Below are 56,720 nucleotides of genomic sequence, written 5' to 3'. Positions count from 1 at the left end.
CCGGCTGAAGTCCTGTCGTCGCTCAACAGCATCGATGAGCCTGGTCGTCTGGTCGACACCATGGCCGCGCACATGGCGCTGAAGATCGAGCAGAAGCAGGAAATCCTCGAAATCATCGATTTGTCGGCCCGGGTCGAGCACGTTCTGGCGTTGCTGGATGCCGAGATCGATCTGCTTCAAGTCGAAAAACGCATTCGTGGTCGTGTCAAAAAACAAATGGAGCGCAGCCAGCGCGAGTACTACCTGAATGAGCAGATGAAGGCCATTCAGAAAGAGCTCGGCGACAGCGACGAAGGCCACAACGAAATCGAAGAGCTGAAAAAGCGCATCGATGCCGCTGGTCTGCCAAAAGATGCACTGGCCAAGGCCCAGGGTGAACTGAACAAGCTGAAACAAATGTCGCCGATGTCCGCGGAAGCGACCGTGGTGCGTTCGTACATCGACTGGCTGGTTCAGGTGCCGTGGAAGGCCCAGAGCAAAGTGCGCCTGGACCTTGCGCGCGCAGAAGACATTCTCGATGCAGACCACTACGGTCTGGAAGAAGTCAAAGAGCGGATCCTCGAATACCTCGCCGTGCAAAAACGCGTGAAGAAAATTCGCGGGCCGGTGCTGTGCCTGGTCGGTCCTCCAGGGGTGGGTAAAACCTCTCTGGCGGAGTCGATTGCTCATGCCACCAACCGCAAATTCGTCCGTATGGCCCTCGGTGGCGTGCGTGATGAGGCGGAAATTCGTGGTCATCGCCGTACTTATATCGGTTCGATGCCAGGAAGATTGATTCAAAAGATGACAAAGGTGGGCGTCCGCAACCCGCTGTTCCTGCTCGATGAAATCGACAAGATGGGCAGTGACATGCGTGGCGACCCGGCGTCGGCGTTGCTGGAAGTGCTCGACCCCGAGCAGAACCACAACTTCAACGATCACTATCTGGAAGTCGACTACGACTTGTCCGATGTGATGTTCCTTTGCACCTCGAACTCCATGAATATTCCACCGGCGCTGCTGGACCGGATGGAAGTGATTCGTCTGCCGGGCTACACCGAAGACGAGAAGATCAACATCGCGGTCAAGTACCTTTCGCCGAAGCAGATTACGGCTAACGGCTTGAAGAAAGGCGAGCTGGAATTCGACGCCGAGGCGATCCGCGACATCATCCGCTACTACACCCGCGAAGCCGGTGTACGTGGGCTGGAGCGCCAGATCGCCAAGGTCTGCCGCAAGGCGGTCAAAGAGCACGCGCTGGAAAAACGCTTCTCGGTGAAGGTCACGGCCGACATGCTCGAGCACTTCCTCGGCGTGCGCAAATTCCGCTATGGCCTGGCTGAATCGCAGGATCAGATCGGTCAGGTTACCGGGCTGGCGTGGACTCAAGTGGGCGGCGAATTGCTGACCATCGAAGCCGCCGTCGTGCCGGGTAAAGGCCAGTTGATCAAGACCGGCTCCCTGGGTGACGTGATGGTCGAATCGATCACCGCGGCGCTGACCGTTGTTCGCAGCCGTGCCAAGAGCCTGGGGATTCCCCTGGACTTCCACGAGAAGCGCGACACGCACATCCACATGCCGGAAGGGGCTACCCCTAAAGACGGCCCTAGCGCCGGTGTGGGCATGTGCACGGCACTGGTCTCGGCATTGACCGGCATTCCAGTGCGCGCGGATGTCGCCATGACAGGCGAGATCACACTGCGTGGTCAGGTGCTGGCGATCGGTGGTTTGAAAGAAAAACTGCTCGCCGCTCACCGTGGCGGAATCAAGACGGTGATCATTCCTGAAGAGAATGTGCGCGATTTGAAGGAAATTCCTGACAATATCAAGCGAGATCTGCAGATTAAACCGGTTAAATGGATTGACGAGGTCCTGCAAATTGCGCTGCAATACGCGCCGGAGCCCCTGCCTGATGTGGTTCCAGAGATAGTTGCAAAGGATGAAAAACGCGAGTCTGACTCTAAGGAAAGAATTAGCACGCATTAGTACGCATTTGCCTGGGGGGCTTCCTTGACAGCTTTTTAGAGCCCTTGTTATAAAGCGGCTCTTAAGTGTCTGTAGGCCATTCAGCACTCGTTTTTGCTTTCACCAAAAAACTTAGAATCATACTCAAATAGATATAAGGGGACTTAGAGTGAACAAGTCGGAACTGATTGATGCTATCGCTGCATCCGCTGATATCCCGAAAGCTGCTGCTGGCCGTGCGCTGGACGCTGTAATCGAATCCGTCACTGGCGCTCTCAAGGCTGGCGACTCTGTTGTTCTGGTTGGTTTCGGTACTTTCTCCGTAACTGATCGTCCAGCTCGCATTGGTCGTAACCCACAGACCGGTAAGCAGCTGGAAATCGCAGCAGCCAAAAAACCAGGTTTCAAGGCCGGTAAAGCACTGAAAGAAGCTGTCAACTAAGTTCGATTCAGGTTTTTGCCTATCCGGGTCGGGGTCATACCTGACCTGGCAGCGGAGCGGTAGTCCAGTCGGCGAGTTGCCGATCCGAGACGCCGAGGCTCGCAAGTTCGAGTCATCGGTCCGCTCCGCCAGTTACGAGAAGGCGCATCCTCGGATGCGCCTTTCTTCTATCCGGATTCTACCCACGCTCCACGGTTGCCTAATTTTGAAGTTCAACCGTTTCTGGGGGACGCATGCTGCAGAATATCAGGGACAATTCACAAGGCTGGATTGCCAAGACCATTATCGGGGTCGTCGTTGCACTGATGGCTTTGACCGGTTTCGACGCCATCTTCAAGGCCACGACGCACAAGAATGATGCGGCCAAGGTCAATGGTGAAGAAATCAGCCAGAACGAGCTGAGCCAGGCGGTCGATATGCAACGCCGTCAGCTCATGCAACAGCTGGGCAAGGATTTCGACGCTTCCTTGCTCGACGAAAAAATGCTGCGCGAATCAGCCCTCAAGGGCTTGATCGATCGCAAACTGCTGCTGCAAGGCGCAGAAAACTCGAAATTCGCTTTCTCCGAAGCGGCTTTGGACCAAGTGATCCTGCAAACGCCTGAATTCCAGGTCGACGGCAAGTTCAGTCCTGAGCGTTTCGACCAGGTGATTCGTCAACTGGGCTATAGCCGTATGCAGTTCCGCCAGATGCTGGCTCAGGAAATGCTGATCGGTCAGCTGCGCGCTGGCCTGGCAGGTAGCGGTTTCGTCACCGACGCACAGGTTCTGGCTTTCGCCCGTCTGGAAAAACAGACTCGCGACATGGCGACCCTGAACGTCAAGGTTGACCCGGCAGCGGTGAAACTCACCGACGAAGAGGTCAAGGCCTATTACGACGAACACGCCAAGGAATTCATGACACCGGATCAGGTCGTCATCGACTACCTGGAGTTGAAGAAGTCTTCCTTCTTTGATCAGGTCTCCGTCAAGGACGAAGATCTGCAAGCGGCGTATCAGAAAGAAATCGCGAACCTGTCCGAGCAACGCCGGGCTGCGCACATTCTGATTGAAGTGAACGATAAAGTGACCGAGGCGCAAGCCAAGGCCAAGATCGAAGAGATTCAGGCGCGTCTGGCCAAGGGCGAGAAATTCGAGGCCCTGGCCAAGGAATTCTCCCAGGATCCGGGTTCGGCGAACAACGGCGGTGACTTGGGCTACGCAGGCCCTGGCGTCTACGATCCGGCATTCGAAACCGCGCTGTATGCGTTGGCCAAGGATCAGGTTTCCGGACCGGTTCGCACCGACTTCGGTTACCACCTGATCAAGCTGTTGGGCGTTGAAGCGCCTGAAGTGCCGACGCTGGCGAGCCTGAAAGACAAGCTGACCCGCGAGCTGAAAACCCAGCAGGTCGAACAGCGTTTCGTCGAGGCGACCAAGCAACTGGAAGACTCTTCGTTCGAGTCCTCCGATCTGGCCCAGCCGGCGCAGGACTTGAAGCTGACCGTTCACACCTCCAAGCCGTTCGGCCGCGAGGGTGGCGAAGGTGTTGCAGCCAGCCGTGCCGTAGTGACCGCTGCGTTCAGTCCTGAAGTGCTGGATGAGGGTGCCAACAGCACCGCCATCGAGCTGGATCCGGAAACCGTGATCGTGCTGCGCGCCAAAGAACACTTGAAGCCTGCACAGCTGCCGCTGGAAGCCGTCAACACCAGCATTCGTGCACAGTTGGCCAAGGAACACGCCAGTTCGGCCGCCAAGACCAAGGCTGATGAGTTGATCGCCAGCCTGCGCGATGGCAAGACCCCGTTGAACAAGGCAATCGACGGTCAGAACTGGAAAGTGACCCAAGCCGTGACTCGCGCTCAGGAAGGGATTGACCCTACCGTGCTGCAAGCGCTGTTCCGGATGCCGAAACCTGCCGCGAAGGACAAACCGACCTTCAACAGCGTGACCCTGGCTGATGGCAACCTGGTGATCGTTCAACTGAACGGTGTGAACGAAGCGGCTGCGCCGACAGATGAAGAGAAGGCTCAATACCGTCGCTTCCTCGCCTCGCGCATTGGCCAGCAAGACTTTGCGGCTTACCGCAAGCTGTTGGAAAGCCAGGCCGAGATCAAGCGTTTCTGACGCCTGACCGAGTCGCCCGTAACACAAGAATCCCGGCCGAAAGGCCGGGATTTTTTATGGGTGCAATCAAAGCGCCATGGGTTATCCGTCGCTTGTATGTTTACCTCGCGACTTTTTCCGGTAAATGGCAGTCAGTAGACGTGTATCTGTTTTAAGACACTAATCGATGCTCCGCTAAGCATCGATCTGTTGCACAATACGCCCCGGACCGTTTTCCTCAGGATGTTCAATGTTTAAATCAATTCCCATGCGGGTTGTCGGCTTGGCGCTGTTGCTGGCTGCCGCCGCCGGCTGCTCGTCGAAGAAAGCCCCCATCTATGAGCATGAGAACTTCAATGATTCCGGGACGTTTTCGCGCAGTTACCCGGTGACTGATGCTCAGACCTGCGAAGCCGCCCGTCGGGCGCTGCTCAGCCAGGGCTACATCATCACCAGTACCGACGCGAAACTGGTCAGTGGACACAAAAGCTTCCAGCAGACTGGCGAGACCCACATGGAGATCAGCTTCAGTGTGGTGTGTGCCGATGATGGCAGCGAAGGGCATCACGCGACCATGTTCGCCAACGCCTTGCAGGATCGTTATGCGCTGAAGAAAACCAACAACTCCGCCAGCGTGGGCGTGGGCGTGTTGGGTTCGGTATCGATGCCGATCGGCTCGTCCGATGATTCGATGGTCAAGGTGGCGAGCGAAACCGTATCGTCGGCCAAGTTCTACGAACGTTTTTTTACCCTGGTCGAGCTGTTCCTGCCGCCGGAAGCGAAAAAGGCTGCGCACATCGTCGAGAAACCCAAGACCGACCTGGGTGTGCCTGAGGCCAAGGCTGCTCCGGCTCCTTTGGCTCCGACGCCAGCGCCAGCAGCAGAGCCTGCGCCAGCACCGGCAGCGCAACCAGCGCCGGCACCCGTATCGCAACCTGCAGCTGAACCAGCACCAGCCCCCGCATCGGAACCTGCCGCTTCGGAGCCGGTCGCACCGCCTGCTGAAACAGCGCCGATCACTCCGGTTGAAAACTCCGAGCCGTCATCGTCCACCGAAACGGTTGCACCACCGCCTCAATCAACCCTGCCACCACCGAGCGAGCCTATTCCGGCCATGCCGACCGCCGCTCAGTAATCGGCAAACATTTCGGGATCGGGTCGCACGACACCGATCCCGAAATGGCTTCTGGATTGATCCACGTCAAACCCGGCTGAAGTCCTACAGCCTCTATCGAAAAAATCCTGTGATAAATACCTGACTGCCTGCTACGTTTTATAAGTAGCCGCTGGTCGGCGTGCCTGCGTCATTTTTCTTTCACGTGGGCACTTTATGCTCAAGGCGCTGGTCATTTATTCAGGCATTTTTTTAACGAGTGATGTGGGGGATTTAGCAATGGATGACTATCAAGAAGAGTTGCTCGAGTATCAGGCGTTTGAACTGGACCCGTTGGAGCCCGCGGAAGACGCTACAGAGTTGTAAGCATTACGCGGTTTGGCGATGACTGCGGCGAAACTCGCCGGGTGTCTGGCCATTCCAGCGTTTGAAAGCCCGCTGGAAGGCCTCGGCTGAGGCAAATCCCAGCAGGTAAGCGATCTCGCCGAACGCCAGTTCCGTGTCGCGGATATAGGTCATGGCCAGGTCGCGACGCGTGTCATTGAGAATGGCGCGGAACTGAGTGCCTTCCTCGGCGAGTTTGCGTCGCAAGGTCCAGGTCGGCAGTTTCAGGCGTGTCGCCACTTCCTCCAGGTCGGGTTCCCGGCCACCATTGAGCAATGGCCCCAGCAACTGAGTGATGCGTTCACGCAGGCTGCGGGTGCGTGTCAATTGCTCCAGTTCCCGTTCACACAGCTGCAGCAAGTGGCGCCAGGTACTCGGGCAGTGCTGCGGGTTGCGTTGGGCGAGACTGGCCAGGCTCAGGCGCAATTGATTGTGTTCGGCGCCGAACTGAATCGGGCAATCACCCAGCACCGCATAAGCTTCACGGTAGTCCGGTTCGCTGAATTCAATATCAATCCGCTCGGCATAAAGCGGCTCGACGCTGAGGGCGGACAATTGCTGCAACCAGCCGGCGATGATCGAGTCGACCACAAATCGGTTGTAGGCGTTATAAGGACTGATCGAGTAGAACCGCAGCCACGCACCTTGAGCGTCTTCGAGAAAGCTCGATTGCCCCCGATAGTTGGAGCCATACAGCGCCTCGAAGCGAATCAGGCAGCGCGCCGCTTCACGCACGGTCGGAGCCTGCGCCGCAGTGATTCCGGCCAGACCCGCCTGGCTCAAGCGACTCAGCTGGCCCATGCGCAAACCCAGCGCCGGATCGTTGGTCAGTTGAATGGCGCTGTGGCCCAGACGCATGTAGCGGGGGATCGACAGCCGCGCACCGGCCTCGGCCAGCCGCGCCGTATCCAGGCCGTATTGGTCAAGCAATGGCTGAGGGTCTGCTCCATGGCTGCGCACAGCGTCGGCCAGGCTATGAACAAAGCCTACCGACAGATCCCCGAGGCGCATCGGCAGTGGTTTCATGATTCACAACCAGAGGTTCAGCAACCGCGCGCCACGGGCGTTGCCGTCGGCGAACTGTTGTCCGTTGTTGCTGAGAAAGCTTTGACCGGCGCTGCCCTGGTCCCAGAACTGACCACGAAGAAACACGCTCATGCCGGCCACCGCTTGGCTACTCGGTGGTTGCGACGTCAGTGTCAGACGGTGCCAGGCCTGGCCTTCGCTGATCTCACCGGGTTTGAGGCTGACGGAGCCTGGCGTGGACAATCCCTTGTATCCGCGCCAGGGTTTGTCCCAGGTGCCGCGCCCGACCACAAACGCCGGAACCGCGACGAACTTCGCGCCCAGGTCGTCAAGCTTGCGGTAATTGTCCGGATACCAGCTGTCGCTGCCGATCAGTATGCCCAAGCGTCCGGCCGGGGTATCGACGACATTGAGGGTATGGTCTTCATTGGCGCCGAGGACCTCGGTTTTATCGAATACCGGATGCATCTGGCGCTGCGGCTGGCCGATCGGCAGCCCGTCGCGCCCGAACACCACGCTGCTGTTGTACAACGCACCGCGGCCGATTTTCAGCGTGCCCTCAATAACGCTCGGCTCGGGCAACACGATCGTGCCGGCCACCAGCGTTACGTGGAATTCTTTGGCCAGGCCACCAAACAGCGCCTGGTAATCCTTCGCCATGCCTTTGGCCTTCATCCGCAAGTGGGCATCATCGATACGACTTTCGCTTTTGGCGCTGATCAGCGCACGCACGAACTGCACGGGATTACTCACCGCCAGCCAGTTCATGGCTTCCTTGAGTGTGGTGGCCTGGTACAGCTCATCTTTTTCGCCGGTGACCATCAACCAGGTGCCGACATGCTCGGGCAGCACGACGATGGTCTTTTCATTCAACAGGCCCTGGTCCTGGGCTTTCTGCAAGTAGGCCGCCAGCTTGCGGTGCAGGCGCGCGGGGCTTTGATAGTCGGTGGGGAACAGCTCGGGCTGGATGCCCAGCAGATTGCCGCGATCGGCAGGCGTGCCTTGATCGATTGCCAGATTGATGCGCAAGTCCGACAGATAATGACCCACCGGACGGTCCGCGGCCCACATGGCGTAGGTCGTGAGGGCGGCGATCAGGGCCATGGAGAACGTCAGGTACAAAAGTTTGCGCATGGGGAAACAGTCAACAGCCGGGTGCAGGGTTCGCGACTAGGGTAGGGCGCATGCCGGTGCTTGCCAAGGGGCGCTGCGCATTTGGATCAATAAGTTGTCAGTTTCGGTCATTGAGTGACAGGGACGCGACTCTTAGTCTGTCCACCATGACTGACGGGAGCCGAAGAGCTCCTGCATTTTCCCCGTGATCGCTCGATGTGGAGTTACCGAATGGCCGCCGCTCACTACCCGCACCTGTTGGCCCCGCTGGACCTGGGTTTTACCACGCTGCGCAACCGCACCCTGATGGGGTCGATGCACACCGGTCTTGAGGAGAAACCCGGCGGTTTCGAGCGCATGGCAGCCTACTTTGCCGAACGTGCCCGTGGCGGCGTTGGCCTGATGGTGACCGGCGGTATCGGCCCGAACGATGAGGGCGGCGTCTATTCCGGCGCGGCCAAGCTGACCACTGAGGAAGAAGCGCTCAAGCACCAGATCGTGACCCGCGCGGTGCACGAGGCGGGCGGCAAGATCTGTATGCAGATTCTCCATGCCGGCCGTTACGCCTACAGCCCGAAACAGGTTGCGCCGAGCGCCATTCAAGCGCCGATCAACCCGTTCAAGCCCAAAGAGCTGGACGAGGAAGGCATCGAGAAGCAAATCAGCGATTTCGTCACCTGCTCGACCCTGGCGCAAAAAGCCGAGTACGACGGTGTCGAGATCATGGGCTCCGAAGGTTATTTCATTAACCAGTTCCTCGCCGCCCACACCAACCACCGCACCGACCGTTGGGGCGGCAGCTACGAAAACCGTATGCGCCTGCCAGTGGAAATCGTGCGTCGTGTGCGCGAAGCCGTTGGCCCCAACTTCATCATTATCTTCCGCTTGTCGATGCTCGATCTGGTGGAAGGCGGTAGCTCCTGGGAAGAAATCGTGACGCTGGCCAAGGCCATCGAGCAGGCCGGTGCGACGATCATCAACACCGGCATTGGCTGGCATGAAGCGCGGATTCCGACCATCGCCACCAAAGTCCCACGTGCGGCGTTCAGCAAAGTCACCGCCAAGCTGCGCGGTTCGGTGAACATTCCCCTGATCACCACCAACCGCATCAACACCCCGGAAGTGGCTGAACAGATTCTGGCCGAAGGTGATGCCGACATGGTCTCCATGGCGCGTCCGTTCCTCGCCGACCCGGAGTTCGTCAACAAGGCTGCCGCTGGCCGTGGCGATGAAATCAACACCTGCATCGGTTGCAACCAGGCGTGCCTGGATCACACGTTCGGCGGCAAGTTGACCAGTTGCCTGGTCAACCCGCGCGCGTGCCATGAAACCGAGCTCAACTATTTGCCGGTGCAACAGATCAAGAAAATCGCCGTGGTTGGTGCCGGTCCTGCCGGGCTGTCGGCAGCGACCGTTGCTGCGGAGCGTGGGCACTCGGTGACGCTGTTTGACTCGGCCAGCGAAATCGGCGGGCAGTTCAACGTCGCCAAACGCGTGCCGGGCAAGGAAGAGTTCTTCGAAACCCTGCGCTACTTCAACCGCAAGCTGCAGACCACCAACGTCGAGGTGTGCCTGAACACCCGCGTCGACGTGGCGAAACTGGTTGATGGCGGCTACGACGAGATCATTCTGGCCACGGGTATCGCCCCGAGAACTCCAGCCATTCCCGGCATCGAGAACGCCAAGGTGCTGAGTTACCTGGACGTGATTCTGCAGCGCAAACCGGTCGGCAAGCGTGTGGCGGTGATTGGCGCGGGCGGTATCGGTTTCGACGTGTCGGAATTCCTGGTGCATCAAGGCGTGTCCACTAGCCAGGACCGTGAAGCGTTCTGGAAAGAGTGGGGCATCGACACGCATCTGGAAGCGCGCGGCGGTGTCGCGGGGATCAAGGCTGAGCCGCATGCACCGGCGCGGGACGTGTTCCTGCTGCAACGCAAGAAATCCAAGGTCGGTGACGGCCTCGGTAAAACCACCGGCTGGATTCACCGTACCGGTCTGAAGAACAAGCAGGTGCAGATGCTCAACAGCGTTGAATACCTGAAGATCGACGACGAAGGCCTGCACATCCGCATCGGTGAAACCGGCGAGCCGCAACTGCTGGCGGTGGATAACATCGTGATTTGCGCCGGGCAGGATCCGCTGCGTGAATTGCAGGAGGGCCTGGTGGCGGCGGGGCAGAATGTGCATTTGATCGGTGGCGCGGATGTGGCGGCGGAGCTGGATGCCAAACGCGCGATCAATCAGGGTTCGCGGTTGGCTGCCGAGTTGTAACGGCAGGTTCAGCGCGCCAATGGCCATCGCGGGCAGGCTCGCTCCCACACTCGATCTGTGTCGCACCGAAGATCAGATGTGGGAGCGGACTTGCCCGCGATGGCATTCTCAAGGCTGCTAAGATGCTGGCTCTTTACCCAGAGCCAGCACCGATGCTTCTCCCTCCCAACGACTGGCTCCCCCAGGCCCCGCTCCAACCCCTGCACCTCGACTGGCTAAGCACCGCCGGCATCGAAGTCGCCATCCTGCGTCTTGACCTGATCGATCCACTGATCAGCGGCAACAAGTGGTTCAAACTCATCGAACACCTCAAAGCCGCCGACCGGATGGGTGCCAAAGGCATCATCAGCCTGGGCGGAGCTCACTCCAATCATCTGCATGCGCTGGCGGCCGCGGGCAAGCGCTTTGGATTCAATACGGTGGGACTGTTGCGCGGCCATCCACAAGACCCCCCGACGGTGAACGACTTGCAGGCATTCGGCATGGAGTTGCACTGGCTGGGTTACGGCGGTTATCGAGCGCGGCACGAAGCAGGTTTCTGGCAGCCATGGCAGGCGCAATATCCTGACCTGTACCCGGTGCCGGAAGGAGGCGGCGGTTTGCCGGGCGCGATGGGCTGTGTGCAATTGAGGGCAATGGTCAGTGAGCAGCTCAGTGAACTGGGCTGGAGCGACTACCACGGTTGGTGGCTGGCCTGCGGAACGGGCACGACGCTGGCTGGCCTGGTGCTGGCCGAGGCGGGTAGACGCAAGGTGTACGGCGCGCTGGCGGTGCCTGACGATCACGGGGTCGCGCAACAGGTCGCATCAATCATCCACGAGGCCGGCTTGCAGCATTCGGCTTACGAGCTGTTCGATGCCAGCCGGGGCGGCTTTGCCAAGGTCGATCCGCTGTTACTCGACTTCATCGAACAGACCGAACAAACCAGCGGCCTTCCGCTCGAACCGTTGTACACCGGTAAAGCGTTGTTGATGCTCAAGCAGCAAATCGAGGCGGGAACATTCGCCAGGGGCACACGCTTGATCTTCATCCACACCGGCGGCTTGCAAGGCCGCCGCGGGTTTCAATGAGTGGTGTTCAGCTGCGTTTGGGCATCATCCGCAGCAACGTGTTATCACCCACGACATAGTGGTGATAAATCCCCGCCAACGCATGCAGGCCGATCAGCCAGTAACCGATGGTGCCGCCCAGCTCATGCCAACCCTGGATTTGCTTGGCCAGCGTCTTGTCTTCCGGAATCAGCATCGGCAGGTCGATACCGTAGAACATCACCTGTTGCCCCTTGGCGCTGGTCACCAGCCATCCCAGTATCGGCATCGCGATCATGAAAATGTACAACGCCCAGTGCATCACCCTGGCAAGCGTGACTTGCCAATGAGGGGACGCCGGGAAAATTTGCGGTGCCGGGCCCAGGCTGCGGGCGAATAGTCTGAGCCAGACCAGCACGAACACCGTCAGGCCCAGCATGAAGTGCGATTCGGTAATCAATGCTCGGCCGCCACTGCCTTTGGGAAAGATCCCACGAAATTCGATACAGGCGTAAACCAGCGCCAGCAGCACCAGCATCAACCAGTGCAGCGTGATTGATACAGTGCTGTAGCGTGATTCCGAGTTTTTCCACGGCATACGGTGTTCCTCACAGGTCTGGTCAAAAGCCCACCGTTCTTGTTCGACGATGTTCCTTAACTGTAATCCGCTTTAGCGGTTTTGCCTGTGGCTATTTCGCCCTTCAACGCTCTGGATCAAGTGACCGTGCAAAAAAAAGCGCCAGTTCCGTTCGGGAACTGGCGCTTTTCATGCCGGCAGCGCCATCAGCTGCTTTGTGGCATCTCGCCATTGGCCAGGCGTTTGTTGATGTCGGCGATCACCAGCGGCAAGTCGGTGATGGTGTCGATCATGTAGTGCGGCCGCGAACCTTCGAACAGCGCGTGAATCCGTTTGCGCTCGCTGGCCAGTTGCTCGCTGCCGAGGGCGCGATAGCCTTCATAGTCCAGGCCCAGCGCATTGCCCGAGCAGATCAGCGCAACGGTCCACATGCCGGCGCGACGACCTTCGAGGATGCCTGGCACGGTGTCATCGATCTTGACGCAGGCGCCGACATCATCGATGCCCAGCGCAATAACGTTGGCCAAGGCCTGGGCCGGCCACGGGCGACCGTTGGGGACTTCGTCGGTGGCGACCACATGGTCGGCCACGTAACCATTGGTGGCCGCCAGTTCGACCACTTTGTCCATGACCTGCTTTGGATAACCGGAGCAGGAGCCAATCTTGATGCCTTGTTCGCGCAACTTGGCAATGGTGTCCAGCGCGCCGGGAATCAATGCCGAGTGCTCGGCGATTTTCTCGATTTGCAGCGGCATGAAGCGTTGGTAGATGGCGGTGACATCATCGTCGGTCGGCGTGCGTCCGAACACTTTGCGATAACGCTCGGCGACTTCCGGCTGATCGCACAGGGTGCGAATGTGGTCCCACTTGCCCATGCCCATCGGCCCGCGCGCTTCTTCGATGGAGACCTGGACGTCGAATTCGGCGAACGCTTCGACAAAAATCTGCGTGGGCGCGAACGAACCGAAGTCGACCACGGTGCCGGCCCAGTCGAGGATGGCGGCCTGGAGTTTGGTTGGGTTGGTGTAGTTCATGGTGATCAAATTCCTGTAATAGCTGGCTAATCGGCTCTTTGTGGGAGTGAGCCTGCTCGCGATAGCGGACTGTCATTCAACATCAAGGTTGGCTGATCGGGCCTCATCGCGAGCAGGCTCGCTCCCACAGGGATTGTTGTGTGATTCAGATTTCGAGGACTTCCATCTCGCGCAGCACTTCGGCCACCGCCGCCACGGCCGCGTGCATCTCGGCCTGGTTGACGTGGCCGATGCAGCCGACGCGGAAGGTTTCGACCTGGGTCAATTTTCCGGGGTAGAGGATGAAACCCTTGGCCTTGACGCGTTCGTAGAATTCCTTGAACTGGTAGCGCGGGTCCTTCGGTGCGTGGAAGGTGACGATGATCGGCGCCTGGATTTCGGCGGGTAAAAAACTGCGCAGCCCCAGCTTGGCCATGTCATCCAGTAGCACCTGGCAATTGTTGGCGTAGCGCTGATGCCGGGCCGGCAAGCCGCCTTCTTCGTTGTATTGCAGCAGGGCTTCATGCAGCGCGGCGACCACGTGGGTCGGCGGAGTGAAGCGCCATTGGCCGGTCTTGGCCATGTAGGTGTGCTGGTCGAAAAGGTCCATGGCCAATGAATGCGAGTTGCCGGCCGCGCTGGCCAATGCGTCTTTGCGGGCGAAGACGAAGCCCATGCCCGGCACTCCTTCCAGGCACTTGCCCGAGGCGGCGATCAATGCGTCGAAGGGCACCTGTTGCGCGTCGATCGGCAGGGCGCCAAACGAGCTCATGGCATCGATGATCAGGCGTTTGCCGTGCTGCGCGATGACGTCGGCGATTTGCGGCAGCGGGTTGAGGATACCGGTGCTGGTTTCGCAGTGGATCAGTGCGACGTGGCTAATGCTGGCGTCGGCGTGCAACAGGCGGTCGACGTCGGCGGCGGTGGTCGGTTCGTCTTCGGCGGTTTCGAAGGTGCTGAACGAGCGGCCGAGCACCTCGCAGATTTTCGCCAGGCGTTTGCCGTAGGCGCCATTGATCAGCACCAGCACTTTGCCGTCACGCGGCACCAAGGTGCCGATGGCCGCTTCGACGGCGAAGGTGCCGCTGCCTTGCAACGGCACGCAGTGGTGGCTGTCGCCGCCGTTGATGATTGCCAGCAGTTGCTCGCAGAGGCTAGCGGTCAGTTGATTGAAGCGGTCATCCCATGAACCCCAGTCGACCATCATCGCCTGGCGGGTGCGGCTGGAGGTGGTCAGTGGGCCGGGGGTGAGCAGGATTGGCTCGGCAATACTCATTCTTGTGTCCTCGCAAAAGCTCTCTGTGGGATGAAGCTACGGGACATAAATTGCAATTCGGCGTGCTATCAATCAAATTGTTTGTTGTTATGCCAGCCATCAGTGAGAGTTATCCATGAACCTGTTCCAGCTTCGCGCCTTCGACGCCGTGGCCCGCGAAGGCAGCTTCACCCGTGCGGCCGAGCGCCTGTTCATCAGCCAGCCAGCGGTGACCGGGCACATAAAAGCATTGGAAGAGCACTACCAAATCACCCTGCTGCGCCGCACCGCACGGCGCGTGGAGCTGACGGAGGAGGGCACCAAACTGGCGGCGATCACCCGGGCGATGTTCGGCCTGGCCGAAGAGGCGCAGGTGATGCTGGAAGCGAACCGGCAGTTGCTGACCGGGCGCCTGGAAGTCGCGGCGGATGGGCCGCACATGGTCATGCCAATGCTAGCCAGTCTGCGTGCGCGGTATCCGGGGATCACGGTGAACCTGCGCTTGGGCAATGCCCAGGAAACCTTGGCCGCGCTGTTGTCCGAGCATGCCGACGTGGCGGTGTTGACCGAGGTCGAGCCGCGCAAGGGGTTGCATCTGCAAGCGTTGAGCGAATCACGGATTTGCGCGCTGGTGCCTGACAGTCATCCTTGGGCAACCGCAAGCAGCGTGAAGCTCAAGGCGCTGGATCAGGTGATCATGGTGTTGCGTGAGCCGAGCTCGATCACCCGGCGCACGTTTGATCAGGCGTGCGCGACGGCGTCGGTCCATCCACGGGTGTTGCTGGAGCTGGACAGCCGCGAAGCGGTGACCGAGGCGGTGGCGGCCGAGTTGGGCGTTGGCGTAGTGTCGTCAGTGGAAGTCAGCCACGACCCGCGGGTGGCGGCCGTGCCGATCATGGGGGAGGGGTTGGTGAACCGGCACATGATCGGGTGCATGGAGCGGCGGCGGGATTTGCGTTTGATCCGGGCGTTTTTTGATTTGGCTGATGTGAGATAGACCGCGGCGCGGCCTTCGCGAGCAAGCCCGCTCCCACACTGGATTTCCAGCGCTCACGAAATCCCTGTGGGAGCGGGCTTGCCCGCGAAGGGGGCGGACCTGTTTACACCAGACTCTCGCGAACCATCTCCAGAAACGTCGCCACCACCCGCCGCGAACTCTGCTCGCGCAAGCACACCAGTGTCTCGGTCAGGCGCCGGGTGCAATCGGTAATGGGCAAGGCGCAGACCCGTGAATCCGCGCCAAACTCCGCAGCCGAGACCACGCCAACGCCAATCCCCACGACCACCGCCTCACGCGCCGCTTCCCGCCCTTCAACTTCAATCGCCGGACGAATCCGAAACCCGGCCCGGGCCATTTCCTCTTCCAGGGTTTGACGCGTGACTGAGCCGATTTCCCGCAGCACCAGCGGCGTGTCGTCCAGGTCAGCGAGGCAGATCGACTCGCGATCCGCCCATGGATGATTGCGCGACACGAACGCCACCATCGGATCGTTGCGCAGCGGCAGCGAAATCAATCGTTCGTCACTGACATCCCGGCCCAACAGCGCTAGATCGGCCTGATAGTTGAACAGGCGAAACAGTGATTCATCGGTGTTGCCGGTTTCGATCTTCACGCTGATGCCGGGGTAGCGCTCACAGACGCGCGCAATTTGCGGCAGCACGTGCACCGGTGCATCCACCGCGAGAATCAGGCTGCCAGTCTGCAACGCCCGGGAGTCATGCAAAAGCTCCTGCGCCTCGGCCTCGATCACGAACAACCGCTGGGTAATGCCCAGTAAACGCTCGCCCAGGTCGGTCAGGCGCACCGAGCGTTTATTGCGATGGAACAGCAACACACCGAAGCGCTCTTCGAGTTTGCGCACCTGATCGGAAATTGCCGGTTGCGTGAGAAACAGCCGCTCGGCGGCTTTGGTGAAACTTCCGTGGACGGCCACGGCATGGAAGGCTTTGAGCTGGGCGTGGGAAACCGACATCGAAACCTCAACTAACAAGCTGAACTTATATTGGAAATACGATAAATCGATTTCACTTATTAATCAGTAATTGTTTTTATCGGCCTCAGCCCCGGTGACTGATCAGTCGAACAGCATCGGTGCCATGAGCCTATGCGAGCAACAACAGGCTCATCTGACCGGTATCGCCTCAGGGAAGCGGCGATATCGAAGTGCTTAACAATAAAAAACACAGGCGTTTTCTTCCAATTCTGCCGGCACACTCACACCTGAGGTCAGAACCACAATGAACAATCCCATCGGCACCATCAAGCGTTGGCGCGTACAGATCTTCGCGATCACCTGGCTCGCCTACGCCGCATTCTATTTCACTCGCAAAGCGTTTTCCGTGGCCAAACTGGGGATCGCCGAAGACCCCACCTTCATGCTCGACAAAATGGCCATGGCCAACCTCGACGCCATCTACCTGACGGCTTACGCCATCGGTCAATTCACCTGGGGCATCCTCGCCGACCGCTTTGGTCCACGGGTTGTGGTTCTCGGCGGGTTGCTGATTTCTGCGGCAGCCGCCCTGGTGATGGGCAGTTTCGCGACGTTACCGATTTTCGCCACCTGCATGTTGATCCAGGGCCTGGCCCAGTCGACCGGATGGTCGGGGTTGTGCAAGAACATTGGCAGTTTCTTCCCCGCCGAGCAGCGCGGCAGGGTGCTTGGACTATGGAGCTCCTGCTACGCCTTTGGCGGGCTGGTGGCCTCGCCGTTTGCCGGTTGGTGGGCGTACACGCTCATCGGCACCTGGCACGCGGCGTTCTTTTCCAGTGCGGCGGTGGTTGGGCTGGTCGCCGTGCTGTTTTTTATTTTTCAACGCAACAAACCGCAAGACGTCGGCTTGCCAGCGGTGGAACCGGAGCCGGAACTCACGGCTGAAGAATCCCTTGCGCAGAGCAAGATCAGCGCTCTGGAGCCGTTAAAGGAAATCCTGCGCAATCGCACGGTGCTGATTCTCGGCCTCGCGTACTTCCTGTTGAAACCGGCGCGCTACGCGATTCTGCTGTGGGGGCCGGTGATTGTTTTCGAGCAGATGCCGTCGGTGGGCAAGGTCGGTGCGGCGATCATTCCCACCTCTTTCGAACTGGCCGGGCTGCTGGGGCCGATCCTGCTGGGCCTGGCGTCGGACAAACTGTTCGGCGCTCGACGCATGCCGGCCTGCGTGCTCAGTCTGTTGGCCCTGACCGTTTCTTTGGCGCTGTTCATGGGCGCCTTGCACACCGGCAGCGTCATGCTGGTGGTGGCGCTGCTGTTCGTCATGGGCCTGACGCTGTACGGACCGGACTCGATGATCAGCGGCGCGGCGGCGATTGATTTCGGCACGGCCAAGGCGGGCGCCACGGCGGCCGGGTTCGTCAACGGTTGCGGTTCGGTCGGAGCGATTCTCGGTGGCTTGCTGCCAGGCTATTTCGACTCGGTCACGGTGTTCATCGTCTTCGCCGGCTGCGCGATGTTCTCCGCCCTGGTCCTGATCCCGCACTGGAACAGCCGTCCGGCTGGCCTGCGTACCGACAGCGCCTTTGTGCCCAACCAGGCGATGCCTGTCAAACCCCTGCGTACCTGAGGAAAAAAACCGATGAGACCTTTCTGGCTGGAACAGGCGCTGGAGGCCGAGACCTGCGCGCCGTGCGAACCTTTGTCGGGCGACACCCGCGCCGATGTGTGCATCGTCGGCGGTGGTTACACCGGGTTATGGACCGCGATCATGCTCAAGGAGCAGAACCCCGAACTGGATGTGCTGCTGATCGAGGCAGACATCTGCGGTGCCGGTGCGAGCGGCCGCAATGGTGGTTGCGCGCTGTCGTGGTCAGCCAAGTTTTTCACGCTGGAAAGGTTGTTCGGCATCGAGGAGGCGGTGCGTCTGGTCAAGGAGTCGGAGCGCAGCATTTATGCGATCGGCGCCTTCTGCGAACGGTATGGCGTCGATGCCGACTACCGTCTCGATGGCACGCTCTACACCGCGACCAATCGCGCGCAATGCGGTTCGACCGATGCTGTGATTGCCGCATTGGAGCGCAACGGCATCAACTCTTTTACCCAACGACCGGTCGCCGACGTGCAGCGCATGGCCGGCTCCAGCAAACACCTGGAAGGCTGGTTTTCGCCCGCCGCCGCGAGTGTGCAGCCGGGCAAACTGGTGCGCGGTCTGCGCCGGGTCGCCTTGCAACTGGGCGTGCGAATTCACGAGCACACCGCGATGACCGGGCTGGAGGAGGGCAAGCCTGCCGGGGTTAAAACCGTCGGCGGCACCATCCGCGCCGACCATGTGGTGCTGGCCATGAACGCCTGGATGGCCCGTGCATTTCCCCAGTTCGAACGCAGCGTGGCGATCGTTTCCAGCGACATGCTGATCACCGAACCGCGGCCCGATCTGCTCAACGACATCGGTTTGACCAGCGGTGTCACGGTGCTCGATTCGCGGATATTCGTGCACTACTACCACAACACCCCGGACGGTCGAATCATGCTCGGCAAGGGTGGCAACACCTTTGCGTACGGCGGGCGGATGTTGCCGGTGTTCGATCAACCGTCGCCTTATGCCGGTTTGTTGCGGCACAGCCTGAGCGAGTTTTTCCCGGCGTTCGCCCAGGTCAAGGTCGAGGCCACCTGGAACGGTCCTTCGGATCGCTCGGTCACCGGTTTGCCGTTTTTCGGCCAGATGAGCGCCTGCGGTAATGTGTTTTACGGTTTCGGTTATTCCGGCAGCGGCGTCGGCCCGTGCCATATGGGCGGGCAGATTCTGGCCTCGCTGGTTCAGGGGCTGGACAACGTCTGGACCCGTTCACCTCTGGTAAATGGCCCCTTGGGTTTTTTCCCGCCGGAACCGATTCGTTACCTTGGCTCCTTGATGGTGCGCAACGCCATCCGCCGCAAGGAGCGCGCCGAGGATCACGGGCGCCGGCCACGGCATTTGGACGTGCGCCTGGCCAAATTCGCAGCGGCGGCGGGGAAGGCTGACAAGGGGTGAGCGCGTCTATCGATTGACCAGCCAATCAAGCAGCAAGCGGCCATCGCTGCGTGGCGGGTAAGCGCTTCGAGGCGTTGGCGGATTGCCTGCGGTGGCACACAGCACCGGACGGTCCGGGTCGCTGTCGAGAAAGCTGATGAGCACCTCGGTGCCGGCGAGTGGCAGCCTGGACGGGTCAATTTGCCCGTCCGGCGTTGCCAGGGCCAGGGGTATCCACAGTCCGGCGGTTTCATCGGCCAGCGGCGTTGGCCATAAGCTGACGTGTATCCACCCTTGATCATCCAGCACTGCCGGTTGCCCGACCGGGCCCAGCACGCGCGCCGGTTGCAAACCGGCAATGACTGGGCGGGCCCGTGTCAACGCGGGCCGGAACGCTGTCGACCAGGGAATGGCGCTGAACTGATTGCTGTAGTGCCAGGCCCTGTCGGGTGCGGCCTCGGAGAGCATCGACGGCTGCTGGCACTGATGCTGAATGTCGGTCAGCAGCCATTGATCGTTGAAGTTCGTGATCGGATGTTCCGACACTTGCACGATGCACCCACTGCGCAGATCACGGTGGTTGCTATGACCCTCTATCTGCCGATGCTTGCAGCGCAGGCGTTCGAGGATTCGGCGACTGACCTGTGCACGGTCGAGGCATGGCGCGGCCGGGTGAGCGCCCAGCGTTGGCGAGGTGTGACGCTGGAACAACTCGCGGATCACCGGGCCGTTAGCTGAATCGGCCGTCTCGCCGTGAAACGGCATCAACCGCGGCGCCTGGGGAAAGCTCAGGCTGTCATCCGCCAGCACCAGCACATGGCCGGCGCGCTGATGTTCGAAGTGAAAGTGGATGCCTTCTTCCTCGCATAGCCGTTGCAGGAATGCCAGGTCGCTCTCCTCGAACTGTATGCAGAATGGCCGGACGGGATAGCGCGTGCTCGGCAGTTCAAAGCGGTAGCTGTCGGTGGGTAACGCGTTTTCTGCCAGCAGCTGACGCAGGATGTCGGGCACGCTGAGCTGATGAAACACCCGCCGATGAGGTTGTCCGTCCAGGAGCTGAAGGCGCGGTACCAGCACCAGGTTGTAGCCGATCCCGTGCGGGCCACGATGTTCACGCCGGGCACCGTGCAGCAGGCCGTGAATGCCGGTTTCGCCGTCCAGGCTCAGGAACGCCGGCTGATGCAGCAACTGCTCGAGTTTTATCGCCGGCGTCAGACCGATCACTTCGATGTCGAAACGATAAGGCTGGTTGAGGCTTTCACGGCCACTGAACTGCGACACCTGCACATTCAAACCGTCGTTCAGGAGTGCCAGGGTGTAGGGACTTTCCTTGTCGTTGTGCATCGAACACGCTTCTGCCATGGGAGATGGGCGCAGAGGGTACGAAACCACGGCCATGAATGGTCAGCGTAAATCGACTTTTGGGAATTGCCCTACAAGCAGTGGTGAAGATGTCGATACGTCATGGGCATGAACGGGTGGATTTTTTGGTCGATTGCCTTCTTTAGGCCGTATAAACTTGCGCCATGCGTCGGCCAATAGATGTCTCGGCGCCACAGATCAAGAGAGTGAGTAATGGGCGCACAGTGGAAGGTTAAACACAAAGAAGCGGCATCTAACGCCAAGGGCAAGATCTTCGGCAAACTGGTGAAAGAAATCACCATTGCTGCGCGTAACGGTGCCGATACTGCCACCAACGCTCACCTGCGCCTGGTGGTCGAGCAGGCCAAGAAAGCCTCGATGCCAAAGGAAACCCTGGATCGCGCGATCAAGAAAGGCGCGGGCCTGTTGGGCGAAACCGTGCAATACCATCGCGTGACGTATGAAGGCTTCGCACCGCATCAGGTGCCGCTGATCGTTGAATGCGTGACTGACAACATCAACCGCACCGTGGCTGAAATCCGCGTGGCGTTCCGCAAGGGCCAACTGGGTGCTTCCGGTTCGGTGTCGTGGGATTTCAACCATGTGGGCATGATCGAAGCGTCCCCGGACAGCCCGGATGCCGATCCGGAAATGGCCGCGATCGAAGCCGGTGCCCAGGATTTCGAGCCCGGTGAAGAAGAGGGCACAACGCTGTTCCTGACTGAGCCTGCAGACCTGGACGCGGTTCAGAAAGCCCTGCCAGAGCAAGGCTTCACGGTATTGTCGGCCAAGTTGGGCTACCAGCCGAAAAACCCGGTCAGCGGTTTGAGCGACGAGCAGATGGCTGAAGTCGAGGCGTTCCTGGAAGGCCTCGATAACCATGATGATGTGCAGGACATGTTTGTGGGTCTGGCGGGTTAAGCATTCCAGCGTTGACGGTTTTGTCGCCTGACAGGCCGTCTTCGCGGGCAAGCCCGCTCCCACAGGGATTTTGTATCGATCACAAAATAAGTGAACGACACAAAACCCTGTGGGAGCGGGCTCGCCCGCGATTGACCGCGTAGCGGTCACTGGATATCAAGTAATCCCACAATCTCACTGAACCCGGGCCGCGCCAGCACATCCGGCTGACAGCAGCGCTGCTGCAACGCTTCCAGTCGGACACGTTCTGCATCGCTCAGCCCTGAGTCGATCCGCTCCAGCAATTCCCCCAGCAACACCCCGAATGCCCGCACTTCGATCCGTTGCAGCGCACGGCTTTCCAGGCTGTCGGAGGTCGCATGGAACGACGCCGCGCCAAAGTCCCCCAGCAGACAATCCCCGTGCTCGTTCCACAAAATATTGTGGCCGTAGAGATCGCCGTGGGTGATGCCCTGGTCGTGCAGATGCTCGGCCACCGAGGCGATGCCGCGGGCCATGCGCAACGCGACGTCGGCACTGAAGCGGGTGTCTTCGGTGTACACGTCTCGGGTACAGGATGCCAGGCTCGGCAGCGCAGCCAGGTTGCGATAGCTCGGATCGATCAGTTGCATCACCAGCCCGGCTTGCTGCTCGGGATGATCAACGATGCGACCTTCGACCCGGATCAGATTGGGATGAAGGCCGGCCGTGATGCAGGCGTTCATTTCGTGCAGTGGCGAGCCATCGCTGGTCATTTCGCCTTTGTAGAGTTTCACCGCGACGGGGGTGGCCGCTTGGCCTGGCGGTGTCCAGGTGGCGCGATGAATCACCCCTGATGCGCCTTCGCCCAGTTGCTGTTCCAGGCGCAACTCGGTCCATGCAATGCTCGTCGTGGCATCCAGCGCCGCGACATCCGCTTCGGTTTCCAGAGGGTTACCGGCATATGCCAGCCAGGTCAGGCTTGGCAGGGTCAGTAGCCACTCGGGAAGTTCGGTCAGCTGGTTGGCGGCGATGCGAATCAGCTCGAGTCGATGGCACTGGCTCAGGCGCTCGGGCAGGCGCTGCAAGCGATTGCCGGCGAGCATGAGTTTTTGCAGGTACGGCCGATCGCCCAGCTCATCGGGCAGCTCGCCGATGTGGTTATCGGTCAGGATCAGCCAGCGCAGCAATGGCGGCAGCGCTTCGGCGGGCACCTTTTCAATCGCATTGGCCTTGAAACCGATCATCGTCAGCGCGGCGCATTGACCGATGCAGGCGGGCAGTTCGGTGAACAGGTTGTCCGAACAAAACAGCACACGCAAACGGGTCAGACGATGCAGGTCGTCGGGCAGGCTGCTCAACGCGTTACCACTGAGGTTGAGCACTTCCAGCGAGTCGGCGAGGTCGAAGATTTCTCGTGGAAATTCAGTCAGGCCGCAGGCCAGATCCAGACGGGTGATGCCTGTCAGTTGACCGGCGCGCAGTTGGGCGAGGGTATCCATGGGCGGGTTCGCTATTGATCGAGGAAAGGGCGCGGGCGGCATGATACCGGTAAATCCGTTCGGCCTGTGAGGCCGCTATCGCGATCAGGCTCGCTCCCACAGTTGACCGCGTTGCCTTGGCTGGCGCCGACCTGGGGTGGGAGCGAGCCTGCTCGCGAAGGGGCCGGGGGCGGCAGCACAAAAACTATGGCTCCCGCACTTCCACCAACTGTCCCAACCGGCTGCGCGTGCGCGCCAGGTCTATGGCATTGCCGGCCAGGCTCTCGCACAACGACTGCTGGCCAAGCAACGTCAGGTGTTTGTCCTGATCGTACAAAACGTCGATCAAATTGATGAAACGCTGCTGCGCCGCGATCGAGCAGTCTGCAAGCGAGGGCAGGGCGTCGATGATCCAGCGGTCGAAACGCCGGCACAACTCCAGATAATCCATAACCGCCGTGGGGTGTTCGCACAGGTCGGCGAAGGTAAAACCGATGGTGCGTTCGTCGCAATATCGCGCGGGGAGGTGGCGGGTGCCGACCGGCAACTGCAGGGGTGACGTGTCACGTTCGGGCAAGTCCAGCGCCTGACGTTGCGCCACCGAGCCCGGCCAGACGTACCGGCCCTGGGTAAACAGCTGATGCGCGTGGGTTCTCATCTGGCTGCGGTAGTCGTGTGGCCCACCGACCTCCATGACCTGCATGCGCGCATGGATCAAGTCAATCACCGGTTTGAACCGCGCGTGGTAGAGCGGGTTGGGCAACAAACCTTCCGGCGGGTAATTGGAGGTCACCAACAGCAGGATGCCGCGACGAAACAGGGCCTTGAACAGCCGCGTGATGAGCATCGCATCGCCGATGTCGTGGACATGGAACTCGTCGAAACACAGCACGCGGCAGTCGCTTAGCAGCGTATCGAGGGTGATGTCCAGCGCATCGGGATGATCACGATGGGTGAACATGCCTTGATGCAGGCGGGCAAAAAACTCATGAAAGTGCAGGCGCTGTTTTCCGGCAATCGGGATGGCCTGGAAAAAGCCGTCGAGCAGCCAGCTCTTGCCGCGACCGACCGCACCATGCAAATACATGCCAGGAAGGGTTTTTTCCGAGGTGCCGAGCAGCGCCGAAGCGTGCTGCGCCATGCAGTCGATTACCCGTAGCTGGCTGTGGCTGAGGGTGTAGCCCTGAGTATGGGCGCGGTGACGGAAGAAGTCGTGAACCACTTGACCTGTCGCGGTGCTGCCGGCAGGTGCAGCAAACGCCTTGCCGAACAGGCGGCGCAACATCGTCCAGCGTGGCGGGCGTCGCGAATGGTTGGGCGGTCGAATGGCCACTGTGAGGTTACCTCGTCGTCGTCAGGCAGACTCCCTCGAGCTGCCGCGGCGTAGTTTAACCAAACGGTGAATAAATCGACCACTGCGACGCGTACTCCTGCAGCAGCGTTGGCCAGCTACTGCAGAGAGGGCGTCATGCCTGATGATCTAGCGTTCGATGCTGCGATTCCAGCGCGCATTCCACGCCGGACGCTGTTCGTTGACCTGGTCCCAATCGATCGCAATCGCAGTGGTCAGATACTGCTTCATTGCCTCGACCTGACCACGGGTCTTGTCGGTGGTCGGGGTATTGGGGTTGGACGGGATCTGGTCGCCATCTTCAAGCGCGGCGGCTTGTGCTTCGGGTGTCAGCAGGAAAGCGGCGAGCTTTTGCGCCAGTTCCGGTTGAGTGTTGTTGGCGATGGCGCACTCGGCCACGTTGAGCACCACGGCGCCTTCTTTAGGCTGCGCATATTCCACCGGCATGCCTTTGAGTTTGAGCGCGGTGACCTGGGTCGGGGTCAACGGGAACAGCGCGGCTTCGTCGGTCTGGAGCATTTCGGAAATCTTCGCCGAACTCGGAATGTATTCCAGCACGTTGCGCCCGACGGTGTTCGGCCATGCCTTGAAGCCCGGCTCGACGTCGGTTTCGCTGCCGCCCTGAATCCGGTTGAACATCAGGAAACCGTGCAAACCGAAGGTCGAAGACGCCATCGACTGGAACACCACTTTGTCCTTGAAGCGCGGATCGGCCATGTCCATCCACGAGGTCGGCGCCGCCCAGCCTTTTTCCTTGAACAGCCGCGTGTTGTACGCCAGCCCGGTCACCCCGAGGCTGACCGCCACCGCTTGATCCTTGATCCGACCCTTGGCCGGAATCTGCGCCAGTGGCGCGCTGTCCTGGAGTTTGTCGCACAAGCCCATGGCGATGGCACGGTACATGATGCCGTCGTCGAGGAACATCACGTGCATCTGTGGGTTGCCTTTACTGGCCTGGACCTTGGCCAGGATATCGGCGGAAGTCCCCGGCACGATCACCACTTTGAGGTTGTTGGCTTTCTCGAAAACCGGCAGCACCTTGTCGGCGTAGAGCCGCTCCATGGTCCCGCCGTTCATGCCCAGATAAAGCGTGGGTTCGGCCTGTGCCTGGGTGACCGTGAGCAGGGCGGTCAGACAGGAGAAACCGAGCAGTGCACTACGTTTGACGTTATTCATTGGCGCGACCTTCCTCTATCAAGCTACGGAGATGGAGTGAAACCGGGTGATGGAAAACGCATCCAGCGACGTCTTTGCGGCGCCGCTGCAGATGATCTCGGTGAGCGCCTGGCCCACCGCAGGACCGATCTGGAAGCCCGCGCCGGCAAAGCCGAATGCGTGCAACAGACCCGGTCGGGTGCTGCTATGGCCGATCACCGGCTGGCGATCGGGCAGGTAACCTTCGGTGCCGCTCCAGGTGCGAATCGCCTGGGCGCCTTGCAGAAACGGGTAAAGCTCAACGGCCTGGCGCAGGATCTCGATTACGGCGTGTTGGCCGGGTCGGGCGCGCGCCTCGTCGAGGGCAAAACCCTGGCCGCCGCCCAACACACAATTGCCCCGTGCGACCTGACGGGCGTAGATGCCGCCACCCTCGACGCCGGTGCTGGCGTTCATCACCAGCGGCAACGGTTCGGTGACCAGCATGGCCGGATGGCCGGCGTGCATGGGCACCGCTTCGCCGAAGTGTTCGGCCAGGCTGCCAGCCCAGGCACCGGCGCAATTGAGCAGCCAGGGCGCGTGCAATTCCAGGCCGGTTTGCGTGCTGACACGAAAGCGCTGGCCGTCGTGTTCCACCGCCGTGACCGGGCATTGTTCATGGATCTGCGCACCGTGGCGCCGCGCGGTCTGGGCGAAGGCCGGGGACACCAGTCGTGGGTTGGCGTGGCCGTCGTCCGGGCAGAAAGATGCGCCAACGGCGACGTCGCCGACCCAGGGAAAACGTGCGCGCAGTTCAGTGCGATCGAGTACCTGCAAATCGAGGCCGAAGCCCTGACTGCTGGCGGCATAGTCCTGCAAGGCCTGCAGATCGTGATGACTGCGGGCCAGTTTCAAGTGGCCGCTGCGCTGATATTCGCCGTCGATGCCGATCAGTTGCGGCAGCTGTCCCCACAGCGCGTGGGCCTGTTGCGACAACGGCAGTTGCGACAGCGGACGCCCTTGGCGCCGCACGCCGCCGTAGTTCACGCCGCTGGAATGCGAGCCGCAAAAGTCTCGCTCAAGAAGGGCCACGCGGCGACCGGCCTTGCTCAGAAACAGCGCAGCCGAGGCACCGACTATGCCGCCGCCAATGATGATTGCATCGACTTCGATCATGGCTCGATCTCCAGACCGAACGGCAGGGGTTTGATCGGTGCCTGAGCGCGCAATCGACCGATCTGCGAGATCGGGCGCCCACTTTCCCAGGCAATGACTTCTGCCGCTGCGGCACCGCACATCCGTCCCTGGCAGCGACCCATGCCCACGCGGCAATGCGCCTTGACCCGGTTGATCTCCCAATGGCCTTCGCGCACCACTTCGCGGATATCTGCGGCCCGTACTTCTTCGCAGCGGCAGATCATCACCTCGTCGGGTGTATCGGCGGCCCAGTGTTCGGGAAACATGAAGGCGCGTTCCAGGCCGTGGCGAAAGGTCTCGATGCAGCCCAGTGCCTGCTCCAGTTGCGCGCCACGGTGTGGCGCGATCAGGTAACCGATGTCTTCGAGCAGTGCCAGCGCTGCGCGTTCGCCGGCCATTTCCGCGGCGTCGGCGCCCATGATGCCGGCGCCGTCACCGGCCAGATAAACCTCGGCGACACTGCTGCGACCGGCGCTGTCACGCTGCGGCAGCCAGGCGCGGTTGAGCGGGTTCCAGGTGAATTGGCAGCCGAGCAAGTCGGCGAGTTGGGTTTCGCTGCGCAGACCGTGGGCGAAGGCAACGGCGTCGCACTCAAGCGACTGTTCCCCGATGGCGTTGGACCAATCCAGCGATTGCACGCGCTGTTCGCCATTGATGCGTTTCAGGGTTGCCGCTTGATGCACCGGGATGCCGTGGGCGGTCAGCCAGCTGCGGTAATAAATGCCTTTGGCCAGCGTGGACGGTTGTGACAGCAGGCCGGGGAGGGCGCGGGCCTGGGCGCTGAGCGGCGAGCTGTCGAGCACCGCGAGCACTTTCGCGCCGGCCTTGGCGTATTGATAGGCCACCAGATAGAGCAACGGTCCGCTGCCGGCGAACACCACGCGTTCACCGATGGCGCAGCCCTGGAATTTCAGGGCGATCTGCGCCGCGCCGAGGCTGTAGACACCCGGCAAGGTCCAGCCTGGCACCGGCAGAATCCGGTCGGTGGCACCGGTGGCGACTATCACACGGGAGAATTCCAGTCGTGTGGCACGCGTCTCATGCACGGTGTCCAGTGCGCCGGCTTCGGCGTTCCAGACCAGCGTCTCGGGGCGATAATCCAGTTGTTCGCGCAGCGCATCGATTGTCTGATGCAACGCATTGGCCTTGCGCGCTTCAAAGCCATACAGCTTGACCGCTGAACGCTTGAAGTTCGCCGGCTGGCGCCGATAAATCTGCCCGCCACCGCGTGCCGCTTCATCCAGCAACACCGGACGAACACCATGCGCCACCAACGTCTGCGCCGCACGAATCCCTGCCGGCCCGGCACCGACAATGATTACAGGCTTCATACCTGGCTCCCCTGAGATCGCAACCAAACTCCAGCGGGAGTTGCAACCGGTTTTTGTGTCCACCGCAGTCCCCCTGTGGGAGTGGGCTTGCTCGCGATGAGGGCGTCACCTGCGACGAATGCGCCAGCAGACCGATAGCTATCGCGGGCAAGCCCGCTCCCACAGTTGATGGGGGTGGCAGCTGATTTTTGTGCCCGCCACAGACCCCTTGTGGGAGTGAGCCTGCTCGCGATGAGGCCGTCACATTCAGCAGATATGCTGGCAGACAAACCGCTATCGCGGGCAAGCCCGCTCCCACAGTTGATGGGGGTGGCAGCTGATTTTTGTGCCCGCCGCAGACCCCTTGTGGGAGTGAGCTTGCTCGCGATGAGGGCGTTAAATTCAACGAATGCGCCAGCAGACCGATAGCTATCGCGAGCAGGCTCGCTCCCACAGTTGATGGGGGTGGCAGCTGATTTTTGTGCCCGCCGCAGACCCCTTGTGGGAGTGAGCCTGCTCGCGATGAGGGCGTTAAATTCAACGAATGCGCTGGCAGACAGACCGCTATCGCGAGCAGGCTCGCTCCCACAGTTGATGGGGGTGGCAGCTGATTTTTGTGCCCGCCGCAGACCCCTTGTGGGAGCGAGCTTGCTCGCGATGAGGCCGTCACATTCAGCAGATATGCTGGCAGACAAACCGCTATCGCGGGCAAGCCCGCTCCCACAGTTGATGGGGGTGGCAGCTGATTTTTGTGCCCGCCGCAGACCCCCTGTGGGAGCGGGCTTGCTCGCGAAGGGGGCGGCACATTCAGCAGATATGCCAGCAGACTGACCGCTTTCGCGGGCAAGCCCGCTCCCACAGGGGATCCGGTTTCTGCAGATGGAATGTTTGTTCATACGGTGCGTCCCGGTTCGCGGGTGATGTGCTGGCCGGGTTCGAGCAGCGTTGAGCAGGCGCGCACGCGTCGGCCATCGCCCAGTCGAACCCAGCAGTCCTGACAGGCGCCCATCAGGCAGAAACCAGCCCGGGGCTGGGCGCTGAAATCGCTGCCGCGCAGGTGTTCGCTGCTGGTCAGCACCGCCGTCAGCAGTGTGTCACCGAGCAACCCGCTGGCCGGTTGGCCGTCGAGGGTAAAGGTCACGGCCGGGCGGTCGCCTTCGGCCAGTCGTTTCAGCAGAGCCATGGCGCCCTCATTGTTTACCCACCAGAACCCGATCCAGGCCGTAGACCCGATCAAGCAAAATCATGGTCAGCGCAGTCAGCGCAATCACCAGGGCCGACACCGCCGCCATCATCGGATCGATGGATTCGGTGGCGTACACATACATGCGCACCGGCAGGGTTTGCGTGGCCGGCGAGGTGACGAAAATCGACAGCGTGACCTCGTCAAAACTGTTGATGAACGCCAGCAGCCAGCCACCGGCGACGCCCGGCAGAATCATCGGCAAGGTGATTTCCCGAAACAGCGTGAAGCGTCCGGCACCGAGCGATTGCGCGGCGTGTTCGGCGCTGCGGTCCAGGCCGATGGCCGAGGCCAGCACCAGACGTAACACGTACGGTGTAATCACCAGCACATGGGCGAAGATCAGCCAGGAAAAACTGCCGTTGACGCCCATCAGCGCAAACAAACGCAACAACGCAACGCCCAGCACCAGGTGCGGAATGATGATTGGCGACAAAAACAGCCCGTTGAAAAAGTCCCGTCCCGGGAACTCGAAACGGGTGATCGCCAACGCCGCCGGCACCGCAATCAACGTCGCCAGGCTGGCGGCGCAGAACGCCAGGATCAGGCTGTTGTAAAACGCATCGATAAAGTCGGCACGCTCGAACACTGCACGGAACCAGCGTAAGGAAAACTCGGTGGTCGGCAGGCTCAGGGTGTTTTCCGGGGTGAAGGCCACCAGGCAAACCACCACCAGTGGCGCCAGCATGAACAGCACCACCAGGGTATGGAACAGCAGGGCGAAAGGACCGTTCTTGGACATGACGAGTTATCCCAATGACTTCTTGTAGCGGCCTTCGATCATCCGGTTCCACGACAGCATGATCAGCAGGTTGAGCAGCAACAGTGCGACAGCGATAGCCGCGCCCATCGGCCAGTTGAGCTCCGACAGGTACTGGTCGTAGATCAACGTGGCGACCATCTTGATCCGACGCCCGCCCAGCAGACCGGGAATGGCGAAGGAGCTGGCTGCCAGCCCGAACACGATCAAGGTGCCGGACAACACGCCGGGCATGATCTGCGGCAGCACCACTTGGCGCATCACGGTGAAGTGGCTGGCGCCCAGCGACATCGCGGCCTGTTCCGCGGCGGGGTCGAGTTTCTGCAGCGAGGTCCAGACCGGAATGATCAGGAACGGCAGCATCACGTGAACCAGTGCAATCACCACCGCGAACGGCGTGTACAACAGCTTCATCGGTGAGCCGCCGAACGCTTGCAAGGTCTGGTTGACCAGGCCGTCGGCACCGAGCAAAAGACTCCAGCCGAAGGCGCGCACCACCACCGAAATCAGCAGCGGGGTGAGGATCAGAATCAGGAAGATCGAGCGCCACGGCGCGCCCATGCGGCTGAGGATGTAGGCCTCGGGCACGCCGATCACCACGCAAAGAAAGGTGGTCAGGGCGCTGATCCACATCGTGCGCAGGAAGATTTCGTAGAAGTACGGATCACCCAGCAAGCTGCTGTAGTGGCCCAGGGTATAGGCGTCGCCGTTGATGCCCGAGCTGTAGTCGAAGACGTTGAACGACAGCACCAGCGTCAACAGCAGCGGGATGGCCAGCAGACTGATGTACAACGCCAGGGCCGGTGCCGACAACAAATAGCCTTGGCGTCCCTGGCGAATGGCGGCGAGCGTACTCATGCCGGCACCTCGTCGACGGTCAGCACCCGCAGCAGCGTCGCGTCCCAATCGAGCCCGACCGCTGTGCCTTCGTTCAAGGGCGCCGAGCCATCGTTGCGGCGCACCACGCTGAGTTCGCCCAGGGGCGTGGAAACGCCGTACAACCATTGGCTGCCGAGAAAGAAGCGGCTGACAATGTGGCCTTGCAAACGGCCCTGGCCTTTGTCCCGCAGATCGATTTTTTCCGGGCGCAGGCTCAAGGTCAGGTCGCCGCCGCTGCTCACTTGAACCACGCCAGCGCCGTCACGTTCGCCGGGCAGCAGATTGGCCTTGCCGACGAACCCGGAAATGAACTCGGTGCGCGGGTGCTCGTACAGGGTGTAGGGCGCGTCAATCTGGGTGATGCGCCCGGCCTGCATCACCACCACGCGGTCGCTGATCGACAACGCTTCGGATTGGTCATGGGTGACCATCAGTGTGGTGATCCCGACTTCGCGCTGGATGCGGCGGATCTCGAATTGCATCTCTTCGCGCAGGTTGGCGTCGAGGTTCGACAGTGGCTCATCGAGCAGCAGCACCGGTGGCTCGATCACCAGCGCTCGCGCCAGGGCCACACGCTGGCGCTGGCCGCCGGAAAGCTCACGGGGGTAACGCTCGGCATGCTGGTTCAGGCGCACCAGTTTCAACACCCGATCCACCCGCTGCTGCAATTCGGCCGTGGGCACTTTGCGCATCCGCAGGCCGAAGGCGACGTTGTCCTTGACGGTCATGTGCGGGAACAGTGCGTAGCTCTGGAACACCACCCCCAAGCCACGGCTGGCGGGTTTTGCGTGGGTGATGTCGCGGCCGTCCAGCACGATGCGCCCGCTGCTGACTTCGACGAAGCCGGCGATCATTTGCAAGGTGGTGGTTTTGCCACAGCCGGAGGGGCCGAGCAGGGAGACGAACTCGCCTTTCTCGACCGAGAGGTTGGTGGCGACGACGGCGTCGATCTCGCCGTAACGTTTGCCGAGTCCTTCAAGTTGCACAAAAGCCATAACTGCGCTCCACCTGAGATTGTTATGCGTCGCCCGAAGGCGCGCTTTTTTGTATGGGCAGATACGAAAAGATCTTGCTGGGTGCGTTGGCGCTCGACTTCAGTCGGCTGCCGCTGTTGTTCGAATCGCCCCTGTCTGGACGCAGAGTAGGACGAAGACTAGGATGGGCTCAATGGCCTATTTCACTGAAGCGATGACTATTTTCAGTTTCATTCAGTGAGTAAATTTATTGTCGAGAAATTCCATGACTGATTCCGCTGAACGGAATGAAAACAAAAATGAAGTCGGTGTCGGCGCTGTCTCCAGATTGTTTGCGGTGCTGCGCAGCCTGGGTGACTCCGTCGAGGGCGGGGAGCGAGTGACGCAGCTCGCCCAGCGCATCGGTTTGTCGCAACCGACTACGCACCGTTTGCTGCGCAGCCTGATGGACGAGGGCATGGTCGAGCAGGATGCGCGCAGCAAACGCTATCGCCTGAGCCTGGAGTTCTTTGCCTTGGCCGCCCGCGCCGGCAACACCGGAAATCTGCGCGAACTGGTGCGCCCATCGTTGCTGCGGCTGTCGGCGTCTTTGGGGGATTCGTTGTTTTTACTGGCGCGCAGCGGTTTTGATGCGATCTGTCTGGACCGCAGCGAAGGACCGTTTCCGATTCGCACGTTTACCGGCGATATCGGCGGTCGGGTGGCACTGGGTGTGGGGCAGGGCAGCCTGGCGATCCTGGCCTTCCTGCCACAGGAGGAGCGCGAAACGGTGATTCACTACAACTTGCCGCGGCTCAAGGATTTTCACCTGTACGACGAGGTGTTCCTGCGTTCGGAGGTCGAAAATGTGCGCACGCTGGGTTACGCCGGGCGTAACACCGGCGTGCTGCAAGGCATGGCTGGGGTGGCGGTGCCGATTCTGGATCGCGAAGGGCGGGCGGTGGCCGCGCTGAGTGTGGCCACGGTCAGTGACCGATTGGGGCCGGATCGTCTGCCGACCGTGGTCGAGATGCTCAAGCGCGAAGCGGCGCTGATCGGGCCGCGAATCAACCCGTTTGATCCGCTGCTGCGCAGGCCTTCGCAGGTGTTTGGGCAGGGCTGAATACATTTTCCAGATAACCACTGAACCCTGTGGGAGCGGGCTTGCTCGCGAAAGCGGTTTGTCATTCGACATTGATGTTGAATGATCCGGCGCTTTCGCGAGCAAGCCCGCTCCCACAGGGGGTGTGGTGGGGTCAGAACTGGGTGGTTTGCTTGAGCCTCTGCGCCGCCGGCAGGTTACTCGGGCTGACCATCGCGTAGTTGTAACCGGCGCCGGACCAGTACTCGGCCTGCAACTCGCCATCGCTGCGACTGCCCCGAGGCAGCAGGTTGTTCTTCGGTCCGGGCGGACGCACGTAGAAGCTGATCTTGTGGCCGCTCTGATCCTCGTAAACGACCATCGCCGCCGGCCCTTGCTCGGTGCTGAGCAACCGGCCACTGACCGGTCTGAAACCCGAGTCCGACAGATCCGGCAGGCGATTGGCTCGAGAGAAATAACGGTCGAGCCAACCTTGCATGTCACCGTCGTCGCTGACCTTATAGTCCGCTGGCAGGATGCCTTGCTGAGCAATCAAGCGATAGGCCTGCATCGCATCGGTCATCGGCGCCGAGGCGCTGAGCAGCGTCATTTCCCGCGCTTGCCACCCACTCAATCCGCCCACACCGACCGCAATCAACAGCACGGCAGCGCTGGCCAGATGTCGGCGTGTCTGACGTTTGAGACGCTGGCGTATCAGCGCCGGGTCGAGTTCGGGGTTGGCTGTGTGATGCAAGGCGCCACTCATGGCCGCGCGCAGTTGTTGGGCGTCCTGCTGCCAGGCGCGCACTTGCGCGGCCACTTCAGGACTGTTGGCCAGGTAAGTCTCGACCAGGCGCCGGTCGGCGTCGTTGAGTTGATGGTCGACGTAGGCGTGCAGGTCACGCTCGCTCGGAGGCATGCTGATCATTTGAGTATCCGCAGAGAAGGGCTGGTGATTTTGCCGTCGCTGAGTTGGCGCAAGGCCTGGCGGGCGCGGGACAGGCGGGACATCACGGTGCCGGTGGGGACGTCGAGAATGACAGCGACCTCTTTATAACTCAATCCTTCCACTGATACCCAAAGCAACAGCGCGCGCTGCTCGGTGCTGAGTTGATCGAAGGCTTGCAGCGTTGATTGGGCCATCACGGTGCGTTCGACTGAGGGCTGCGCATCGTCACGGCCAGTGAAGAATTCGAGCATGCGCGCGTAACGCCGGGAGCGCCGGTGGGCGTCGAGAAACTGTCGATAAAGGATCGAAAACAGCCAGGCGCGCAAGTCGCCTTCGGGACGCTTGTCGCCCCAACTCGAGAGGGCTCTCTCCAGGCTCGACTGCACCAGATCGTCAGCGCTGCTGGGGTTGCGCGTCAACGACACGGCGAAGCGCCGAAGCCTTGGAATTATTTCGCGCAACTGTTCGTCGATTTCGTTCATGAAAAGGGGCGTGTCTCTGTCTGTGAAGGGCGGCAGTGACAAGGAAGACGCCGGTCACAGCAGATTATTCCCTCTGCCGGAAAAGAAAATCCCATCGTGAGTTCCTGTAGGACTTTTCTCCGATGGTTGTCATCCCTGTAATGGCATCACGCGTCGCGGCTCAACCCTCACAGCAAGCGCAAACGGCACTCGGCCAGCCTGATCAACAGGCCCGACAGCATCGCCGGATGTGCGCTTTCACATTGAGCCCGATGAGATTTTCGATATGCAAGAACATGCAAAAACACTGAAGCCGGCATTGGCTTGTACCCCTTTGCTGATGTCACCTGTTGATCAGGATCGCTGGCAGCCATTCGGTCAGGGGCCGACGGTTACGCCAGCGTTTTCCTTGATCCATCACGCCATTGAAGCGCAAGCCGCGACCAGCCCCCAAGCGATTGCTGCCCATTGGCAGGGGGAAACCATTACCTACAACGAGTTGAACAGGCAGGCCAATCGACTGGCTGGGTTGTTGATCAACCAAGGTGTCAAACCAGGCGATCACGTTGCGCTATTTGTAGAGCGTTCGATCCCCATGCTGGTGGGGATGTTGGCCGTATTGAAAGCGGGCGCGGCCTACATCCCTCAGCATGTGGGCATCACACCGGCGCCACAACTGCGCCACATCATGGAGGTTGCCGATTCACGTGTGGTGCTGACGCTGTCGAGCCTTCAATCACGGCTTCCCCTGACGCCAACGCAACACTGCATTTGCCTCGATGAGTTCATGAGGTTGCCATCAATCCTCTCAGACGAAGTGAACGTGGCCGGTTCGCTGTCCTCGACTCAGGATCAACTTTGCTTCGTTCTGTTTACTTCCGGTACCACCGGATTGCCCAACGGGGTTCGGGTTACCCACCGCAATGTCTGCAATATCCTGCTGACCGAACCAGGCAATCTCGGCATGAAGCCCGGGATGAAAGTCGGGCAGATCCTGAACATCGCTTTCGATATGGCCGCGTGGGAGATGCTTGGTTGCCTGGCCCACGGCGCGACATTGATGATCCGTGGCAAGGACATTGATCAGACCGCCGAGCAATGCGATGTGCTGATCGCCACGCCATCGATTCTCGGCACCCTCGATCCGGCGCGCTGCCAGCAGGTCAAAGTCGTGGCGGTTGCCGGGGAGCCATGCCCGCAACCCCTGGCTGATCGCTGGTCGTCGTTCTGCACATTCTTCAATGCCTGCGGGCCGACCGAGACCACCATCGTCAATACCATGCAGTGCTATCGGGTTGGAGAGGCGCTGACCATTGGCAAACCTACGCCGAACAATACCGTGTACGTACTCGATGAAGCCGGTCAACCCTGTGCGGTCGGGGAACAAGGGGAAATGTGGGCTGGCGGCGTCTGTGTGACGGCGGGCTATCTGGGCAATGCCGCACTGACTGCCGAGCGGTATCGCCCCGATCCATTTCTCGGTCAGGGCCGAATGATGTTTCGCACGCGCGACTTGGGGCGCTGGACCGCACAAGGCGATCTTGAGCACTTGGGGCGCGTCGATGATCAGGTCAAGGTGCGCGGCTTTCGCGTTGAGCTCGATAGTGTTTCAGCGGTGCTGGAGTCGTGCGACGCCTGCGAGCGGGCGGTGACGCTAAAACTCGACCATCGCCATCTGGTGGCCTTTGTCAGTCCAGCGACGACGAATATCGATGAGGCTAAACGTCGCTGCGAGGAGCGACTTGCCTACTATTGCATACCTTCGTTGATCATCGCCCTGGACGTTATTCCGCTGACATCACGGGGCAAGGTCGACAAGCGACTGCTGCTGGACATGGCATTGGCGCACCAGGCCGGGCCTGATACCAACGCTGCAGCTGTGGTGAGCGCATGAGCGCCGCTCGCGGTTTACCCGCCAAGCGTACGCTGTGGCGACGGCTTGGAACGCTGCCCCTGTTTTCCCATTACAACCGTCTTGTGGCGTTGGTACTGGGACTCAATGGTGCCGCGCTGCTGCACGGGCTGAATGCCGGGCAATGGTGGACACGCTCCGGTGTTGAACTGGAAACATTGGCCGGGCTGGTATTGGCGAATCTGTCGATGGCCATTCTGATTCGCCAGCAATACATCATCAATCTGCTGTTCTGGCTGGCAACCCGGGCTCCCACCTCGTGGCCGCTGGCGGTTCGTCGCTCGCTGGCCAAGGTGTATCACTTCGGTGGACTGCACAGTGGCGCAGCGTTGGCGGCCATTGGTTGGTTCGTGGCGTTACTCGGCTCGTTGAGTTGGCATTGGATGGAGAGCCTGGGCGGTGTTTCACCCGCGCTTCTGTGGGTGAACGGCGGGCTGCTGGGCGTTTTGTTGGCGGTGGCGATCATGGCTCATCCACGGATTCGCGCGCGCTTTCACAATGGGTTCGAACGCACACACCGCTTCGGTGGCTGGACAGCGCTCGTGCTGTTCTGGGTCTCGACGCTGCTGTTTGCCCAGGATCAGAACCCGCAATCGCCGTTGCCGGAAGTGCTGGTGGCGTCGGTGCCATTCTGGATGCTGGTGGGGCTGACGTTCAGTATTGCCCTGCCATGGCTGCGTCTGCGCAAAGTGCCGGTGCAATTGCTCAGGACTTCACCCCACGCAGTGATTGCCCGGTTCGGGCATGTCACGCCATTTGCAGGTTCGTCCAATGCCATCAGTCTCAATCCGCTTCTGGAATGGCACTCTTTTGCCAACATTCCCACACCGGGAGAGGCCGGTTTCCGCCTGATTATTTCCCGAGCGGGAGACTGGACCGGCGAGTTTATCGAACAACTGCCGACCCACGTCTGGGTCAAGGGCATCACCACCGCCGGCGTTGCGCACATCGAAACCTTGTTCAAATCGGTGGTGTACATCGCCACCGGCAGTGGCATCGGCCCGGTGCTTCCCCATCTGCTGGCCAGACAAGTTCCGATACGTCTGATCTGGTCGACCCGCAGTCCACGAAAAACCTACGGTCATGAACTGGTCGAGGAAATCCTGCGGGCCGAGCCCGATGCCTTGATCTGGGACACCGACCTGCTCGGCAAACCTGACCTGGTGCAACTGGCCTATGACGCGGTTCAAACGTTCGGAGCAGAAGCGGTGATCTGCATTTCCAATCAGGCGCTGACTCAGCGGGTGGTCGAGGAAATGGAAGGACGGGGCATTGCGGCCTACGGCGCTATCTGGGACTCCTGAGGCGTGCGTAAGCGCCGCCATCCAAGTATTCGACATTATTCAATGAGGTCACCATGTACACACTGATCGAACGTCATGATCGAGTCGTCCTGATTCGTCTCAATCGTCCGCAAGCGCGCAATGCCCTGAGTTATGAGGTCATGCGCGAACTGCTGGACCACCTGCAACGCCTGGACAGGGATCCGTCGGTGGGGTGTTTTGTCATTACCGGAACGGCGGATTTTTTCGCGGCCGGCGCCGATATCAAGGAAATGAGCGAAAAGTCCTACCTGGACATGGTTCACGAAGACTTCTTTGCCGAGTGGGAAGCCTTTGCTGCTTTACGGACGCCCAAGCTGGCGGTTGTCGCCGGTTATGCCTTTGGCGGCGGTTGTGAGTTAGCCATGATGTGCGATTTGATCTTTGCTGCCGATACCGCGCGATTTGGCCAACCGGAAATCAAGTTGGGTGTGATGCCCGGGATGGGCGGCACCCAGCGCCTGACGCGTCTGATCGGTAAATCGAAAGCGATGGACATGATCCTGACCGGGCGTTCGATGTCGGCCCATGAGGCTGAGCGGGCAGGGCTGGTATCCAGAGTGATAGACGCAGCTGATCTGCTCGAACACTCCATGGCGGCGGCGCACACCATCGCCGGGTTCGCCAAAAGCGCCACCGTGGCCGCTCGAGAAGCCGTTGATCGCGCGCTGGAACTCGGGTTGCGCGAAGGCTTGTTGTTCGAGCGAAGAAGCTTTCATGGATTGTTTTCCACTCCCGGGCAAAAAGAAGGCATGCAGGCTTTTCTGGATAAGCGTGAGGCGTGTTTTAACCAGGTCTGACGGGGTTAGGGCATTCGTCGCACGCGTTGCTTTGAAAGAAACTACAGTTCAGAGGGAATAATCCTACGTGACGTTCGTCTCATAGCTCCTTCCCCCTGCGGCCTACGGCCCTGGAGTTTTTCATGGTTGATCGCTCAACACCGCCAACCGGGCCCTCCCGGCCACCGCTGAGTGCCGCGAGCCTGACATTGCGACTGACTGGCATTGCGGTGGTGGTTGCCGCCCTCGCCGGCGCATTTGCCTACGTCAACGGCACACTCGACCCACAGCGCCTGACGCCGAAAAAGCTGATCAATGTGCTGGAAACCAACAATGGCGTGCACCCCGGTTTCCGACGGAACCACTCTAAAGGTGTGTGCGTGATCGGGCATTTCGAGAGCAGTGGCGAGGCGCGCAGCTATTCCAGTGCTCAGGTGTTCAATGAAGCCCGAACCCCGGTGGTGGGGCGATTCGCGCTGCCGGCCGGCAATCCTTATGCGCCGGACAACAGCGTACCGATTCGCAGCATGGCGCTGCGCTTCACCCAGGCCAATGGTCAGCAGTGGCGCACCGGGATGAACAGCATGCCGGTATTCCCGGTGGGCACGCCCGAAGCGTTCTACCAATTGCAGCAGGCGCAGTCACCCGATCCGGCCACCGGCAAGCCCAATCCTGCCGCAGTGCCGGCGTTCTTCGGTGCGCATCCAGAAGCCGCACCCTTTCTGGCGTGGATCAAGACGGCCAAACCGTCAGCCAGTTACGTGACGGAAACCTATAACAGCGTCAATGCGTTTTACCTGGTGAACGCCGCCGGACAGCGGCAAGCGGTGCGCTGGAGCATGGTGCCGGTGGCGAAGGATGCAGCGGGCGCAACGGCGCCGGAGGGCGGCGACTTCCTGGAGAAAGACCTGGTGCAGCGAATTGCCGCAGGGCCATTGCGTTGGCAATTGAACATCACCCTGGCCAACCCCGGGGACCCGGTCAACGACGCCAGCAAGGCCTGGCCCGATGGCCGCAAGGTCCTGAACGCCGGCACCCTGGTTCTGGAAAGCACCCAGCCGCAACTCAATGGTGAGTGCCGTGATATCAATTACGACCCGCTCGTGCTGCCCGCTGGTATAGAAGGTTCCGACGACCCGTTGCTCGCTGCTCGTTCAGCCGGTTACGCCAGTTCCTACTTGCGTCGTACCAGTGAAGTCAGCCAGTTGCCTGCCGCTAAACAGGAGGCTCAACAATGAGCGCTCAACCGAATCATTTCGCTCCTTTGGCGCGACTGCTGCACTGGCTGATGGCGTTGATGATCATTGCCATGCTGTTTATCGGCGCGGGCATGGTGGCCTCGGTGTCCGAACGACATGAATGGCTGATCCATCTACACAAGCCTTTGGGTGTCGCGATTCTATTGTTGGTGATTGTGCGGCTGGTGGTGCGTTTCTCTACGCAGCAACCGCCGCTGCCGGCGGACCTGCCAGGCTGGCAAGTGTTGGCGGCGAAGGCCTCGCATGTCTTGTTGTACGCCCTGATGCTGATTTTGCCGCTGCTGGGCTGGGCGATGATTTCAGCCGCCGGGGATCCGGTGATGCTGAGCAGTTCGATCCAGTTGCCGTCGATCCTGCCTGCCAATGCGCAGGTGTTTGCGTTTCTGCGCAAGTCTCACCGGTATCTGGCGTATTTGCTGTTTCTGACGGTGCTGGTGCATCTGGCGGCCGCGTTGTTTCACGGCTGGGTGCGTCGCGACGATGTGCTGGTCAGCATGTTGAGAGGAAAGGATCGCGTCTGAGTGAGTCATGGCTGCATGCCCGGCATGCAGCCATCGAGGTCGATCAGCGCAGGGTGTCGACCATCTCGGCAACGGTCGTCAGTACGTCCTTGCCCAGTTGCTTCGAGCGTTTGCCCGACCAGCCGGTGAGCGCATTCGGCGCGTCATCGTTGTCCTTGAAAGGCATTTCCAGGGTCAGCGAGAGGCAATCGAATTTCTGGCCGACGCTGTTGCAGGCCAGCGTCATGTTGGCTTTGCCCGGCTCGTCACGGGTGTAACCGTGCTTGGTCTGGAAGTCCTTGGTCTGGTGTTTCAGGTGATTGCGGAAATGCTCTTCGAGTTTTTCAATCCGCGGCGTATAGCCCGGGTTGCCTTCACAACCAGCGGTGAACACATAAGGGATTTCTTCGTCGCCGTGAATGTCGAGGAACAGATCGACGCCGTACTTTTCCATTTGTTGCTGAACAAACCAGACTTCCGGGCTGATTTCCGGGCTGGCGCTCTGCCACGCACGGTTCAGGTCCTGGCCCATCGCATTGGTGCGCAGGTGGCCGTGGAAGGCGCCGTCGGGGTTCATGTTCGGCACCAGATACAGATCGGCGCTGGCCAGCAGTTTGTTCAGCACAGGATCGTCTTGCCGTTCCAGGCGTTCGATCACGCCCTCCATGAACCATTCGGCCATGTGTTCGCCGGGGTGTTGCTGGGCGATCATCCAGATCTTGCGCCGACCTTCGGCGCCGGTGCCTTTGCGCAATAACTGAATGTCTCGACCTTCTACGCTTTTGCCTGTGGCCAGCAGTTCCATGCCGGCCTTGGTCAGCGCCTGTTCGATCAGCCAGTCGTGACGGCCTCGGCTGTAAGGTTCGAAGTAAGCGAACCAGGCGTGGGTGGCCGTGGCTTCAAGGCTGAAACGCAGGCAGTCGCCTTCAAAGATGGTCGGCACGCGGAACCAGTTGACGTGATCGTACGACGCTACCGCCTGATAACCATCCCAAGCCTTGTTGTACGAAGACTTGCTGGCATTGTTCAGGCGAAACCAGTGCTCTTGACCGACGTGCAGACCGCTGGCCTTGAAGTGAAACCATTGGAAGTGTTGGCTGCGGGTGTCCGGCTTGATGGCCAGCAATGCTTGCAACGGGTTGCTGATGTCCAGCACTTCAATGTTGCCACTGTCGAAGTTGGCGCTGATGTCGAAGGAAGATTTGGCCACGCTCATAGTCGATTCCTGAATATGATTTATGGCTGATACTTTACACGCTGGGAAGGGAAATACCGGGGAAATTGTGGGGCGCAAAAGGGGGGGGCGTCTTCCTTGACGCTGACGCAGCTTAGAGACTGTGTAATCGATTCTCAAGTGCTATTTTTCATAAGTTTCGGTCAATGATGCCGGGCTTATTTCGCTGATGTGTGTTCTTTCGCTATCAACCGCCCATTCGAATTTACAGCACGTAACGTCTTCATTTAACTGAAGCCAACGCCAAAATAACGGGCAAAAAAAAACCCGGCAAAAAAGCCGGGTCAAAAACCGTGATTAGCCTGATGAGGAGATAGTCCAGAAGACCGACCTAAGGTCTCTTGACCATCCACTGATCTCGCGACCAGCTGCATGCAATAATAATCATTCTCGTTTGCAAGTCAAATGATTTTATCTGCTCGATTGGAAAATTCTTTCCCGTCGGCTGCTCAGCAGGTCCGTCTCATAGCGCCTGAGCGCCTTGCAGAGACCGATCTATCATCGCCTTGGCCATGTCGATCATGTGCACCGTTGAAAACGCCAGGTCACGGCTCGCGCCATTCAGGTTGTTGGCTGATTCGTACGCGGTGGCCGCTGCGCATCGCAACAAGTCCGAGGCATGAACCAGTGCTTCTTCTGCGCTGATGTCCGGTTTCACATCGAAGAAACGCTCCTCGACGGCCGCCTCTGACACAGCTGGTTTCAAGTAATAGTCCAACGCTCGCTGCGCTGCGGCATAGCCTTTGGTGGAGGTTAGGGTGGTGTCGATTTGCAGGTCCGACAAGTCATTGCTGGGGTTGGTCATGACGATGGCAAGCTCCGTGATAGATTCAGATCCGTGAATCAATCCTAGTACGATCTGTATTTGTGGCCGGAATTTAAATACTACAATTTGTGTTTTGTTGGTCGGAGTACCCCACGTATCGTGCCGCACATGGATAAATGGATTGAGTTGGTCAAAGCCAAGATGAGTGAGCTCAAAGTCACTCAGGAAGTACTCGCCGACCGCCTGGGGATGTCCCAGGGTGGCGTGGGTCATTGGCTGAATAAACGCCGTCAACCGAGCATCGAGGACATGAACCGTGTCTTGCGGGCGCTCGGGATGGAATTTCTGGAAGTGGCGATGGTGATCCGCGAGCCTGTGGTCCTGCTGGACGATGAGGTGTCGCTGACACACAAGTACAACCCGTACTTCCGATACCCGGTCAGCGGCTGGCGAGAGCCTGCCCGATTGCATGAGGGTGAGCTGCCGGAATACGGCAAGCCACGGTTTGAACTCACGGATTACCATGCGCAGGGCAAGGCGTTCTGGCTGGTGGTGGTCGGCGACGCGATGACTGCACCCACCGGCATCAGCATCGCCGAAGGCATGATGATTCTGGTGGACCCGGCCATCGTGCCGGAACCTGGAAAACTGGTCATCGCCCAATGGCCGGACAGCCCCGAGGCGACCTTTCGCAAGCTGATCGAAGAGGGCGGGCAGCGTTATCTGGTCCCGCTCAATCCGACGTATCCGAAAGCCCTGTACACCGAGGAATGCAGAATCCTCGGTGTGGTGGTTCAGGCAACGGCCAGATTCTAATCAGATCGGTCCTCGCAGAGCGTAGGACCGATCTTCATTTCAAGCCTCTTCCAGCTCGACCAACGCACTGCCTTCGCTGACCATCTCGCCTTCCTGGCAATACAGCGCCTTGATCACCCCGGCGTGTGGCGCCCGAATGCTGTGCTCCATCTTCATCGCTTCCAGCACCACCAGTTGCGCCCCGGCTTCAACGGTTTGCCCGGCCTCCACCAGCACGCGCACGATGCTGCCGTTCATGGGCGCGCTCAGCCCGCCTTGATGGCTGTGGCTGGCTTCGACGGCGCTGATCGGGTCGTAGGACTCGATACGACGCAACTCCCCGTTCCATTGCAAATACACCACATCGCCCCGGCGGATTGCCCGATGCTGGCGGCGTACGCCGTCATGCTCGGTCAGCAGTTGCTCGCCCTTGAGTTGTGCGGTGTGGGCATCAACGTTACCCAGTGTCAGCGCCCGGTCCTGACCCTCGCAGCTTAAATGCAAGGTGATTTCTCGCGGCAGACCGGCACGCAGACCGTTGCTGATGCTCCACGGCGAACTCACATCATCGGCGCGCACAGAGCGCGGCAGGCTCTGGGCAAACGCTTGAGCGGCGGCTTGCCAGAATTCGTCGCCCAGATCCGCAGGTGCCGGCAGCAATTGCTCCTGATAACGCGGGATGAACCCGGTATCCAGCTCTGCTGCAGCGAACGCCGGATGAGCGATGATCCGACGCAGGAAGTTGATATTGGTCTTGAGCCCGCCGATGGCAAACTCATCAAGCATGCTCAATAAGCGCAAACGCGCCTGTTCACGGTCCTCGCCCCAGGCAATCAGCTTGCCGAGCATCGGATCGTAGAACGGTGACACCTCGTCGCCTTCTTCAACACCGCTGTCGACCCGGCGCCCCGGTCCTGGTGCAGATTCGCGGTACAGCTCCAGGCGTCCGGTCGCCGGCAGGAAATCGTTGCCCGGGTCTTCGGCATACAGCCGCACTTCGATGGCGTGGCCGATCAGCGGAACCTGCTCTTGCGTCATCGGTAACGGTTCGCCGCGTGCCACGCGAATTTGCCAGGCCACCAGGTCGAGGCCGGTGATGGCTTCGGTGACCGGGTGCTCGACCTGCAGGCGCGTGTTCATCTCCATGAAGAAAAACTCGCCGCGCGAATCCAGCAAAAACTCCACGGTGCCGGCACCGACATAACCGATGGCCTGTGCCGAACGCACCGCCGCTTCACCCATCGCACGACGCAACTCCGGACTCAAGCCTGGTGCGGGTGCTTCTTCAACGACTTTCTGGTGCCGACGCTGGATCGAGCAGTCTCGCTCATTGAGGTACAAACAGTTGCCATGCTGATCGGCGAAGACCTGGATTTCCACGTGACGCGGTTTGAGCAAATATTTCTCGACCAGCATTCGAGAATCGCCAAACGAGGATTTGGCTTCACGCTGGGCCGAGGCGAGGGCTTCGGCCAGTTGGCTGACGTCCTCGACGACTTTCATGCCCTTGCCGCCGCCACCGGCCGTGGCTTTGAGCAGCACCGGGTAACCGATGCGTTCGCAAGCATCGCGGAAGGTGTCGAAATCCTGAGCTTCGCCGTGGTAGCCAGGCACCAACGGCACCCCGGCGGTTTCCATCAAGGCTTTGGCGGCGGACTTGCTGCCCATCGCATCGATGGCGGAGGCCGGCGGGCCGAGGAAAATCAGGCCTGCTTCTTCAATCGCACGGGCGAACCCGGCGTTCTCCGACAAGAAGCCATAACCCGGGTGAATCGCCTGAGCGCCGCTGGCTTTGGCGGCAGCAATCAGTTTGTCGATTTGCAGGTAACTGTCGGCGGCTTTGCTGCCACCGAGGTCGACGCGGATATCCGCTTCGCGGCTGTGTCGGGCATCACGGTCGGTGGCGCTGTGCACGGCCACGGTGGTCAGGCCCAGGGCCTTGGCGGTACGCATCACCCGGCAGGCGATCTCGCCGCGGTTGGCCACCAGCAGGGAAGTAATGACAGGTGCGCTCATCAACGCGGCTCCTTGGTGGTGGTTGCTTGCCAACTCGGCGGACGCTTTTGCAGAAAGGCACGCAAGCCTTCCTGACCTTCGGGGCTGACGCGGATTCTGGCGATGGCGTTTTCGGTATAGCGGCGCAGCGCCGGGGTCAGCGCGCCGTTGCCGACTTCACGCAGCAGGTCCTTGCTGACCCGCATGGCGGCGGGGCTATTGAGCAGCAGGTTGTCGATCCACTGTTCGACGTTCTGTTCCAGCTCGACGGCCGGAAAGCTCTCGGACAACAGGCCGATCTCCCGCGCCCGTTGACCGCCGAAACGCTCGGCGGTCAGCGCATAACGGCGCGCGGCTCGTTCGCCGATGGCTTGCACCACGAACGGACTGATGACGGCCGGCGCCAGGCCGATGCGCACTTCCGACAGGCAAAATTGCGCCTCATCCGTGCCGATTGCCATGTCGCAGCAACTGATCAAACCCAGTGCGCCGCCGAATGCCGCGCCTTGGACCACGGCCAATGTCGGGATTTTCAGCTTGGCGAGGTTGTACATCAGCTCCGCCAGTTCCCGGGCATCGTCGAGGTTGGTGTGGTAATCGAGTTCGGCCGATTGCTGCATCCAGGCCAGGTCGGCCCCGGCGCTGAAATGCTTGCCGCGCCCCCGCACCAGCAAGAACCGCAGGCTGGCATCGGTCGCAACCTTGTCCAGCGCGAGGATCAATTCACGGATCATCTCGGCGTTGAAGGCGTTGTTCTTTTCTTCGCGGCTGAGCCACAGGGTCGCGAAACCCCGCGGGTCGGTCAGCAGCTCAAGGGTGTTGAAGTCGCTCATGGTTTTCTCCCGATCACATCCGGAACACGCCGAAGCGGCTCGGTTCGATTGGCGCGTTCAACGACGCGGACAAGGCCAGGGCCAACACGTCGCGGGTTTGCGCCGGGTCGATGACACCGTCGTCCCACAGCCGTGCGCTGGAATAGTAAGGGTGGCCCTGTTCTTCATATTGATCGAGGATCGGTTGCTTGATTTCGGCTTCCTGCTCGGCGCTGAAACCCTGGCCACTGCGCTCGGCCTGTTCGCGTTTGACCTGCACCAAAACACCTGCCGCCTGCTCGGCGCCCATCACGCCGATGCGTGCGTTCGGCCACATCCACAGGAAGCGCGGGTCGTAGGCGCGACCGCACATGCCGTAGTTGCCGGCACCAAAACTGCCGCCAATGATCACGGTGAATTTCGGCACCTTGGCGCACGCCACCGCTGTCACCAGTTTCGCGCCGTGCTTGGCGATGCCGCCGGCCTCGTATTTCTGGCCAACCATGAAGCCGGTGATGTTTTGCAGGAACAGCAGCGGAATGCCGCGCTGGCAGGCCAGCTCGATGAAGTGCGCGCCTTTCTGCGCGGCTTCGGCGAACAGGATGCCGTTGTTGGCGAGGATCGCGATCGGGTAGCCGTGCAGGTGGGCGAAGCCGCACACCAGCGTAGTTCCGAACAGCGCTTTGAATTCGTCGAACACCGAACCGTCGACCAGCCGCGCGATGACTTCACGCACGTCGAACGGTTGTTTGGCGTCCGCCGAGACCACGCCGTACAACTCGTCGCTGCTGTAGAGCGGGGCGATGGGCGTACGTTGTTGCAGTTCACCCAGCTTGCGCCAGTTGAGGTTGGCAACACTGCGCCGGGCAATGGCCAGGGCGTGTTCGTCGCTTTCGGCATAGTGATCGGCGACCCCGGAAATCTTGCAGTGCACATCGGCTCCGCCCAGGTCTTCGGCGCTGACCACTTCACCGGTCGCGGCTTTCACCAGCGGTGGGCCGGCGAGGAAAATCGTTGCTTGCTGGCGCACCATGATCGCTTCGTCCGCCATGGCCGGCACGTAGGCGCCACCGGCGGTGCACGAACCCATCACCACCGCGATCTGTGGGATGCCCATGGCGCTCATGTTGGCCTGGTTGAAGAAGATCCGGCCGAAGTGTTCGCGGTCCGGAAACACCTCGTCCTGACGTGGCAGGTTGGCGCCGCCGGAATCCACCAGATAGATGCACGGCAAGCGATTCTGCTGGGCAATGGTCTGGGCGCGCAGGTGTTTTTTCACGGTCAGCGGGTAATACGAGCCACCTTTTACCGTGGCGTCGTTGGCGACGATCATGCACTCGACGCCTTCCACGCGGCCGATCCCGGCAATCACGCCAGCGGCCGGAACGTCTTCGCCGTAGACCGCATAGGCCGCCAGTTGGCTGATTTCGAGGAACGGCGAGCCTGGATCGAGCAGGCGATTGATCCGCTCACGGGGCAGCAATTTACCGCGTGAGGTGTGGCGTTCTTGCGCCTTCGGGCCGCCACCTTGCTGCACTTGGGCGAGCAGGGTGTGCAGGGCGTCGACCTGTTTGAGCATCGCCGCGCTGTTGGCCGCGAACTCCGCTGAACGAGGGTTGAGCTGGGTATGCAGAATCATGGCTTACTCCGTAAGCAGCTGTAAGCGGCAAGTTACAAGCGGCAAGTCAAAGCTGTTCTCTTGCAGCTTGAAACTTGCCATTTGCAGCTGACGAAATTCATTTCGTCTCGTTGAACAGTTCGCGACCGATCAGCATGCGACGGATTTCACTGGTGCCGGCACCGATTTCATACAGCTTGGCGTCACGCAGCAGACGTCCGGCCGGGAATTCGTTGATGTAGCCGTTGCCACCGAGAATCTGGATCGCGTCGAGGGCCATTTGCGTGGCGCGTTCGGCGCTATAGAGGATCACGCCAGCGGCGTCCTTGCGGGTGGTTTCGCCGCGCTCGCACGCCTGGGCCACGGCATACAGGTAGGCGCGGCTGGCGTTGAGTTGGGTGTACATGTCGGCGACCTTGCCCTGGATCAGCTGGAATTCGCCGATGCTCTGGCCGAACTGCTTGCGGTCGTGGATGTACGGGACGATCAGGTCCATGCAAGCCTGCATGATCCCGGTCGGGCCGCCGGACAGCACGACGCGCTCGTAGTCGAGGCCGCTCATCAGCACTTTCACGCCGCCGTTGAGGATGCCGAGGATGTTTTCTTCCGGTACTTCGACGTCGTCGAAGAACAATTCGCAGGTGTTGGAGCCGCGCATGCCCAGCTTGTCGAACTTGTTGCTGCGGCTGAAGCCTTTCCAGTCACGTTCGACGATAAACGCAGTGATGCCGTGCGGGCCTTTTTCCAGGTCGGTCTTGGCGTAGATCACGTAGGTATTGGCGTCCGGACCGTTGGTGATCCAGGTTTTGCTGCCGTTGAGCACGTAATGATCGCCGCGTTTATCGGCGCGCAATTTCATCGACACCACGTCGGAACCGGCATTCGGCTCACTCATGGCCAGCGCGCCGATGTGCTCGCCGCTGATCAATTTTGGCAGGTACTTGGTTTTCTGTTCGTGATTGCCATTGCGGTTGATCTGGTTCACGCACAGGTTGGAGTGCGCGCCGTAGGACAGGGCGACCGAGGCTGAGCCACGGCTGATTTCTTCCATGGCCACGACGTGGGCCAGATAGCCCAGGCCAGCGCCGCCGTATTCTTCCGCCACGGTGATGCCCAGCAGGCCCATGTCGCCAAATTTGCGCCACAAATCGGCGGGAAACAGGTTGTCGACGTCGATCTGGGCCGCGCGTGGCGCGATCTCTTTGGCGACGAAGGACTGAACCTGATCGCGCAGCATGTCGATGGTTTCACCGAGGGCAAAGTTCAGGGATGGGTAGCTCATGGGTCACCTTTTGGCTTTTTTGTAGGGTGGGGAGGGCAGTGATTCAGCTCTCACCTTTACGTTAACGTAAGCCTGTGACGAATGGCTGTCAATCACCCTTTACGTTAACGTCAACTTGAGCGAGAGTAGGGGCACATTTTCTGTATCAACCCACTAATAAAGACAATAGGGGTCGTCATGGATCAACCCAGTGCAAACCCGCAGCGCAGCTACACCCGTGGATCCCAGGACAAAGCCTTGCTGGCGATGACCATCGGCGAGAAGTTCGACCAGACCGTCGCGCAGTATCCGACCGGGGAGGCGCTGGTCGTGCGCCATCAACAGTTGCGCTACACATGGCAGCAACTCGCTGAAGCCGTCGACCTGCACGCCAAGGCCCTGTTGGCGCTGGGGTTGCAGGCCGGTGACCGGCTCGGCATCTGGGCACCGAACTGCGCGCAGTGGTGTATCAGTCAGTTCGCCAGCGCGAAAATCGGCGTGATCCTGGTCAACATCAATCCGGCGTATCGCAGCTCCGAACTCGAATATGTGTTGAAGCAATCCGGCTGCCAATGGCTGGTCTGCGCGGGTTCGTTCAAGACCTCCAATTATCACGGCATGCTCCAGGGCCTGGTGCCGGAGCTGGCGGAGCAATCCATCGGAAAATTGCACAGCGAGCGCCTGCCCGAGTTGCGCGGTGTCATCAGTCTGGACGCACAGCCGCCATCGGGCTTTCTGCCGTGGTCGCAACTGGCCGACCTGGCGAGCAGTGTGTCGACAGAGCAATTGCACGCGCGTCAGGACAGTTTGCATTTCGACCAGCCGGTGAACATCCAATACACCTCCGGCACCACGGGCTTCCCGAAAGGCGCGACCCTCAGTCACTACAATATTCTCAACAACGGTTACATGGTCGGCGAAAGCCTCGGCCTGACGGCCAGCGATCGGCTGGTGATTCCGGTGCCGCTGTATCACTGCTTCGGCATGGTCATGGGCAATCTCGGTTGCATCACTCACGGCAGCACCATGATTTACCCCAACGATGCATTCGATCCGCTGCTGACCCTGACCACGGTGGCGGAAGAAAAGGCCACGGCGCTCTACGGCGTGCCGACCATGTTCATCGCCATGCTCGATCAACCGCAGCGTGCCGAGTTTGATCTGTCGAGCCTGCGCACCGGGATCATGGCTGGAGCGACGTGTCCGATCGAGGTGATGCGCCGGGTCATCAGCGAAATGCACATGAGCGAAGTGCAGATTGCCTACGGCATGACTGAGACCAGTCCGGTGTCATTGCAGACCGGGCCGTCTGACGATCTGGAATTGCGCGTCACCACCGTCGGCCGCACCCAGCCGCAACTGGAAAGCAAGATCATCGACGAAGCGGGCAATCTGGTGCCGCGCGGTACCATTGGAGAGCTGTGCACTCGCGGCTATAGCGTGATGCTCGGCTACTGGAACAACCCGCAAGGCACCGCTGAAGCCATCGATCAGGCCGGCTGGATGCACACCGGCGACCTGGCGAGCATGAACGAGGACGGCTACGTCTGCATTGCCGGGCGCAACAAGGACATGATCATTCGCGGCGGTGAGAATATTTACCCGCGTGAGCTGGAAGAGTTTTTCTTTACCCACCCGGCGGTGGCCGATGTGCAGGTGATCGGGATTCCGTGCTCGCGCTATGGCGAGGAGATTGTTGCCTGGATCAAGTTCCACCCGGGCCACAGCGCCACGGAACAAGAGCTGCAGGCCTGGTGCAAAGAGCGCATCGCGCACTTCAAGACGCCGCGCTACTTCAAGTTCGTGGAAGAGTTTCCGATGACCGTGACCGGCAAGATCCAGAAATTCCGCATGCGCGAGATCAGTATCGAGGAGTTACGCGAAAAGCAGGTCTGACAATTTCTCCCTTGTGGGAGCCAGCAGGTTGGCTCCCACAAGGGCGGTGGTGAAAGCCCGAATCGCAGAAAGCACAAAGGGGAGCCGAAGCTCCCCTTTAATTTTGTCGTTGCGCATGCTCTTTTTTTATTATTGAGGGGCGGTCTGTTGTTGTTTTTAGGGACCGTGACCCTTTACCGCTGTTTTTGTCGATCCCCATCCGGGATCAAGAGCAAACGTATTTTTTTGAGCGCTGATCTACTTTTTCGCTGAGCGATCCAACCAGTTCGGGAGCTACCTGAAGGTAGTTTTATTGTTCTCTGCCCGGTTGCGGGTTACTCCGAAAAGCACCCTGAAAAGCACATCCTCTCCAAAAAAATCTGTTAGCTGCGTCTCTGCCGTGTTGTTTTTGTTATGTCAGAGTCGTTACGTCTTATTTTTATTAGTTTTGCTGCTTTTTTTGTTCTTGTTATGCCATAGAGATAGCAGAAGCCGTGCCAACTTTTTAAAAGCCTTTAAAATCAATGGTTTGAGTTTTTAGTGAGGTTTCTGCCTCAGGCAAACCCCTACAATTTGTTTCCGTGTTACTCGCTTATCCCCCACGTTTCAGATGAAGCGGTAACACCTGGACACATCACTGGGCGCTGCGAGCCTTGGCCACGCGCGAACCGGTCGGACGTCCCAGTACGGAGCAAATCTGCTGGCCGGCCAGAATCAAGGCGTCCAGGTCTATTCCGGTATCGATGCCCAGACCGTTGAGCAGGTAAACCACGTCTTCGGTGGCGACGTTACCGCTGGCGCCCTTGGCGTACGGGCAGCCGCCGAGGCCGGCGATGGAGCTGTCGAACACTGCGATGCCTTCCAGCAGGCTGGCGTAGATGTTGGCCATGGCCTGGCCATAGGTGTCGTGGAAATGTCCGGCCAGTTTTTCCCGCGGCACCTGGGCCGAGACCACTTCGAACATCTTGCGGGTCGCGCCAGCGGTGCCGGTGCCGATGGTGTCGCCCAAGGAAACTTCATAGCAGCCCATGGCGTAGAGCTCGCGGGCAACCCGGGCGACTTGCTCAGGCGCAACGTTACCTTCGTAAGGACAGCCCAACACGCAGGACACGTACCCGCGCACGCTCACGCCGTGTTGTTTCGCCGCGTCCATGATTGGCACGAACCGCTCAAGACTTTCGCTGATCGAGCAATTGATATTGCGTTGGGAAAACGCTTCGGAGGCCGCCGCGAACACCGCGACTTCCTTGACCCCGGCCGCGATTGCGTCTTCAAACCCGCGCAGGTTGGGGGCGAGTGCGCCATAGGTCACGCCGGGCTTGCGCTGGATCTGCGCGAAGACTTCGGCGGAACCGGCCATTTGCGGCACCCACTTGGGCGAGACGAAACTGCCGACTTCAATGTAGCCAAGGCCCGCGGCGGTCAGCGCGTCGACCAGTTGCACCTTGTCGGCAACGCTGATCGGTTGGGCTTCGTTTTGCAGGCCGTCGCGGGGACCGACTTCGACCAGGCGTACGTGGGTGGGTAGAGACATGGGATTCGACCTGTGCTGATTGTCTGAATGTTCAGAAAACCCTGTGGGAGCGAGCCTGCTCGCGATGAGGGCGTGACATTCAACATTTATGTTGGCTGACAGTCCGCCATCGCGAGCAGGCTCGCTCCCACAGGGGACTGTATTGACCTACTGAACCACTTGCTGGCTCTTGATCGTCTGCTCCAGCGCCTGGGTGCAGCGCTCTTGAGCGGTGTCCAGTTCCAGCTTCATCTGCTCGATGTCGAGCATCTGCTGCTCCAGCTGTTCGCGGCGCTCGGCGATCTTGCTCAACATGGTTTGCAACTGTTTCTGATTGCCGCCGGTGGGGTCGTAAAGCTCGATCAGCTCGCGGCATTCAGCCAGGGAGAAGCCAATGCGCTTGCCCCGCAGGATCAGCTTCAGGCTGACCTTGTCGCGCGGAGTATAAACGCGCTCCTGGCCACGACGCTCAGGGCTGAGCAGGCCTTGCTCTTCATAAAAGCGAATGGCCCGCGTGGTGATGTCGAGCTCGCGGGCGAGGTCGGAAATGCTATAGGTCTGGCTGCTCATGGAAGCGCTCGAAAAAGGTCATGGCGCTAAGCTAATGGCAGGTTGACGTTTACGTCAAGTGGCTTGGATCTTTGGTGTTGCCGTTGGCCTCATCGCGGGCAAGCCCGCTCCCACAGGGATCGCGCTATACCGGTGGGAGCGGGCTTGCCCGCGATGAGCGATAACGCAGTTCAAAGTCCTACACCTTATCGAGCTTCTTCTCATGCGCCGTCACTTGTTGGCACAACTCGATCATCTGCTCGCGCATCCAGCGGTTGGCCGGGTCCTGGTCGGTGCTTTCGTGCCAGTAAAGGTGGGTTTCCACCGGCGGAACGTCGTTGACCGGCAGGTTCACCGAATACAGCTCATGGCGACGAGCGAAACGCTCGGGCACGGTCATGACCATGTCGGTCTGCTGCAACACTTGGGAGGCCATCAGGTAATGCTGCGAACGCAGCGCGATCTTGCGCTGGATGCCCATTTTCCCAAGGGCCAGGTCGACATGGCCCAGGCCACTGCGGCGGCTGGAAATGTGAATGTGGGTCAGCGACAGATAGTCGTCGAGGGTGAATTTTTCCTTGCCCGCCAGCGGATGGCCCTTGCGCATGGCGCACACATAACGGTCTTCCATCAGCTTGACGTGGCGCACTTGCGGGTCGGTGTTGAGTGGCGCATCGACGGCAAAGTCGAGCCGTCCAGCCGCCAGCTCCTTGGTGGTCTCGCGGCGTTTCGACAGGAAGCTCTCGATGATCACTGTCGGCGCCAGGCGGCGCAGGCGCTGGAACAGCGGCGGCAGAATCACCGCCTCGGTGAGGTCGGTCATGCTGATGCGATACGTCTTGACCGCCTGCAGCGGGTTGAAAATCCGGCTTTCCTGCACCGACACGCGCAGCAGCGAGAGGGCGTTACGCACCGGCCCGATGATGTTCTGCGCCATCGGTGTCGGCACCATGCCCTGCGCGGTGCGCACGAACAACGGGTCGTTGAAGGTCTCGCGCAGGCGGGCCAGGGCGTTCGATACCGCAGGCTGAGTAATGCCGACAATTTGCCCGGCGCGGGTCAGATTGGCTTCGGTGTAGATCGCGTCGAAGACGATGAAAAGGTTGAGGTCGACCTTGCTCAGATTCATTGCGCGGCACTCTTATTGTTTGGGGCTTTTTGTTGTGGCCGGAGGCCTTTGCGATCACCCGATCATATATCGGTGATGAATGTTAATACACGCCGAGAATAGGCTAGGTAAATTTTCGTAGCTGTTCTAGCATCGATTGCATGACCTAAACAACCTCTTCCCAAGAAGGTAATTGCTCATGGATTTCGCTTATTCGCCCAAGGTTCAGGAACTGCGTGAGCGCGTGACCGCGTTTATGGACACTTACGTTTATCCCGCCGAAGCGGTGTTCGAGCGCCAGGTTGCCGAAGGCGATCGCTGGCAGCCGACCGCGATCATGGAAGAGCTCAAACGCAAGGCCAAGGCTGAAGGCCTGTGGAATTTGTTTCTGCCTGAGTCCGAACTCGGTGCTGGCCTGACCAACCTCGAATACGCGCCACTGGCGGAGATCATGGGCCGCTCGCTGCTTGGTCCAGAGCCGTTCAACTGCTCCGCCCCAGACACCGGCAACATGGAAGTGCTGGTGCGTTACGCCAATGAAGAACAGAAACAACGCTGGCTCGAGCCGCTGTTGCGCGGTGAGATCCGCTCGGCGTTCGCCATGACCGAACCGGACGTGGCATCGTCCGACGCCACCAACATGGCTGCCCGCGCCGTGCGTGATGGCGACGAGTGGGTGATCAACGGCAAGAAATGGTGGACCTCAGGTGCTTGTGATCCGCGCTGCAAGATCCTGATCTTCATGGGCCTGAGCAATCCGGATGCACCGCGCCACGCCCAGCACTCGATGATTCTGGTGCCGGTGGATACCCCGGGCGTGAAGATCGTTCGCCCGCTGCCAGTGTTCGGTTACGACGATGCACCGCACGGTCACGCTGAAGTGCTGTTTGAAAATGTGCGCGTGCCGTACGAAAACGTCCTGTTGGGTGAAGGACGCGGCTTCGAAATCGCTCAGGGTCGTCTTGGCCCAGGCCGTATTCACCACTGCATGCGCTCGATCGGCATGGCTGAGCGTGCGCTGGAATTGATGTGCAAACGTGCCGTGAACCGCACCGCATTCGGTAAACCGCTGGCCCGTCTGGGCGGCAACATCGACAAGATCGCCGATTCGCGCATGGAAATCGACATGGCGCGTCTGCTGACGTTGAAAGCGGCTTACATGATGGACACTGTCGGCAACAAGATTGCGAAAAGCGAAATTGCGCAGATCAAAGTGGTCGCGCCGAACGTCGCCTTGCGGGTTATCGACCGGTCGATCCAGATGCATGGCGGGGCAGGGGTGTCCAACGATTTCCCGCTGGCCTACATGTACGCGATGCAACGCACCCTGCGCCTGGCCGACGGCCCGGACGAAGTGCACCGCGCGGCGATTGGCAAGTTCGAGATCGGCAAGTACGTGCCCAAAGAGATGATGCGTAGCGGGCAGTAACAGACGCGGAGTCATCGTTCATCGTCGCAACACCGCCCGGAGCCGGTTCGCTCCCACATTTGATCTCCAGTATTCACTCGATCAATGTGGGAGCGAGCCTGCTCGCGATGGCGTCCGCCTGTTCAACACACCAACATCTGACTCAATACACCCAAACCTCAACCCGCCGATTCTTGATCCGCCCCTCGTCCGCGCTGTTTGTCGCCACCGGCATCTCGGCGCCAAAACCGCGTATCTCGCGAAACACCACGCCGCCTTTCACCAGTTCGCGCCGCACCGCCATGGCCCGCAGTTTCGACAACAGATCGGCGCGCGCCGGGTCACTCTTCGCATCGCCAAATCCCACCAGTGTCACTTGCCGAGCGGTCTTGTCGTGCTGCTTTATATAGTCGAGCACCCGCGACAAGTCCTGTCGGGCCTTGTTGTCGAGGGTCGCGCTGCCTTCCTCAAAGCGAAAATTCACCGACAGGCGTTGTGCATGACGACTGAGCGCCTGGTAGGCCTCGGGCATCAACGCGTTCGGGGTCACCGTCATGGCTTGCACGGTCTGGGCAATGAAGCCGTTGGCCGCGACAATTGCCTGGCCTTCGCGGCTTTGCGCAAACGTCACCAGCGCTTGGGCCCAGGGATTTTTCCCCTGCGGCGGCAGGTAAAAGAACAGCCGCCGGGACAGCGGATAGTCTTCCGTGGCAATCAGGTTATTTAGCGGCAGCATGGCCTGGGATTGCCCATCGGCGATCGCCACGGCTTTGGCCTTGAGCACATAAGGCAAACCGATGAAACCAATGCCTTGTGGGTCCTGGCTGACAGCGTCGGACAACTGCTCGCTGGATTCGAAGCGTTTCGCGGCGCTATTCAGGGTTTTCCCACGACGACTGAGGACCAATTCCTTGAAGGTGTCGTAGGTGCCCGATTGGTCATCGCGCGCGTACAGATGAATCGTCCCGCCACGACCGCCCAACTCTTCCCAGGTTTTAGCCTCGCCGCTGAAGATGCGCGCCAGTTGTTCGGTGTCGAGTTGATTCAGCGGGTTGTGCGGATGGAGGATGATCGCCAGTCCGTCAATGGCAATGACTTGCTCGGCTTCGGGGCTTTTAAAGTCGCCCAGGGGTTCGAGTTCCAGGCGTTCGCTGTCCTTGATCGGACGCGACGAGGCGGCGAGATCGGCCGAGGCGTTTTTCAGGGCGCTGAACCCGGTGCTCGAACCATGGGCCGCGACATCCACCGCTACCCGTTGTCCCTGAGCGGTTTCGCCGACGATGCGCAGTTCGTTGGCTTTGTCCGGGACTTCGCGATGAACCTTGAGCAGGCCCTGTTCGCGCATTAACCCCTCGACCAGCGCCGGCCCCAGCGCCGCACCGATGGTATTGGAGCCCTGGATGCGCAAGACCGGACCATTGTCGGAGACCGGCAAATCGCTAGCCGAAGTCGTCAATGGCAAACCGGCGCACAGCATCAACAGGAACAAAACGCGCAGCGTCATGCCGGCACCTTATATAGCCAAGGAAAGTGCCGGGAGAATAAGTCAGTAAAGTTTCCGAAAGATGACAGTTACCAATGTGGGAGCGGGCTTGCTCGCGAAGGCGTCGTGTCAGTCGATACTGATGTTGAATGAAACACCGCTTTCGCGAGCAAGCCCGCTCCCACATTTTGATCTGTGCGAAGGCGGGGGGGATCAGCTCAACTCAAGCCAGATCGGCGCGTGATCCGAGGGCTTTTCCATGCCGCGCAATTCGTAATCCACACCCGCGTCCT

At 60.2% G+C, this 56,720-nt stretch carries 49 protein-coding genes (2 of these 49 only partly in view); 20 read left to right on the top strand and 29 right to left on the bottom strand.

Features of this window, described 5'->3' with window-relative positions; all coding sequences use genetic code 11:
• From lon to K5K95_RS31495, 5 genes are all read left to right on the top strand, one after another.
• Nucleotides 1–1,965: the 3' portion of an endopeptidase La gene (gene lon / locus K5K95_RS31515; protein WP_090185891.1), read on the top strand. It extends 432 nt beyond the left edge of the window; only the last 1,965 of its 2,397 coding nucleotides appear in the window; its start codon lies off the left edge, out of view; it ends in the stop codon at nucleotides 1,963–1,965.
• A 148-nt stretch (nucleotides 1,966–2,113) separates the two neighbouring features.
• Entirely contained in the window at nucleotides 2,114–2,386 is a 273-nt protein-coding gene (locus tag K5K95_RS31510) for an HU family DNA-binding protein (RefSeq protein ID WP_222587686.1), read from the top strand.
• Nucleotides 2,387–2,619: 233 nt separating this feature from the next.
• On the top strand, nucleotides 2,620–4,491 hold the full coding sequence (locus tag K5K95_RS31505; RefSeq protein ID WP_222587685.1) for a SurA N-terminal domain-containing protein: 1,872 nt from the start codon (nucleotides 2,620–2,622) through the stop codon (nucleotides 4,489–4,491).
• Nucleotides 4,492–4,720: 229 nt separating this feature from the next.
• On the top strand, nucleotides 4,721–5,605 hold the full coding sequence (locus tag K5K95_RS31500) for a DUF2242 domain-containing protein (protein ID WP_222587684.1): 885 nt from the start codon (nucleotides 4,721–4,723) through the stop codon (nucleotides 5,603–5,605).
• 195 nt (nucleotides 5,606–5,800) lie between these two features.
• Nucleotides 5,801–5,950, top strand: a complete 150-nt coding sequence (locus K5K95_RS31495) for a hypothetical protein (protein WP_222587683.1) — start codon at nucleotides 5,801–5,803, stop codon at nucleotides 5,948–5,950.
• Nucleotides 5,951–5,953: 3 nt separating this feature from the next.
• Here K5K95_RS31495 and K5K95_RS31490 read toward each other — a convergent pair whose 3' ends face one another.
• On the bottom strand, nucleotides 5,954–6,994 hold the full coding sequence (locus K5K95_RS31490; protein WP_222587682.1) for an AraC family transcriptional regulator: 1,041 nt from the start codon (nucleotides 6,992–6,994) through the stop codon (nucleotides 5,954–5,956).
• 3 nt (nucleotides 6,995–6,997) lie between these two features.
• Nucleotides 6,998–8,128: a carbon-nitrogen hydrolase family protein gene (locus K5K95_RS31485; protein WP_222587681.1), complete on the bottom strand. Its 1,131-nt coding sequence runs from the start codon at nucleotides 8,126–8,128 to the stop codon at nucleotides 6,998–7,000.
• Nucleotides 8,129–8,338: 210 nt separating this feature from the next.
• Here K5K95_RS31485 and K5K95_RS31480 point away from each other — a divergent pair, with 210 nt between their 5' ends.
• Together K5K95_RS31480 and K5K95_RS31475 are read left to right on the top strand one after the other, a co-directional pair.
• Nucleotides 8,339–10,378 (top strand): FAD-dependent oxidoreductase, encoded by a 2,040-nt coding sequence (locus K5K95_RS31480; RefSeq protein WP_222587680.1) that lies wholly within the window; start codon nucleotides 8,339–8,341, stop codon nucleotides 10,376–10,378.
• A gap of 152 nt (nucleotides 10,379–10,530) precedes the next feature.
• Nucleotides 10,531–11,448, top strand: coding sequence for a 1-aminocyclopropane-1-carboxylate deaminase/D-cysteine desulfhydrase (locus tag K5K95_RS31475; protein WP_222587679.1), 918 nt, complete (start codon nucleotides 10,531–10,533; stop codon nucleotides 11,446–11,448).
• A 7-nt stretch (nucleotides 11,449–11,455) separates the two neighbouring features.
• Here K5K95_RS31475 and K5K95_RS31470 read toward each other — a convergent pair whose 3' ends face one another.
• From K5K95_RS31470 to K5K95_RS31460, 3 genes are all read right to left on the bottom strand, one after another.
• Nucleotides 11,456–12,004 (bottom strand): cytochrome b, encoded by a 549-nt coding sequence (locus K5K95_RS31470; protein WP_222587678.1) that lies wholly within the window; start codon nucleotides 12,002–12,004, stop codon nucleotides 11,456–11,458.
• Between the two features lie 185 nt (nucleotides 12,005–12,189).
• Nucleotides 12,190–13,017 carry a phosphonoacetaldehyde hydrolase gene (gene phnX, locus K5K95_RS31465; RefSeq protein ID WP_222587677.1) on the bottom strand — a complete coding sequence of 276 codons (828 nt, stop codon included), beginning with the start codon at nucleotides 13,015–13,017 and terminating at the stop codon, nucleotides 12,190–12,192.
• Nucleotides 13,018–13,162: 145 nt separating this feature from the next.
• Nucleotides 13,163–14,272, bottom strand: a complete 1,110-nt coding sequence (locus K5K95_RS31460; protein ID WP_222587676.1) for a 2-aminoethylphosphonate--pyruvate transaminase — start codon at nucleotides 14,270–14,272, stop codon at nucleotides 13,163–13,165.
• Between the two features lie 115 nt (nucleotides 14,273–14,387).
• Here K5K95_RS31460 and K5K95_RS31455 point away from each other — a divergent pair, with 115 nt between their 5' ends.
• Nucleotides 14,388–15,248: a LysR substrate-binding domain-containing protein gene (locus K5K95_RS31455; RefSeq protein WP_222587675.1), complete on the top strand. Its 861-nt coding sequence runs from the start codon at nucleotides 14,388–14,390 to the stop codon at nucleotides 15,246–15,248.
• 103 nt (nucleotides 15,249–15,351) lie between these two features.
• Here K5K95_RS31455 and K5K95_RS31450 read toward each other — a convergent pair whose 3' ends face one another.
• The gene (locus K5K95_RS31450; RefSeq protein WP_222587674.1) at nucleotides 15,352–16,224 is read right to left on the bottom strand and encodes a LysR family transcriptional regulator; all 873 of its coding nucleotides are present in this window, start codon (nucleotides 16,222–16,224) and stop codon (nucleotides 15,352–15,354) included.
• A 265-nt stretch (nucleotides 16,225–16,489) separates the two neighbouring features.
• Here K5K95_RS31450 and K5K95_RS31445 point away from each other — a divergent pair, with 265 nt between their 5' ends.
• Both K5K95_RS31445 and K5K95_RS31440 read left to right on the top strand, forming a co-directional pair.
• Complete coding sequence (locus K5K95_RS31445) at nucleotides 16,490–17,815, top strand: MFS transporter (RefSeq protein ID WP_222587673.1); 1,326 nt, start codon at nucleotides 16,490–16,492, stop codon at nucleotides 17,813–17,815.
• A 12-nt stretch (nucleotides 17,816–17,827) separates the two neighbouring features.
• Nucleotides 17,828–19,219: an FAD-dependent oxidoreductase gene (locus tag K5K95_RS31440; protein ID WP_222587672.1), complete on the top strand. Its 1,392-nt coding sequence runs from the start codon at nucleotides 17,828–17,830 to the stop codon at nucleotides 19,217–19,219.
• 6 nt (nucleotides 19,220–19,225) lie between these two features.
• Here K5K95_RS31440 and K5K95_RS31435 read toward each other — a convergent pair whose 3' ends face one another.
• Nucleotides 19,226–20,542, bottom strand: a complete 1,317-nt coding sequence (locus tag K5K95_RS31435; RefSeq protein ID WP_222587671.1) for a type VI secretion system Vgr family protein — start codon at nucleotides 20,540–20,542, stop codon at nucleotides 19,226–19,228.
• 231 nt (nucleotides 20,543–20,773) lie between these two features.
• Between K5K95_RS31435 and K5K95_RS31430 the strand changes: the two genes are divergently transcribed.
• Nucleotides 20,774–21,481, top strand: coding sequence for a YebC/PmpR family DNA-binding transcriptional regulator (locus K5K95_RS31430; protein ID WP_090185851.1), 708 nt, complete (start codon nucleotides 20,774–20,776; stop codon nucleotides 21,479–21,481).
• 146 nt (nucleotides 21,482–21,627) lie between these two features.
• On the opposite strand, the gene K5K95_RS31425 is transcribed toward K5K95_RS31430, so the two are convergent.
• The 9 genes from K5K95_RS31425 to K5K95_RS31385 all read right to left on the bottom strand — a co-directional run bounded on the left by K5K95_RS31425 (nucleotide 21,628) and on the right by K5K95_RS31385 (nucleotide 31,789).
• Nucleotides 21,628–22,941 (bottom strand): protein kinase, encoded by a 1,314-nt coding sequence (locus K5K95_RS31425; protein ID WP_222587670.1) that lies wholly within the window; start codon nucleotides 22,939–22,941, stop codon nucleotides 21,628–21,630.
• Between the two features lie 184 nt (nucleotides 22,942–23,125).
• Nucleotides 23,126–24,253 carry a cell division protein ZapE gene (gene zapE / locus K5K95_RS31420; protein ID WP_222587669.1) on the bottom strand — a complete coding sequence of 376 codons (1,128 nt, stop codon included), beginning with the start codon at nucleotides 24,251–24,253 and terminating at the stop codon, nucleotides 23,126–23,128.
• Between the two features lie 147 nt (nucleotides 24,254–24,400).
• Nucleotides 24,401–25,447, bottom strand: a complete 1,047-nt coding sequence (locus K5K95_RS31415; RefSeq protein WP_222587668.1) for an ABC transporter substrate-binding protein — start codon at nucleotides 25,445–25,447, stop codon at nucleotides 24,401–24,403.
• A gap of 18 nt (nucleotides 25,448–25,465) precedes the next feature.
• A complete protein-coding gene (locus tag K5K95_RS31410) occupies nucleotides 25,466–26,581 on the bottom strand; it encodes an NAD(P)/FAD-dependent oxidoreductase (RefSeq protein WP_222587667.1) in 1,116 nt (371 codons plus the stop codon).
• Nucleotides 26,578–27,933 carry an NAD(P)/FAD-dependent oxidoreductase gene (locus K5K95_RS31405; protein ID WP_222587666.1) on the bottom strand — a complete coding sequence of 452 codons (1,356 nt, stop codon included), beginning with the start codon at nucleotides 27,931–27,933 and terminating at the stop codon, nucleotides 26,578–26,580. The genes K5K95_RS31410 and K5K95_RS31405 overlap by 4 nt, the downstream gene beginning before the upstream one ends.
• A gap of 871 nt (nucleotides 27,934–28,804) precedes the next feature.
• A complete protein-coding gene (locus K5K95_RS31400) occupies nucleotides 28,805–29,095 on the bottom strand; it encodes a (2Fe-2S)-binding protein (protein WP_222587665.1) in 291 nt (96 codons plus the stop codon).
• Between the two features lie 7 nt (nucleotides 29,096–29,102).
• Nucleotides 29,103–29,897 (bottom strand): ABC transporter permease, encoded by a 795-nt coding sequence (locus tag K5K95_RS31395; protein ID WP_222587664.1) that lies wholly within the window; start codon nucleotides 29,895–29,897, stop codon nucleotides 29,103–29,105.
• A 6-nt stretch (nucleotides 29,898–29,903) separates the two neighbouring features.
• Complete coding sequence (locus K5K95_RS31390) at nucleotides 29,904–30,773, bottom strand: ABC transporter permease (protein ID WP_222587663.1); 870 nt, start codon at nucleotides 30,771–30,773, stop codon at nucleotides 29,904–29,906.
• A complete protein-coding gene (locus tag K5K95_RS31385; RefSeq protein ID WP_222587662.1) occupies nucleotides 30,770–31,789 on the bottom strand; it encodes an ABC transporter ATP-binding protein in 1,020 nt (339 codons plus the stop codon). The genes K5K95_RS31390 and K5K95_RS31385 overlap by 4 nt, the downstream gene beginning before the upstream one ends.
• Nucleotides 31,790–32,033: 244 nt before the next feature.
• On the opposite strand from K5K95_RS31385, the gene K5K95_RS31380 reads away from it, so the two are divergent.
• Entirely contained in the window at nucleotides 32,034–32,870 is an 837-nt protein-coding gene (locus K5K95_RS31380; protein WP_090185821.1) for an IclR family transcriptional regulator, read from the top strand.
• A gap of 133 nt (nucleotides 32,871–33,003) precedes the next feature.
• On the opposite strand, the gene K5K95_RS31375 is transcribed toward K5K95_RS31380, so the two are convergent.
• Together K5K95_RS31375 and K5K95_RS31370 are read right to left on the bottom strand one after the other, a co-directional pair.
• A complete protein-coding gene (locus K5K95_RS31375) occupies nucleotides 33,004–33,756 on the bottom strand; it encodes an anti-sigma factor family protein (RefSeq protein ID WP_222587661.1) in 753 nt (250 codons plus the stop codon).
• Entirely contained in the window at nucleotides 33,753–34,259 is a 507-nt protein-coding gene (locus K5K95_RS31370) for a sigma-70 family RNA polymerase sigma factor (RefSeq protein WP_222587660.1), read from the bottom strand. Before K5K95_RS31370 ends, K5K95_RS31375 begins: the two co-directional genes overlap by 4 nt.
• Before the next feature lie 319 nt (nucleotides 34,260–34,578).
• Here K5K95_RS31370 and K5K95_RS31365 point away from each other — a divergent pair, with 319 nt between their 5' ends.
• The 5 genes from K5K95_RS31365 to K5K95_RS31345 all read left to right on the top strand — a co-directional run bounded on the left by K5K95_RS31365 (nucleotide 34,579) and on the right by K5K95_RS31345 (nucleotide 40,031).
• Complete coding sequence (locus K5K95_RS31365) at nucleotides 34,579–36,132, top strand: amino acid adenylation domain-containing protein (RefSeq protein WP_261398198.1); 1,554 nt, start codon at nucleotides 34,579–34,581, stop codon at nucleotides 36,130–36,132.
• On the top strand, nucleotides 36,129–37,454 hold the full coding sequence (locus tag K5K95_RS31360) for a hypothetical protein (protein ID WP_222587658.1): 1,326 nt from the start codon (nucleotides 36,129–36,131) through the stop codon (nucleotides 37,452–37,454). The genes K5K95_RS31365 and K5K95_RS31360 overlap by 4 nt, the downstream gene beginning before the upstream one ends.
• Before the next feature lie 53 nt (nucleotides 37,455–37,507).
• Complete coding sequence (locus K5K95_RS31355; protein WP_222587657.1) at nucleotides 37,508–38,272, top strand: enoyl-CoA hydratase-related protein; 765 nt, start codon at nucleotides 37,508–37,510, stop codon at nucleotides 38,270–38,272.
• 122 nt (nucleotides 38,273–38,394) lie between these two features.
• Nucleotides 38,395–39,489, top strand: a complete 1,095-nt coding sequence (locus K5K95_RS31350) for a catalase family peroxidase (protein WP_222587656.1) — start codon at nucleotides 38,395–38,397, stop codon at nucleotides 39,487–39,489.
• Nucleotides 39,486–40,031: a cytochrome b gene (locus K5K95_RS31345; protein ID WP_222587655.1), complete on the top strand. Its 546-nt coding sequence runs from the start codon at nucleotides 39,486–39,488 to the stop codon at nucleotides 40,029–40,031. The genes K5K95_RS31350 and K5K95_RS31345 overlap by 4 nt, the downstream gene beginning before the upstream one ends.
• Nucleotides 40,032–40,074: 43 nt before the next feature.
• On the opposite strand, the gene K5K95_RS31340 is transcribed toward K5K95_RS31345, so the two are convergent.
• Nucleotides 40,075–41,226 carry a M14-type cytosolic carboxypeptidase gene (locus K5K95_RS31340; protein ID WP_222587654.1) on the bottom strand — a complete coding sequence of 384 codons (1,152 nt, stop codon included), beginning with the start codon at nucleotides 41,224–41,226 and terminating at the stop codon, nucleotides 40,075–40,077.
• Between the two features lie 481 nt (nucleotides 41,227–41,707).
• Entirely contained in the window at nucleotides 41,708–42,049 is a 342-nt protein-coding gene (locus K5K95_RS31335; protein WP_222587653.1) for a DUF6124 family protein, read from the bottom strand.
• A gap of 129 nt (nucleotides 42,050–42,178) precedes the next feature.
• On the opposite strand from K5K95_RS31335, the gene K5K95_RS31330 reads away from it, so the two are divergent.
• Nucleotides 42,179–42,826: a LexA family protein gene (locus tag K5K95_RS31330; protein WP_222587652.1), complete on the top strand. Its 648-nt coding sequence runs from the start codon at nucleotides 42,179–42,181 to the stop codon at nucleotides 42,824–42,826.
• A gap of 39 nt (nucleotides 42,827–42,865) precedes the next feature.
• Here K5K95_RS31330 and K5K95_RS31325 read toward each other — a convergent pair whose 3' ends face one another.
• From K5K95_RS31325 to K5K95_RS31310, 4 genes are all read right to left on the bottom strand, one after another.
• The gene (locus K5K95_RS31325) at nucleotides 42,866–44,821 is read right to left on the bottom strand and encodes an acetyl/propionyl/methylcrotonyl-CoA carboxylase subunit alpha (protein ID WP_222587651.1); all 1,956 of its coding nucleotides are present in this window, start codon (nucleotides 44,819–44,821) and stop codon (nucleotides 42,866–42,868) included.
• Nucleotides 44,821–45,633: a gamma-carboxygeranoyl-CoA hydratase gene (locus K5K95_RS31320; protein ID WP_222587650.1), complete on the bottom strand. Its 813-nt coding sequence runs from the start codon at nucleotides 45,631–45,633 to the stop codon at nucleotides 44,821–44,823. Before K5K95_RS31320 ends, K5K95_RS31325 begins: the two co-directional genes overlap by 1 nt.
• Nucleotides 45,634–45,646: 13 nt before the next feature.
• Nucleotides 45,647–47,251, bottom strand: a complete 1,605-nt coding sequence (locus K5K95_RS31315) for a carboxyl transferase domain-containing protein (RefSeq protein ID WP_222587649.1) — start codon at nucleotides 47,249–47,251, stop codon at nucleotides 45,647–45,649.
• A 97-nt stretch (nucleotides 47,252–47,348) separates the two neighbouring features.
• Nucleotides 47,349–48,512: an isovaleryl-CoA dehydrogenase gene (locus tag K5K95_RS31310; protein ID WP_222587648.1), complete on the bottom strand. Its 1,164-nt coding sequence runs from the start codon at nucleotides 48,510–48,512 to the stop codon at nucleotides 47,349–47,351.
• 177 nt (nucleotides 48,513–48,689) lie between these two features.
• On the opposite strand from K5K95_RS31310, the gene K5K95_RS31305 reads away from it, so the two are divergent.
• Nucleotides 48,690–50,387 carry an AMP-binding protein gene (locus tag K5K95_RS31305; RefSeq protein WP_222587647.1) on the top strand — a complete coding sequence of 566 codons (1,698 nt, stop codon included), beginning with the start codon at nucleotides 48,690–48,692 and terminating at the stop codon, nucleotides 50,385–50,387.
• A 613-nt stretch (nucleotides 50,388–51,000) separates the two neighbouring features.
• On the opposite strand, the gene K5K95_RS31300 is transcribed toward K5K95_RS31305, so the two are convergent.
• The 3 genes from K5K95_RS31300 to K5K95_RS31290 all read right to left on the bottom strand — a co-directional run bounded on the left by K5K95_RS31300 (nucleotide 51,001) and on the right by K5K95_RS31290 (nucleotide 53,557).
• Nucleotides 51,001–51,900 carry a hydroxymethylglutaryl-CoA lyase gene (locus tag K5K95_RS31300; RefSeq protein ID WP_222587646.1) on the bottom strand — a complete coding sequence of 300 codons (900 nt, stop codon included), beginning with the start codon at nucleotides 51,898–51,900 and terminating at the stop codon, nucleotides 51,001–51,003.
• Between the two features lie 147 nt (nucleotides 51,901–52,047).
• Nucleotides 52,048–52,449, bottom strand: a complete 402-nt coding sequence (locus K5K95_RS31295; protein ID WP_208669066.1) for a MerR family transcriptional regulator — start codon at nucleotides 52,447–52,449, stop codon at nucleotides 52,048–52,050.
• Between the two features lie 178 nt (nucleotides 52,450–52,627).
• Complete coding sequence (locus K5K95_RS31290; RefSeq protein WP_090185769.1) at nucleotides 52,628–53,557, bottom strand: LysR family transcriptional regulator; 930 nt, start codon at nucleotides 53,555–53,557, stop codon at nucleotides 52,628–52,630.
• A gap of 178 nt (nucleotides 53,558–53,735) precedes the next feature.
• Here K5K95_RS31290 and K5K95_RS31285 point away from each other — a divergent pair, with 178 nt between their 5' ends.
• Entirely contained in the window at nucleotides 53,736–54,965 is a 1,230-nt protein-coding gene (locus K5K95_RS31285; protein WP_222587645.1) for an acyl-CoA dehydrogenase, read from the top strand.
• 142 nt (nucleotides 54,966–55,107) lie between these two features.
• On the opposite strand, the gene K5K95_RS31280 is transcribed toward K5K95_RS31285, so the two are convergent.
• Entirely contained in the window at nucleotides 55,108–56,448 is a 1,341-nt protein-coding gene (locus K5K95_RS31280) for a substrate-binding domain-containing protein (protein WP_222587644.1), read from the bottom strand.
• Nucleotides 56,449–56,640: 192 nt separating this feature from the next.
• Nucleotides 56,641–56,720: the end of an exodeoxyribonuclease III gene (gene xthA / locus K5K95_RS31275; protein ID WP_222587643.1), read on the bottom strand. It continues 733 nt past the right edge of the window; only the last 80 of its 813 coding nucleotides appear in the window; its start codon lies beyond the right edge, outside the window; its stop codon occupies nucleotides 56,641–56,643.

It is taken from the genome of Pseudomonas sp. DR48 (assembly GCF_019823085.1).
Taxonomy (GTDB): domain Bacteria; phylum Pseudomonadota; class Gammaproteobacteria; order Pseudomonadales; family Pseudomonadaceae; genus Aquipseudomonas.
Note: the sequence above shows the minus strand (reverse complement) of the source record. Positions and strands in the feature narration are given on the sequence as shown.

Excerpts from the sequence above, each read along its gene's own strand:
- K5K95_RS31320 (WP_222587650.1), bottom strand. The coding sequence starts at position 45,633 with ATGAGCGACTTCAACACCCTTGAGCTGCTGACCGACCCGCGGGGTTTC.
- K5K95_RS31435 (WP_222587671.1), bottom strand. The coding sequence starts at position 20,542 with ATGCACAACGACAAGGAAAGTCCCTACACCCTGGCACTCCTGAACGAC.
- K5K95_RS31300 (WP_222587646.1), bottom strand. The coding sequence starts at position 51,900 with ATGTCTCTACCCACCCACGTACGCCTGGTCGAAGTCGGTCCCCGCGAC.
- K5K95_RS31310 (WP_222587648.1), bottom strand. The coding sequence starts at position 48,512 with ATGAGCTACCCATCCCTGAACTTTGCCCTCGGTGAAACCATCGACATG.
- K5K95_RS31450 (WP_222587674.1), bottom strand. The coding sequence starts at position 16,224 with ATGTCGGTTTCCCACGCCCAGCTCAAAGCCTTCCATGCCGTGGCCGTC.
- K5K95_RS31495 (WP_222587683.1), top strand. The coding sequence starts at position 5,801 with ATGCTCAAGGCGCTGGTCATTTATTCAGGCATTTTTTTAACGAGTGAT.
- K5K95_RS31470 (WP_222587678.1), bottom strand. The coding sequence starts at position 12,004 with ATGCCGTGGAAAAACTCGGAATCACGCTACAGCACTGTATCAATCACG.
- K5K95_RS31475 (WP_222587679.1), top strand. The coding sequence starts at position 10,531 with ATGCTTCTCCCTCCCAACGACTGGCTCCCCCAGGCCCCGCTCCAACCC.
- K5K95_RS31360 (WP_222587658.1), top strand. The coding sequence starts at position 36,129 with ATGAGCGCCGCTCGCGGTTTACCCGCCAAGCGTACGCTGTGGCGACGG.
- K5K95_RS31505 (WP_222587685.1), top strand. The coding sequence starts at position 2,620 with ATGCTGCAGAATATCAGGGACAATTCACAAGGCTGGATTGCCAAGACC.
- K5K95_RS31345 (WP_222587655.1), top strand. The coding sequence starts at position 39,486 with ATGAGCGCTCAACCGAATCATTTCGCTCCTTTGGCGCGACTGCTGCAC.
- K5K95_RS31330 (WP_222587652.1), top strand. The coding sequence starts at position 42,179 with ATGGATAAATGGATTGAGTTGGTCAAAGCCAAGATGAGTGAGCTCAAA.
- K5K95_RS31365 (WP_261398198.1), top strand. The coding sequence starts at position 34,579 with ATGTCACCTGTTGATCAGGATCGCTGGCAGCCATTCGGTCAGGGGCCG.
- K5K95_RS31480 (WP_222587680.1), top strand. The coding sequence starts at position 8,339 with ATGGCCGCCGCTCACTACCCGCACCTGTTGGCCCCGCTGGACCTGGGT.
- K5K95_RS31295 (WP_208669066.1), bottom strand. The coding sequence starts at position 52,449 with ATGAGCAGCCAGACCTATAGCATTTCCGACCTCGCCCGCGAGCTCGAC.
- K5K95_RS31460 (WP_222587676.1), bottom strand. The coding sequence starts at position 14,272 with ATGAGTATTGCCGAGCCAATCCTGCTCACCCCCGGCCCACTGACCACC.
- K5K95_RS31485 (WP_222587681.1), bottom strand. The coding sequence starts at position 8,128 with ATGCGCAAACTTTTGTACCTGACGTTCTCCATGGCCCTGATCGCCGCC.
- K5K95_RS31500 (WP_222587684.1), top strand. The coding sequence starts at position 4,721 with ATGTTTAAATCAATTCCCATGCGGGTTGTCGGCTTGGCGCTGTTGCTG.
- K5K95_RS31415 (WP_222587668.1), bottom strand. The coding sequence starts at position 25,447 with ATGAATAACGTCAAACGTAGTGCACTGCTCGGTTTCTCCTGTCTGACC.
- K5K95_RS31285 (WP_222587645.1), top strand. The coding sequence starts at position 53,736 with ATGGATTTCGCTTATTCGCCCAAGGTTCAGGAACTGCGTGAGCGCGTG.
- K5K95_RS31400 (WP_222587665.1), bottom strand. The coding sequence starts at position 29,095 with ATGGCTCTGCTGAAACGACTGGCCGAAGGCGACCGCCCGGCCGTGACC.
- K5K95_RS31335 (WP_222587653.1), bottom strand. The coding sequence starts at position 42,049 with ATGACCAACCCCAGCAATGACTTGTCGGACCTGCAAATCGACACCACC.
- K5K95_RS31385 (WP_222587662.1), bottom strand. The coding sequence starts at position 31,789 with ATGGCTTTTGTGCAACTTGAAGGACTCGGCAAACGTTACGGCGAGATC.
- K5K95_RS31325 (WP_222587651.1), bottom strand. The coding sequence starts at position 44,821 with ATGAGCGCACCTGTCATTACTTCCCTGCTGGTGGCCAACCGCGGCGAG.
- K5K95_RS31440 (WP_222587672.1), top strand. The coding sequence starts at position 17,828 with ATGAGACCTTTCTGGCTGGAACAGGCGCTGGAGGCCGAGACCTGCGCG.
- K5K95_RS31305 (WP_222587647.1), top strand. The coding sequence starts at position 48,690 with ATGGATCAACCCAGTGCAAACCCGCAGCGCAGCTACACCCGTGGATCC.
- K5K95_RS31350 (WP_222587656.1), top strand. The coding sequence starts at position 38,395 with ATGGTTGATCGCTCAACACCGCCAACCGGGCCCTCCCGGCCACCGCTG.
- K5K95_RS31390 (WP_222587663.1), bottom strand. The coding sequence starts at position 30,773 with ATGAGTACGCTCGCCGCCATTCGCCAGGGACGCCAAGGCTATTTGTTG.
- K5K95_RS31445 (WP_222587673.1), top strand. The coding sequence starts at position 16,490 with ATGAACAATCCCATCGGCACCATCAAGCGTTGGCGCGTACAGATCTTC.
- K5K95_RS31280 (WP_222587644.1), bottom strand. The coding sequence starts at position 56,448 with ATGACGCTGCGCGTTTTGTTCCTGTTGATGCTGTGCGCCGGTTTGCCA.
- K5K95_RS31425 (WP_222587670.1), bottom strand. The coding sequence starts at position 22,941 with ATGGATACCCTCGCCCAACTGCGCGCCGGTCAACTGACAGGCATCACC.
- K5K95_RS31490 (WP_222587682.1), bottom strand. The coding sequence starts at position 6,994 with ATGAAACCACTGCCGATGCGCCTCGGGGATCTGTCGGTAGGCTTTGTT.
- K5K95_RS31315 (WP_222587649.1), bottom strand. The coding sequence starts at position 47,251 with ATGATTCTGCATACCCAGCTCAACCCTCGTTCAGCGGAGTTCGCGGCC.
- K5K95_RS31370 (WP_222587660.1), bottom strand. The coding sequence starts at position 34,259 with ATGAACGAAATCGACGAACAGTTGCGCGAAATAATTCCAAGGCTTCGG.
- K5K95_RS31340 (WP_222587654.1), bottom strand. The coding sequence starts at position 41,226 with ATGAGCGTGGCCAAATCTTCCTTCGACATCAGCGCCAACTTCGACAGT.
- K5K95_RS31395 (WP_222587664.1), bottom strand. The coding sequence starts at position 29,897 with ATGTCCAAGAACGGTCCTTTCGCCCTGCTGTTCCATACCCTGGTGGTG.
- K5K95_RS31410 (WP_222587667.1), bottom strand. The coding sequence starts at position 26,581 with ATGATCGAAGTCGATGCAATCATCATTGGCGGCGGCATAGTCGGTGCC.
- K5K95_RS31405 (WP_222587666.1), bottom strand. The coding sequence starts at position 27,933 with ATGAAGCCTGTAATCATTGTCGGTGCCGGGCCGGCAGGGATTCGTGCG.
- K5K95_RS31355 (WP_222587657.1), top strand. The coding sequence starts at position 37,508 with ATGTACACACTGATCGAACGTCATGATCGAGTCGTCCTGATTCGTCTC.
- K5K95_RS31380 (WP_090185821.1), top strand. The coding sequence starts at position 32,034 with ATGACTGATTCCGCTGAACGGAATGAAAACAAAAATGAAGTCGGTGTC.
- K5K95_RS31455 (WP_222587675.1), top strand. The coding sequence starts at position 14,388 with ATGAACCTGTTCCAGCTTCGCGCCTTCGACGCCGTGGCCCGCGAAGGC.
- phnX (WP_222587677.1), bottom strand. The coding sequence starts at position 13,017 with ATGAACTACACCAACCCAACCAAACTCCAGGCCGCCATCCTCGACTGG.
- K5K95_RS31430 (WP_090185851.1), top strand. The coding sequence starts at position 20,774 with ATGGGCGCACAGTGGAAGGTTAAACACAAAGAAGCGGCATCTAACGCC.
- K5K95_RS31290 (WP_090185769.1), bottom strand. The coding sequence starts at position 53,557 with ATGAATCTGAGCAAGGTCGACCTCAACCTTTTCATCGTCTTCGACGCG.
- K5K95_RS31375 (WP_222587661.1), bottom strand. The coding sequence starts at position 33,756 with ATGATCAGCATGCCTCCGAGCGAGCGTGACCTGCACGCCTACGTCGAC.